The 52329-nt window shown below is 54.7% G+C and carries 56 protein-coding genes; 34 read left to right on the top strand and 22 right to left on the bottom strand.

Annotated features, from left to right (window positions below):
- Positions 1–38: 38 nt before the first annotated feature.
- The 4 genes from rho to hemE form a co-directional block, all read right to left on the bottom strand.
- Positions 39–1295: a transcription termination factor Rho gene (rho, locus tag BEN30_RS15785; RefSeq protein ID WP_069959279.1), complete on the bottom strand. Its 1257-nt coding sequence runs from the start codon at positions 1293–1295 to the stop codon at positions 39–41.
- A gap of 239 nt (positions 1296–1534) precedes the next feature.
- Positions 1535–1987 (bottom strand): protoporphyrinogen oxidase HemJ, encoded by a 453-nt coding sequence (gene hemJ / locus BEN30_RS15775; protein ID WP_245649072.1) that lies wholly within the window; start codon positions 1985–1987, stop codon positions 1535–1537.
- 80 nt (positions 1988–2067) lie between these two features.
- Entirely contained in the window at positions 2068–3141 is a 1074-nt protein-coding gene (gene hemH, locus BEN30_RS15770; RefSeq protein ID WP_069959277.1) for a ferrochelatase, read from the bottom strand.
- An 18-nt stretch (positions 3142–3159) separates the two neighbouring features.
- The gene (gene hemE / locus BEN30_RS15765; RefSeq protein WP_069959276.1) at positions 3160–4197 is read right to left on the bottom strand and encodes a uroporphyrinogen decarboxylase; all 1038 of its coding nucleotides are present in this window, start codon (positions 4195–4197) and stop codon (positions 3160–3162) included.
- A 446-nt stretch (positions 4198–4643) separates the two neighbouring features.
- Here hemE and BEN30_RS15760 point away from each other — a divergent pair, with 446 nt between their 5' ends.
- Genes BEN30_RS15760 through dnaQ form a run of 4 tightly spaced genes read left to right on the top strand, consistent with a single transcriptional unit; the run spans position 4644 to position 7694 of the window.
- The gene (locus BEN30_RS15760) at positions 4644–5462 is read left to right on the top strand and encodes a pyruvate, water dikinase regulatory protein (RefSeq protein ID WP_069959275.1); all 819 of its coding nucleotides are present in this window, start codon (positions 4644–4646) and stop codon (positions 5460–5462) included.
- Positions 5463–5486: 24 nt separating this feature from the next.
- On the top strand, positions 5487–6371 hold the full coding sequence (locus BEN30_RS15755; RefSeq protein ID WP_069959274.1) for a shikimate dehydrogenase: 885 nt from the start codon (positions 5487–5489) through the stop codon (positions 6369–6371).
- A gap of 2 nt (positions 6372–6373) precedes the next feature.
- Positions 6374–7003, top strand: coding sequence for a dephospho-CoA kinase (gene coaE, locus BEN30_RS15750; RefSeq protein ID WP_069959273.1), 630 nt, complete (start codon positions 6374–6376; stop codon positions 7001–7003).
- Positions 7004–7016: 13 nt separating this feature from the next.
- Entirely contained in the window at positions 7017–7694 is a 678-nt protein-coding gene (gene dnaQ, locus BEN30_RS15745; RefSeq protein WP_069959272.1) for a DNA polymerase III subunit epsilon, read from the top strand.
- A 70-nt stretch (positions 7695–7764) separates the two neighbouring features.
- Here the strand turns inward: dnaQ and secB are convergent, their stop codons facing one another.
- Together secB and BEN30_RS15735 are read right to left on the bottom strand one after the other, a co-directional pair.
- Positions 7765–8322, bottom strand: coding sequence for a protein-export chaperone SecB (gene secB / locus BEN30_RS15740; RefSeq protein ID WP_069959271.1), 558 nt, complete (start codon positions 8320–8322; stop codon positions 7765–7767).
- Positions 8323–8461: 139 nt separating this feature from the next.
- On the bottom strand, positions 8462–8962 hold the full coding sequence (locus tag BEN30_RS15735) for an FxsA family protein (RefSeq protein ID WP_069959270.1): 501 nt from the start codon (positions 8960–8962) through the stop codon (positions 8462–8464).
- A gap of 206 nt (positions 8963–9168) precedes the next feature.
- Here BEN30_RS15735 and BEN30_RS15730 point away from each other — a divergent pair, with 206 nt between their 5' ends.
- The 8 genes from BEN30_RS15730 (at position 9169) to BEN30_RS15695 (ending at position 16205) form a co-directional block, all read left to right on the top strand.
- Positions 9169–9882: a Tim44/TimA family putative adaptor protein gene (locus tag BEN30_RS15730; protein WP_069959269.1), complete on the top strand. Its 714-nt coding sequence runs from the start codon at positions 9169–9171 to the stop codon at positions 9880–9882.
- Between the two features lie 10 nt (positions 9883–9892).
- Positions 9893–11125, top strand: a complete 1233-nt coding sequence (mltA, locus tag BEN30_RS15725) for a murein transglycosylase A (protein ID WP_245649071.1) — start codon at positions 9893–9895, stop codon at positions 11123–11125.
- A gap of 58 nt (positions 11126–11183) precedes the next feature.
- Positions 11184–11966, top strand: a complete 783-nt coding sequence (locus tag BEN30_RS15720; protein WP_069959267.1) for a (Fe-S)-binding protein — start codon at positions 11184–11186, stop codon at positions 11964–11966.
- Positions 11963–13405, top strand: coding sequence for a LutB/LldF family L-lactate oxidation iron-sulfur protein (locus tag BEN30_RS15715; RefSeq protein WP_069959266.1), 1443 nt, complete (start codon positions 11963–11965; stop codon positions 13403–13405). Before BEN30_RS15720 ends, BEN30_RS15715 begins: the two co-directional genes overlap by 4 nt.
- Entirely contained in the window at positions 13402–14082 is a 681-nt protein-coding gene (locus BEN30_RS15710) for a LutC/YkgG family protein (protein WP_069959265.1), read from the top strand. Before BEN30_RS15715 ends, BEN30_RS15710 begins: the two co-directional genes overlap by 4 nt.
- Positions 14066–14656 (top strand): Smr/MutS family protein, encoded by a 591-nt coding sequence (locus BEN30_RS15705; RefSeq protein WP_069959264.1) that lies wholly within the window; start codon positions 14066–14068, stop codon positions 14654–14656. The genes BEN30_RS15710 and BEN30_RS15705 overlap by 17 nt, the downstream gene beginning before the upstream one ends.
- 56 nt (positions 14657–14712) lie before the next feature.
- Complete coding sequence (locus BEN30_RS15700; RefSeq protein ID WP_069959263.1) at positions 14713–15108, top strand: helix-turn-helix domain-containing protein; 396 nt, start codon at positions 14713–14715, stop codon at positions 15106–15108.
- Positions 15109–15263: 155 nt separating this feature from the next.
- Complete coding sequence (locus BEN30_RS15695; protein ID WP_069959262.1) at positions 15264–16205, top strand: class I SAM-dependent methyltransferase; 942 nt, start codon at positions 15264–15266, stop codon at positions 16203–16205.
- Between the two features lie 4 nt (positions 16206–16209).
- Here the strand turns inward: BEN30_RS15695 and hslU are convergent, their stop codons facing one another.
- Entirely contained in the window at positions 16210–17520 is a 1311-nt protein-coding gene (gene hslU / locus BEN30_RS15690) for an ATP-dependent protease ATPase subunit HslU (RefSeq protein ID WP_069959261.1), read from the bottom strand.
- A 16-nt stretch (positions 17521–17536) separates the two neighbouring features.
- Complete coding sequence (hslV, locus tag BEN30_RS15685; RefSeq protein WP_069959260.1) at positions 17537–18097, bottom strand: ATP-dependent protease subunit HslV; 561 nt, start codon at positions 18095–18097, stop codon at positions 17537–17539.
- Between the two features lie 191 nt (positions 18098–18288).
- Between hslV and hisB the strand changes: the two genes are divergently transcribed.
- The 7 genes from hisB to BEN30_RS15650 all read left to right on the top strand — a co-directional run bounded on the left by hisB (position 18289) and on the right by BEN30_RS15650 (position 22336).
- Positions 18289–18888: an imidazoleglycerol-phosphate dehydratase HisB gene (gene hisB, locus BEN30_RS15680; RefSeq protein WP_069959259.1), complete on the top strand. Its 600-nt coding sequence runs from the start codon at positions 18289–18291 to the stop codon at positions 18886–18888.
- A 134-nt stretch (positions 18889–19022) separates the two neighbouring features.
- Positions 19023–19412, top strand: a complete 390-nt coding sequence (locus tag BEN30_RS15675; RefSeq protein WP_069959258.1) for a DUF2628 domain-containing protein — start codon at positions 19023–19025, stop codon at positions 19410–19412.
- A gap of 5 nt (positions 19413–19417) precedes the next feature.
- Positions 19418–20059, top strand: coding sequence for an imidazole glycerol phosphate synthase subunit HisH (hisH, locus tag BEN30_RS15670; protein WP_069959257.1), 642 nt, complete (start codon positions 19418–19420; stop codon positions 20057–20059).
- A 25-nt stretch (positions 20060–20084) separates the two neighbouring features.
- Positions 20085–20819 (top strand): 1-(5-phosphoribosyl)-5-[(5-phosphoribosylamino)methylideneamino]imidazole-4-carboxamide isomerase, encoded by a 735-nt coding sequence (hisA, locus tag BEN30_RS15665; protein ID WP_069959256.1) that lies wholly within the window; start codon positions 20085–20087, stop codon positions 20817–20819.
- 1 nt (position 20820) lies between these two features.
- Complete coding sequence (gene hisF / locus BEN30_RS15660; RefSeq protein ID WP_069959255.1) at positions 20821–21606, top strand: imidazole glycerol phosphate synthase subunit HisF; 786 nt, start codon at positions 20821–20823, stop codon at positions 21604–21606.
- Positions 21603–21953 carry a phosphoribosyl-ATP diphosphatase gene (locus BEN30_RS15655; RefSeq protein ID WP_069959254.1) on the top strand — a complete coding sequence of 117 codons (351 nt, stop codon included), beginning with the start codon at positions 21603–21605 and terminating at the stop codon, positions 21951–21953. The genes hisF and BEN30_RS15655 overlap by 4 nt, the downstream gene beginning before the upstream one ends.
- Before the next feature lie 23 nt (positions 21954–21976).
- On the top strand, positions 21977–22336 hold the full coding sequence (locus BEN30_RS15650) for a histidine triad nucleotide-binding protein (RefSeq protein ID WP_211563442.1): 360 nt from the start codon (positions 21977–21979) through the stop codon (positions 22334–22336).
- A gap of 109 nt (positions 22337–22445) precedes the next feature.
- Here the strand turns inward: BEN30_RS15650 and BEN30_RS15645 are convergent, their stop codons facing one another.
- The 3 genes from BEN30_RS15645 to BEN30_RS15635 all read right to left on the bottom strand — a co-directional run bounded on the left by BEN30_RS15645 (position 22446) and on the right by BEN30_RS15635 (position 26382).
- Positions 22446–23249 (bottom strand): substrate-binding periplasmic protein, encoded by an 804-nt coding sequence (locus BEN30_RS15645; protein ID WP_069959252.1) that lies wholly within the window; start codon positions 23247–23249, stop codon positions 22446–22448.
- Positions 23250–23254: 5 nt separating this feature from the next.
- Positions 23255–24616, bottom strand: a complete 1362-nt coding sequence (locus BEN30_RS15640; protein WP_170827094.1) for a diguanylate cyclase — start codon at positions 24614–24616, stop codon at positions 23255–23257.
- A 227-nt stretch (positions 24617–24843) separates the two neighbouring features.
- Complete coding sequence (locus BEN30_RS15635) at positions 24844–26382, bottom strand: YifB family Mg chelatase-like AAA ATPase (protein WP_069959250.1); 1539 nt, start codon at positions 26380–26382, stop codon at positions 24844–24846.
- Between the two features lie 200 nt (positions 26383–26582).
- Here BEN30_RS15635 and BEN30_RS15630 point away from each other — a divergent pair, with 200 nt between their 5' ends.
- Positions 26583–27056, top strand: a complete 474-nt coding sequence (locus BEN30_RS15630) for a DUF2059 domain-containing protein (protein WP_069959249.1) — start codon at positions 26583–26585, stop codon at positions 27054–27056.
- A 51-nt stretch (positions 27057–27107) separates the two neighbouring features.
- Here the strand turns inward: BEN30_RS15630 and nth are convergent, their stop codons facing one another.
- The gene (nth, locus tag BEN30_RS15625) at positions 27108–27740 is read right to left on the bottom strand and encodes an endonuclease III (protein WP_069959248.1); all 633 of its coding nucleotides are present in this window, start codon (positions 27738–27740) and stop codon (positions 27108–27110) included.
- A gap of 62 nt (positions 27741–27802) precedes the next feature.
- Between nth and BEN30_RS15620 the strand changes: the two genes are divergently transcribed.
- Together BEN30_RS15620 and BEN30_RS15615 are read left to right on the top strand one after the other, a co-directional pair.
- Positions 27803–28621 (top strand): methylated-DNA--[protein]-cysteine S-methyltransferase, encoded by an 819-nt coding sequence (locus BEN30_RS15620; protein WP_069959285.1) that lies wholly within the window; start codon positions 27803–27805, stop codon positions 28619–28621.
- A 126-nt stretch (positions 28622–28747) separates the two neighbouring features.
- The gene (locus BEN30_RS15615; protein ID WP_170827093.1) at positions 28748–30079 is read left to right on the top strand and encodes an adenylate/guanylate cyclase domain-containing protein; all 1332 of its coding nucleotides are present in this window, start codon (positions 28748–28750) and stop codon (positions 30077–30079) included.
- An 11-nt stretch (positions 30080–30090) separates the two neighbouring features.
- Here the strand turns inward: BEN30_RS15615 and dapB are convergent, their stop codons facing one another.
- The 5 genes from dapB to hrcA form a co-directional block, all read right to left on the bottom strand.
- Entirely contained in the window at positions 30091–30888 is a 798-nt protein-coding gene (dapB, locus tag BEN30_RS15610) for a 4-hydroxy-tetrahydrodipicolinate reductase (RefSeq protein WP_069959247.1), read from the bottom strand.
- A gap of 65 nt (positions 30889–30953) precedes the next feature.
- Positions 30954–32114: a molecular chaperone DnaJ gene (gene dnaJ, locus BEN30_RS15605; protein ID WP_069959283.1), complete on the bottom strand. Its 1161-nt coding sequence runs from the start codon at positions 32112–32114 to the stop codon at positions 30954–30956.
- Positions 32115–32235: 121 nt separating this feature from the next.
- Positions 32236–34164 carry a molecular chaperone DnaK gene (gene dnaK, locus BEN30_RS15600; RefSeq protein WP_069959246.1) on the bottom strand — a complete coding sequence of 643 codons (1929 nt, stop codon included), beginning with the start codon at positions 34162–34164 and terminating at the stop codon, positions 32236–32238.
- Positions 34165–34408: 244 nt separating this feature from the next.
- Positions 34409–35140, bottom strand: coding sequence for a nucleotide exchange factor GrpE (locus BEN30_RS15595; RefSeq protein WP_069959245.1), 732 nt, complete (start codon positions 35138–35140; stop codon positions 34409–34411).
- Positions 35141–35227: 87 nt separating this feature from the next.
- Entirely contained in the window at positions 35228–36262 is a 1035-nt protein-coding gene (gene hrcA / locus BEN30_RS15590) for a heat-inducible transcriptional repressor HrcA (protein WP_069959244.1), read from the bottom strand.
- A gap of 147 nt (positions 36263–36409) precedes the next feature.
- Between hrcA and rph the strand changes: the two genes are divergently transcribed.
- Together rph and rdgB are read left to right on the top strand one after the other, a co-directional pair.
- Complete coding sequence (rph, locus tag BEN30_RS15585; RefSeq protein ID WP_069959243.1) at positions 36410–37129, top strand: ribonuclease PH; 720 nt, start codon at positions 36410–36412, stop codon at positions 37127–37129.
- Positions 37130–37135: 6 nt separating this feature from the next.
- Positions 37136–37756: an RdgB/HAM1 family non-canonical purine NTP pyrophosphatase gene (gene rdgB, locus BEN30_RS15580; RefSeq protein WP_069959242.1), complete on the top strand. Its 621-nt coding sequence runs from the start codon at positions 37136–37138 to the stop codon at positions 37754–37756.
- A 9-nt stretch (positions 37757–37765) separates the two neighbouring features.
- On the opposite strand, the gene BEN30_RS15575 is transcribed toward rdgB, so the two are convergent.
- Complete coding sequence (locus tag BEN30_RS15575) at positions 37766–38275, bottom strand: M48 family metalloprotease (protein WP_139135081.1); 510 nt, start codon at positions 38273–38275, stop codon at positions 37766–37768.
- 117 nt (positions 38276–38392) lie between these two features.
- Between BEN30_RS15575 and hemW the strand changes: the two genes are divergently transcribed.
- Positions 38393–39604 carry a radical SAM family heme chaperone HemW gene (gene hemW / locus BEN30_RS15570; protein ID WP_069959282.1) on the top strand — a complete coding sequence of 404 codons (1212 nt, stop codon included), beginning with the start codon at positions 38393–38395 and terminating at the stop codon, positions 39602–39604.
- A gap of 19 nt (positions 39605–39623) precedes the next feature.
- On the opposite strand, the gene BEN30_RS15565 is transcribed toward hemW, so the two are convergent.
- Positions 39624–41096, bottom strand: a complete 1473-nt coding sequence (locus tag BEN30_RS15565) for a penicillin-binding protein activator (RefSeq protein ID WP_069959240.1) — start codon at positions 41094–41096, stop codon at positions 39624–39626.
- A gap of 103 nt (positions 41097–41199) precedes the next feature.
- On the opposite strand from BEN30_RS15565, the gene BEN30_RS15560 reads away from it, so the two are divergent.
- The 5 genes from BEN30_RS15560 to BEN30_RS15540 all read left to right on the top strand — a co-directional run bounded on the left by BEN30_RS15560 (position 41200) and on the right by BEN30_RS15540 (position 44876).
- The gene (locus BEN30_RS15560) at positions 41200–41583 is read left to right on the top strand and encodes a YraN family protein (protein ID WP_069959239.1); all 384 of its coding nucleotides are present in this window, start codon (positions 41200–41202) and stop codon (positions 41581–41583) included.
- 160 nt (positions 41584–41743) lie between these two features.
- Positions 41744–42364, top strand: a complete 621-nt coding sequence (locus tag BEN30_RS15555; protein ID WP_069959238.1) for a BON domain-containing protein — start codon at positions 41744–41746, stop codon at positions 42362–42364.
- A 17-nt stretch (positions 42365–42381) separates the two neighbouring features.
- A complete protein-coding gene (locus tag BEN30_RS15550) occupies positions 42382–43218 on the top strand; it encodes a SirB1 family protein (RefSeq protein ID WP_069959237.1) in 837 nt (278 codons plus the stop codon).
- Positions 43219–43244: 26 nt separating this feature from the next.
- A complete protein-coding gene (gshB, locus tag BEN30_RS15545) occupies positions 43245–44189 on the top strand; it encodes a glutathione synthase (RefSeq protein ID WP_069959236.1) in 945 nt (314 codons plus the stop codon).
- A gap of 63 nt (positions 44190–44252) precedes the next feature.
- A complete protein-coding gene (locus tag BEN30_RS15540) occupies positions 44253–44876 on the top strand; it encodes a LysE family translocator (RefSeq protein ID WP_069959235.1) in 624 nt (207 codons plus the stop codon).
- A 171-nt stretch (positions 44877–45047) separates the two neighbouring features.
- Here the strand turns inward: BEN30_RS15540 and BEN30_RS15535 are convergent, their stop codons facing one another.
- Together BEN30_RS15535 and BEN30_RS15530 are read right to left on the bottom strand one after the other, a co-directional pair.
- The gene (locus tag BEN30_RS15535) at positions 45048–45425 is read right to left on the bottom strand and encodes a hypothetical protein (protein WP_069959234.1); all 378 of its coding nucleotides are present in this window, start codon (positions 45423–45425) and stop codon (positions 45048–45050) included.
- Positions 45426–45466: 41 nt separating this feature from the next.
- Positions 45467–46243 (bottom strand): EI24 domain-containing protein, encoded by a 777-nt coding sequence (locus tag BEN30_RS15530; RefSeq protein WP_069959233.1) that lies wholly within the window; start codon positions 46241–46243, stop codon positions 45467–45469.
- Positions 46244–46421: 178 nt separating this feature from the next.
- On the opposite strand from BEN30_RS15530, the gene BEN30_RS15525 reads away from it, so the two are divergent.
- The 3 genes from BEN30_RS15525 to typA all read left to right on the top strand — a co-directional run bounded on the left by BEN30_RS15525 (position 46422) and on the right by typA (position 50206).
- Entirely contained in the window at positions 46422–47105 is a 684-nt protein-coding gene (locus tag BEN30_RS15525; RefSeq protein ID WP_139135080.1) for a hypothetical protein, read from the top strand.
- Positions 47106–47257: 152 nt separating this feature from the next.
- Complete coding sequence (locus tag BEN30_RS15520) at positions 47258–48292, top strand: adenosine kinase (protein ID WP_245649070.1); 1035 nt, start codon at positions 47258–47260, stop codon at positions 48290–48292.
- 96 nt (positions 48293–48388) lie between these two features.
- Positions 48389–50206: a translational GTPase TypA gene (typA, locus tag BEN30_RS15515; protein WP_069959280.1), complete on the top strand. Its 1818-nt coding sequence runs from the start codon at positions 48389–48391 to the stop codon at positions 50204–50206.
- Positions 50207–50925: 719 nt separating this feature from the next.
- Here the strand turns inward: typA and BEN30_RS15505 are convergent.
- Complete coding sequence (locus tag BEN30_RS15505; protein ID WP_139135079.1) at positions 50926–51441, bottom strand: hypothetical protein; 516 nt, start codon at positions 51439–51441, stop codon at positions 50926–50928.
- Between the two features lie 114 nt (positions 51442–51555).
- Here BEN30_RS15505 and BEN30_RS18075 point away from each other — a divergent pair.
- A protein-coding gene (locus BEN30_RS18075) for an IS5 family transposase (RefSeq protein ID WP_211563440.1) occupies positions 51556–52313 on the top strand; the annotation gives its coding sequence in 2 pieces (ribosomal slippage) (positions 51556–51889 and positions 51889–52313; 759 coding nt in all).
- Positions 52314–52329 lie beyond the last annotated feature (16 nt).

Here is a 52329-nt window from a genome sequence, read left to right as displayed (position 1 = left end):
AGGTGCCGGGGTTTTTGATTTTTGAGCGTACGTTTCGATCACGTGTTCATGGTATCGAAGAAATCGCTGTTGTTTTTGGTCTCGCGCATTTTGCCCATCAAGAATTCCATGGCGTCCGTAACGCCCATGGGCATCAAAATGCGACGCAACACCCACATTTTTGACAATGTGCCTTTGTCCACCAAAAGCTCTTCCTTGCGGGTGCCGGATTTGGTGATGTCTATGGCGGGGAAGATGCGCTTGTCAGACACTTTGCGATCCAGGATGATTTCCGAGTTGCCGGTGCCCTTGAATTCTTCGAAAATAACTTCGTCCATGCGCGATCCGGTATCGATCAGGGCGGTGGCAATGATGGTCATCGAGCCGCCCTCTTCAATGTTGCGCGCGGCACCGAAGAACCGCTTGGGACGTTGCAAGGCGTTGGCATCCACACCACCGGTGAGCACCTTGCCGGAGCTGGGCACCACGGTGTTGTAGGCGCGCGCCAGTCGGGTGATGGAGTCCAGCAAAATGATCACATCGCGCTTGTGTTCGACCAAACGCTTGGCCTTTTGAATGACCATTTCCGCCACTTGAACGTGACGCGAAGCCGGTTCGTCAAAGGTGGAGCTGATGACTTCGCCTTTGACCGAACGCGCCATGTCGGTGACTTCTTCGGGGCGTTCATCGATGAGCAAGACAATCAAATAGCTTTCCGGGTGGTTGGCCGCCAGAGCATGGGCGATGTTTTGCAGCATAACGGTCTTGCCGGTGCGCGGCGGCGCCACAATCAAGGCACGCTGGCCTTTGCCGATGGGCGTAATCAAATCCATGATGCGCCCGGTGTATTCTTTGCTTTCGGGATTATCGACTTCCATGATCAAACGCTCATCGGGATAGAGCGGCGTCAGGTTATCGAAGTTGATGCGATGGCGCACGGCGCCGGGGTCTTCGTAGTTGATGGTGTTGAGCTTCAACAACGCAAAATACCGCTCGCCATCTTTGGGGCTGCGAATTTCGCCTTCAACCGTGTCGCCCGTGCGCAAACCGAAGCGCCGCACCTGATTAGGAGAAACATAAATATCGTCGGGACCCGGAAGATAGTTGGCTTCGGGGCTGCGCAGAAAGCCAAAACCGTCTTGCAGCACTTCCAAAACGCCTTCACCATAAATGGCGGTGCCTTGTTCGGCCAAACGTTTGAGAATAGCAAACATGATGTCTTGTTTGCGCAAAGAACTGGCGTTTTCAATTTCCAGTTGTTCTGCAAAAACCACAAGATCGGCTGGTGATTTCTGCTTAAGTTCTTTGAGATTCATAGGTGAACCTGTGCGTTGATTTCAGAAAAAAGGATATGCCGGATCAATTAGGCGGAAGGCCACACGGCAAAAGAAGAGAATATTGGGCAACTATCATGATAAAAAACAATATTATCAGGGAGATAGAAGCATCAGAAGGGAATTTAAGCGGGGGCCGCTTGAAGTCAGAACTCAAGCATTACCCGAAGCCTACACTTAAGTCAAAGAAGATTTAAACACCAAGACCCCGACTATGAAGATCAAAACGGTTTGACGATGACGATGATCACAATGGCGATCATCAACACGGTCGGAATTTCATTGGCAAACCGAAAAAAAGATTCCGGATGCTTGTTTTGATCGCGTTCGAAGTCTTTGCGCCATCTCGACATGAACATATGAGAAATGGTCAGCAAAACAACCAAGGTCAATTTCACGTGTGCCCAGCCTTCCGTCCAAGCACCGAGGCTGTAATACATCCACCCGCCAAAGATCCATGTGAACATCATGGCAGGCGTCATAATGGCCCGCAGCAAACGCCGTTCCATGATTTTGAAGGTTTCCGACTGGTTGGACCCAACCTGAGATTGGCAGTGATAAACAAACAAACGCGGCAGATAAAGCAGGCCCGCCATCCACGCAATGACCGAAATGATATGCAGGGCTTTCACCCAATTGTACGCATCGCCTTCGAGCATCAGGTGTTCAAACATAACAAAGCCTTTTCAAGATCGTTTCAACAAGGGATTTGGTTGGCGAGTTTACGCGTTTTGAAAACAAGAGCAAGCAACGGTTAGGTTGTTGTGGGGACCACCGGACAACCGGCCACATCCGTCGCACACAGACGCTCTTTTCCACCACCGGGACAGGTCTTTTGCGGTTGCTCCAAAGCCAGCAAAACCATGTCCGCCAAACCCTCGATAAACGCTGGGTGCGTTCCAACGGCGGGGACGCGCACATAGGTATCAACACCGGCCTCGGTGGCGACGTGCTTGTATTCGATATCCAACTCAACCAACGTTTCGGAATGTTCCGTCACAAAGGCGATGGGCAAAATCACCAACGCATTGCCCTCAAGTCCGGCGCGTTTGATTTCATCTTCGGTAGACGGCCCAATCCATTCCAAACGCCCTACCCGGCTTTGATAACTGACCAACCAGTCGGTGAGTTCGATGCCTTGACTTTTGAGGGTCTGGACAATTTGCGCAGCGCCCAACTCAATTTGACGGGGATACGGATCACCGCGTTTTTCAACCAGCTTTTTCGGCAAACCATGGGCCGAAAAAAGAACCCGAACGGGTTTGCCACCGGCTTCGCTGAGTGCTTGTTCATAAGCTGCTTTCAACAAATCCGATTGTGCCGTTAACCAACCAGAATCATTTGGAAAACAACAAATGCGATTGCTGGAAACCTTTAAACCGATGGTCTGGGCAACTTGATCCCAGTCCGAAAATGAACTTTCCGTCGTGGTGGTCGAATATTGCGGATAAAGCGGTAATTGAATGATGTGATCGGGATTAAAGGCTTTCACCGTTTGCACCGCTTGCGGGCTCAACGGGTGCCAATAGCGCATACAGATAAAGCATTGGACTTTAACGCCTTTAAGGTGTCTGCCGAGCGCCTTTTCCAACGCCAGCGCTTGTTGGTTGGTCAATTCCAAAATCGGCGATTTACCACCGATGTGGTTGTAAATCTCTTGAGCCACCGGCGCCCGGCGTTTGGAAATGAATTTTGCCAACAGCCACCTGATCGGCAGCGGTGCGTCGATGATCGCTTTGTCCATAAAGAGATTGAACAGAAACGGTTCAACCGCCTCCAACCGATCTGGTCCACCCAGATTGTAGAGAACTATGGCCAAACGTTTCATGATCGTCCTCGATTAAATTTAAACTTCACCGCGCACCAAAGCACACAGACGCTCAACATGCTCCGGCGGGGTTTGGGGAACAATTCCGTGGCCCAGGTTGAATATAAAAGGTCCTTGGCCAAGAATTTCAAGGATACGTTTGATTTCCGTTTCCATTTGTTCGCCGCCGGCAACCAAAAGCAAATTGTCCAAAGTCCCTTGAAGTGTAGCGAGCGGCTGCAACACATCGCGCGCCCATTCCAACGGTACGGTATGATCCAAACCCACGCCATCAATTTTGGTTTCGCGAATATAGGCTTCATAAAGCGGCCCGGCACCACGGGGAAAACCAATGATCGGCACAGTGGGATGAACCGCTTTCACATTTTCGACAATGCGCACCATCGGCTCAATGGACCATTTGTAAAATTGCTGTTCCGACAACACCCCGGCCCAGCTGTCGAACAATTGCAAACATTCGGCGCCGCGGTTCACTTGTTCGATCAAATATTTGGAGGTACTTTCAACCAAGATATCGATCAAGCGCTGAAAAAACTTTGGATCGGAATAGGCAATGGAGCGAATTTCTTCATAATTTTTGCTGCCCTTGCCTTCAACCATATAAGTCGCAACCGTCCACGGTGCGCCGGCAAACCCGATCAACGCCGTGGTTTCGGGAATTTCTTTGGCCAATCGAGAAACCGTAGTGAACACCGGTTCAAGATGGCGCAACACATGGCTTTGATCCAAGGTTGATTCCAGCTGAGCCATATTTTTAATGGGTTCCAACTGAGGACCATGACCGGAAACAAATTCGACCTTTTGTCCCAAGGCATCCGGGATCACCAAAATGTCGGAAAAGAGAATTGCGGCATCCAAAGCGTAACGGCGCAACGGTTGCAAAGTCACTTCGACAGCCAAATCGGGTGAATAACAAAAGTGCAAAAAGTTTTTCGATTTTGCCCGCGTTTCCCGATATTCCGGCAAATATCGACCAGCTTGACGCATCAGCCAGAGTGGCGGAGGGGTCAGCGTTTCACCTTTGAGAGCCTGAAGAAAGCGTTTGGTCACGTTCATTCCATTCTGATTTCCGAAGAGTTATCCCGTTTTTTATCGCCCCTAACAAACAATATATTTTTATAAATAAAAAGGTGGTTGTTGTTGTTGTGCGGTGAATAGCGGGGATTTCTTTTTGTCCAAGCTTTGTTAGTGCGTTCATCCACAAGCCCAAGAAGGTTGTCCAAAAAACGAAGAGGACTTTGTATAAAAACAAATGAAGGCTTAAAAACGGCGGACTTGGTGCAAAAAAGAAAACCTGTGAAAAGTGGGGAACAGTGTTCACCAACGGGTTTAAGGATTGATGAATGTTTCGGACGTGGAGAAGGTTGTACACTGTGTGTCGAGAGGCTAAGAAGAGAGAGGTTATCCCGGTACTTTTGTGTGGATGAAATAACATGCGTATTTGTCCACATGTTATCCCGGCTGAAAAAGTTGCTCTTTAACGCGAAAAAATTGGGTTCAAAATGACCTCATTGGTTCTGCATAAAATTTCCGACAGTACGGGCGAAACACTCGATGTGGTGGCGCGGGCGTGTCTGGTGCAGTTTTCCGATGTAAAGGTTATTGAAAAACGCTGGTCCATGGTCCGCAATGGAGAACAGATCGATTGTATCTTGGCAGAAATTGAAAAAAATCCGGGCTTTATAATTTTCACCCTGGTTGATGACGGCCTGACGGAAAAATTGGTCTACGGCTGCAAAAAGCTCCAAGTGCCGTGTGTCGATTTGCTCAATCCGGTTTTGGGGCAGCTGGGCAACTACTTAGGTATCGCGCGCGGCCGTCGACCGGGCAGCCAGCATGTTTTGGACGCAGACTATTTTTCAAAAATTGCTGCGTTGCATTTTGTACTGGCCCACGACGATGGTCAGTCATTGCAAGATATTGACGATGCCGACGTGGTGTTGATGGGTGTTTCGCGCACCACCAAAACACCAACCTGCATTTATTTGGCGAACCGCAGCATCAAAGCGGCCAATGTGCCGATTGTGCCGGGCATGACGGTGTCCGATGAAATTTTAAAAGCCAAACGCCCGCTCATTGTGGGTCTGACCAAAGATCCGCGACGGCTGGTGCAAATTCGTCGCCAACGGTTGAAAATGCAAGGACACTTGGAACAATCCGATTACGTCGATCTGGACGCGGTGGCGCAAGAAATTCGCGAAGCCAAGCGTCTTTACGCGCAAAATGGCTGGCCGGTGATCGATGTGACGCGAAAATCGGTGGAAGAAACGGCGGCAACGATTTTGAATTTGTACAATGAGCGTCTTGAAGCGTCTTATTAAGCTGGAAAATCGTAGAGTTGGGTGATGAGCAACACGTTAAAATCTGTATCCGCCAAAGCGGCCCCTGCCCCCTTTTTGCGCGCAGGCGTGATGGGCTGGCCGGTGGATCATTCCCTGTCGCCGAAAGTGCATGGCTTTTGGCTGCAGCAGTATGACATTGAAGGCGAATACGTTCGTATTCCCGTTGCACCCCAGGACTTTGCCCAAAAAATAAAATCTCTAAAAGCAGACGGTTTTGTCGGGGTGAATGTGACCGTTCCCCACAAACAAGCGGCCTTGCGGGCGGTGGATGAAATTCATCCCCTGGCCCAGCGCATCGGCGCGGTGAACACGGTGGTTGTGCGCGAAGACGGCTCTCTTTTTGGCTTCAACACCGATGGCTTTGGTTTTTTGGAAAATTTAAAAGCGGGCTTTAACGCTTTTGATGCGGGCAATGGTCCCGCCGTTGTATTGGGCGCGGGCGGTGCGGCCAGGGCCGTTATCGCCGCTTTGTTGGACGCTGGAGCACCCGAAGTGCGGATTTTAAACCGCACCAAAGAACGGGCCGAAGATCTGGCCAAAGACTTACGCGGCCTTGGTTCGGGTTCAATTTTAGTGGGCGATTGGGAACGGCGCGGCGATTATTTGCAAGACGCCGTCTTGCTCACCAACACCACGACCTTGGGCATGCATGGACGGCGCTCTTTAGATCTGGATTTAACCGCCCTGCCCCAAAGCGCTCTGGTCAACGATATCGTTTATGTGCCTTTGCAAACGGATCTTTTGGCCCGCGCCCAGGACCGCGGCAATCCGACCGTTGACGGTTTGGGCATGCTTTTGCACCAGGCGCGGCCCGGTTTTGAAGCCTGGTTTGGGCGTTTGCCGGAGGTCACGGACGCCCTTCGGGCGCATGTTTTGAAGGGGGTGTAAACGTGTACATTCTCGGCCTCACAGGCTCCATCGGCATGGGCAAAACCTGGGGGACAAAGTGTTTCCGTCGTTTGGGCGTGGCGGTGCACGACGCGGATGCCTGCGTTCATCGCTTGATGGCTCCAAACGGCAAAGCCACAGCCCAGGTGGCAAAAGCGTTTCCCGGCGTGATGAATGATCAAGGCGCCATCGATCGCCAAAAGCTCGGCGCGTGGGTGCTAAACGACACACCTGCCCTTGATAAATTGCAAGCTATGCTTCATCCTTTGGTGCGCCAAAATCAGCGCAAGTTTTTGGCCCAGTGCCAACGGCGCGGCGCACCTTTGGTGGTGTTGGACATTCCCTTATTGTTCGAAACGCATGCGCGTTCGCGGGTCGATTCCGTGGTGGTGATGTCGGCGCCCGCCTCCGTCCAACGTCAACGGGTGTTGCGACGGCCGGGTATGTCGCCCGCTAAATTTGAAGCGATTTTGGCCCGCCAAGTGCCCGATGAGGTCAAGCGTCAATTGGCTGAACACTTGGTTTTCACCGGGGCAACGCGGGGTCAGTCCTTGCGTCAAATCGCGAAAATCGTCAAAGTGACAAAAACCAAAAAAGGCCATGCGTGGTCGCCCCATTGGTTGATGTCTTAAGGAATGAAACACCATGCGTGAGATTGCTCTGGATACGGAAACCACCGGCCTCAATCCCAAATCGGGTCATAAGGTGGTGGAAATCGGTTGTGTCGAGATGCTCAATCACATCGCCACCGGTGAAGTGTTTCACGTCTACATCAATCCTGAGCGTGATATGCCCGAAGAAGCTTTTCGCGTTCACGGTTTGTCGGAAGCGTTTTTAAAAGATCACCCTGTTTTTAAAAAGGTCGCCGATGATTTTTTGGCTTTTATTGGTGACGACCCGTTGGTTATTCACAACGCGGCGTTTGATATGGGATTTTTGAATTGGGAACTGGAACAGATCGGTAAGCCCGCGTTGGATATGGCGCGCACCATCGATACGGTACAGATGGCGCGCAAAAAATTCCCCGGTGCTCAGGCCAATTTGGACGCCTTGTGTCGTCGCTTTGGCATTGATAATTCAGACCGCGATTTGCACGGCGCATTGTTGGACGCCCGCTTGTTGGCCGATGTGTATTTGGAATTGATGGGTGGTCGCCAGACTGGTTTGGGTCTGGGTGTGGAACCAAAAGCTGAGACGCAGGACGAAATTAAAATCGAAAAACGCCAATTGCGCGAAGCCCGCACCTTTGCGCCGAGTGAAGATGAAATGACGGCTCATGCGCTGTTTATCGCGCAAATCGAAGGGGCTTTGTGGAAAGCCTAAACGTTTCGAAAGCAAACGAAAAACGCCCCCATTTTGGGGGCGTTTTAACCATAAAAACGCGGCTTTTGCTTTAGGCTTTTTTATTGTTTTCAGCGTCAACCATGGCGGCCACATCTTGATCAAGATTTTTCACTTGCTGCGCCATGTTGGCTTGATACATGGCGGCAAAATCGATGGGCTGCAACATCAACGGTACAAATCCGCCGTCGCGGGTGGCGTCAGCTAAAATGTTGCGGGCAAATGGGAACAAAATGCGAGGGCATTCCACCAACAGCATGCCGCCCAAATGTTCTTCCGGCACGTTGATAGCAAAAACGCCTGCGTATTTCAGCTCGACGATAAAGCCGACTTTCTCGCCCAACTTCAACTCGGCACGCATATCCAAGATCACTTCGTAATAGTTGGCCGCTTGAGGGCCTTCCAATTTTGCGGCTTGAACATCGACGTTGACGTTGATATCGGGCTGCTGATTTTGCAAATCCGCCAAAATACCGGGGGCATTGGGCGATTCAAAGGACAAATCTTTGACATACTGACCGTGGATGGCCAAAGCAGCTTGTTGCGTGCCCTGGGGGGCGCCCGCGGATGAAGGTGTATGGTCGGCGCCGTTGCCGGGAGTGTCGCTCATAAAAAGTGTCCTCTGATGTGAAGGCTTTATGTACAGAATTGTCCAAGGCGTTAAATTAGCCCGCAACCCTTAAGAAATAACGAAAGTCCTTCGTTATCATGCAATCGCAAGCAGAACAAGTCCACTGCCCGCTTAAGGTTTACGATGACTTATCGGATAAATGCGTAGGATCTTTTTGTTCGGTGACGTCTTCAAAATCAGCCTCGATAACGATTTCAGACGGAGCGTTTGTGCTTGTCCACGTGTCCTGTGATGAATTGCCCATCGTTTGCGCGTTCATCGTGCGCATGTGAACACGGCTGGCGATGAAGCGCCGTAAGATGGCACGAAAGGGAGGCGTAAACAGCAGAAAGCCAAGGGCATCGGTGAAAAAACCAGGCGTGAGCAACAAAAAACCAGCTGCCAAAACACAAAATCCATCGAACAGCGGGCCAATGGGTTGTTCGCCACGTTCCAAGCTGCTTTGCAACCGTGCCATAGTCTGAAGACCTTGCTGGCGTAACAGTGCGGTTCCGGCGATGGCGGTCAAAATCACCACCAACAAAGTTGGCCACAATCCGATGAAACCACCCACTTGGATAAACAAACCGATTTCGATCAAGGGAACGCAGATAAACGCAATCAGTATCAGAAAAACCATTTTTACCCTTATGTCTTGCCCTTGGTACACCATCAGCTTATCTAACGGTTAGCGTTCGCACGAAACTTGCGTATAGTCTTGAACGTAAAGTCATCGTGTGATGGATCGTTTTGGGTGCACGGTGGAGGTGGGGTCCGTTTTGAGATCTCGCAAGTCATCGGCGTGGATTTGGTATATCTTAAGACATAAAAGCGACGGATACAGGCATGCAATTTTTTGATATCGTACTTTTTGCTTTGATCGCAATTTTTTTGGTCCTGCGTCTGCGTGGCGTATTGGGCAGCCGCGACGGTCATGAAGGCGGTTACAACGATCGTTTTAAATCCGATCCCGCAAAAGGCGAAAAAGCACAAAACCAATCAGACAACGTGATTGATTTGCCCGGTGCCCGCACCGCCGATGTTGATATGCTTTCGGACTCTGCCTTTGAACAAAAGGTCAAACCGGAAGAACCTTTGCCGGAAGGCCCTGTGGGCGACGGCATTCGCGCTATTCGTGAATTTGATCCGCAGTTCAACCCCAAGGAATTTGTTGGCGGCGCGTCCATGGCGTTTGAAATGATTTTGAACGCCTATGCCGATGGCGACACCAAAATTTTGAAAAATCTGCTCAGCCCCGAAGTGTTTGCGGGCTTTGAGCAAGCGATCGCGAAGCGCAATGCAGAAGGCCAAACCTTGCAAGAAACCTTGGTCGGCATTTCCAAATGCGAAATCGTCGAGGCCTATATGGATGGTCGTGATGCCAACGTCACGGTCAAGATCGTCTCGGAACAAATCAGCGCCTTGATGGATAGCGATGGTTCGGTGATTGAAGGCGATCCGGCCAAAGTGGTTGATACGACGGATTTTTGGACCTTTGCGCGTTCCACCAAATCACGCAATCCCAATTGGACGCTGGTCGGTACCGGCACTTTGGATTAAGGCGTTTGGCGTGAAAACGCAGATGAGCGGCTTATCCAGAACGGTTCTTTTTGGTGTTGTGATGAGCGCTCTGCTCAGCGCGTGCGCACCCGTTTCAAAAGCACCCGTTACATCAGAACCGCCCGTTTCTCAAAAATCGTCCAAGGTTGAATTGTTAAGCACGACGTTTAGTGCCTTGCCCGGCTGGTCGTTCGATCAGCATGCCCAGGCCATAACGGCGTTTCAAAAATCGTGCGCCAAAATTCTCACCTTGCCGCTCACCCGTCGCATGGCTGCCAATGAGGCTGCGCCCGGCGGCACGGTGGCACAATGGCAAGGCCCCTGCACGGCGGTGAAAACACTTGAACCCGGCGATAATGCTGCGGCCAAACGTTTTTTTGAAACCTGGTTCATGCCCTATGAAGTGCGCGAAAACGCCCAGCCGTCAGGACTGTTTACGGGTTATTACGAGCCGCAACTGAACGGGTCGTGGACCAAGACTGGCCCCTATCAAACGCCGCTTTACGCGCGTCCCGCCGATTTGGTTAGCGCCAACCTTGGCGCGTTTGACGATGATTTGGGCGGCTCGACCATTTGGGGCCGGGTGGAAGACGGCAAGCTGCAACCCTATGCGGTTCGTCGCGATATTGAAACGGGACGGGTTAAGGGCCTGAAACCGTTGCTGTGGGTGGACTCTGCGGTGGATGCCTTTTTTCTCCATGTGCAAGGCTCCGGGCAAATTAAAATGCCCGATGGCTCAATGGCACGGGTCGGCTTTGCTGGTAAAAACGGTCGTCCTTATCAGTCCGTTGGCCGCATTTTGATCGACAGTGGCGAAATATCCGCCGACCGTTTGACCATGGCCTCAATTCGCGATTGGGTTGAAGCACGGCCCCAGGCGGGGCCTGAGTTGCTGCAAAAAAATCCCAGTTTCGTGTTTTTCCGCCTTCTTGAAGGCGACGGACCCATTGGTGCTCAAGGTGTGGCGCTAACGGCCGGACGCTCCTTGGCGGTGGATCGTCGCTATTTGCCCTTGGGCGCGCCGTTGTGGTTGAGCACTCATGAACCGCTTGATGCCAACAAACCTTTGCAGCGCCTTATGATCGCGCAAGACACCGGCGGGGCCATTAAAGGCGTTGTGCGCGGGGACATCTTTTTTGGTTCCGGCCCAGACGCCGCCAAGCACGCCGGCAATATGAAACGACCGGGACGGTATTACATATTGCTGCCACTTTCGGTGTTGCCCATTCAAACCCCGCAGTGATTTAAACCATTTTGTGAAAGCGCTTGAAAAGGTACGTTGAACGCCTCACAGTTAGGTTATGACGGAAAAAACCTCCCCACTCCGCGTCGGCCTCTTTGTTACGTGTCTGGTCGATTTGATGCGCCCATCGGTGGGCTTTGGTGCGTTGCATTTGTTGGCGCGCATCGGTCCCAGTTTGGATGTCTTGGTGCCCGATCAACAAACGTGCTGCGGACAACCGGCGTATAATTCCGGCGATCTGGTTTCGGCCCGCACTTTGGCGCAAAATGTCATTGAGACGTTTGAAGGCTTTGACCGGGTTGTGGTTCCGTCCGGTTCATGCGCGGGCATGATCGTCAAACACTATCCGAATTTATTTGCCATCGAGGATCCATGGCGGGCGCGTGCCGACAGTTTGGCTCAGCGCACCTGGGAGCTGACCTCGTTTTTGGCGGAGCATTTGGACCTAAATGACACTGGCGCGGCCTTTGCGGGCACCGCCACCTATCACGACAGTTGCGCAGGTCTGCGCGAATTGGGTGTCAAGCATCAGCCGCGCCGGTTGTTGGCAACGGTGGAGGGTTTGACCCTGAACGAATTGGCGGACAGTGAAAGCTGCTGTGGGTTTGGCGGTTTGTTTTCGTTGAAATACCCGGATGTTTCCGGCGCCATTGTTGATCAAAAAGCCCAAGCGGTGGAAAACACCAACAGTGATTTGCTGGTGGGCGGCGATTTGGGTTGCTTGATGAATGTGGCAGGCAAGTTGAAACGGCGCGGCTCCAAAATGCGGGTGTTTCACATCGCCGAAGTGCTGGCCAACTTGACCGATGCGTGCGGAATTGGTGAGGATCAGGACGCATGAGCAACCCCATTCCCCCTGGTCATGAGCCCCAGTGTCACGACTTTCAAGCGGGTGCCAAAAAGGCGCTGGACAACAAAGTTCTGCAAGCCCTGTTGGAACGCACCTTAAAATCGGGTTTTCAACAAAGACGACTGAATGCTAAAGCACGATTGCCCGAATACGACCAATTGCGCGATCAGGCGCGCGATCTGAAAAACCATGTGCTCGATAATCTAGATGTTTATTTGGAACGCTTTGAGGCACAACTCACCAAAGCGGGTGGGCACGTTCATTGGGCAAAAGATGCGGCCCATGCGCGTGAAATCATTTTGAAAATTTGCCAAGACGCCGGGGCTAAAACCGTGAGCAAGGGCAAGTCCATGATTGGCGAAGAAATTGCGCTGAACGATTTTTTGGACGCCAATGGCGTGGTGCCCATCGAAACCGACTTGGGCGAATACATCATTCAGCTGCGCCACGAACTGCCCAGTCACATCATTGCGCCCGCGTTTCATTTGTCCAAAGAGCAAGTCGGTGAAACCTTTAAAGAACACCACACCCATTTAGATCAGGATCGTGATTTGTCCGAACCCAGCGTGTTGCTGGGCGAAGCGCGTGCGGAATTGCGTGATAAGTTTTTGCGCGCCGATGTGGGCATCACCGGGGCGAATATTTTGATTGCCGAAACTGGTACCGCGATGATCGTCACCAACGAAGGCAATGGCGATTTAACACAAAGCTTGCCGCCCGTGCACATCGCGCTGACGTCCATTGAAAAGGTCGTGCCGACGCTGGAAGACGCGACCTTGATTTTGCGCTTGTTGGCACGCACCGCCACGGGACAAGAACAAACCGTCTACAACACCTTTTTCACCGGACCAAAGCGTCAAGGCGATCTGGATGGACCCGAAGCGTTCCATGTGGTGCTGTTGGACAACGGCCGAACGGACTTGTTGGGCTCTGAGTTTCGCGACGTATTGCGCTGTATTCGCTGCGGCGCGTGCATCAACCACTGTCCCGTGTATGCGGTGACCAGCGGTCATGCGTACGGCTGGGTGTATCCCGGACCCATCGGCGCGGTGTTGTCGCCACACTTTGTCGGTCTGGACGAAGCCCATCTGTTGCCCAGTGCGTCAACCTTGTGTGGGCGCTGCGAAGAGGTCTGCCCGGTGCACATTCCCCTGCCCGATTTGTTGCGCCATTGGCGCACCCGTGGGTTCGCGGCCAAAAAGGGCGGTAAAATGCAGCGTTTGGGCCTTGCCCTGTGGGCCCAGTTGGCTCGGCGTCCGGGGCTTTATCACGCCGTCATGGCACTGGGCGTCAATGGGTTGAAACTTATGGGTGGCAAACGCGGCGCATTTAAATCCCTTTTGGGCGCAGGTGGCTGGACCAAAACCCGTGACTTGCCGACCCCCCAAGGCGGAACGTTTCAGGCGCGCTATCGAAAGGGTGAACGATGAGCAAGGCCCGCACAGAAATTTTTGCGCGTCTGAAATCGGTTTTGGATCTTAAACAAGATCGGATCGTCCGCACGCAAAATGCGGAACAGCGCATTCGTGCGGCGACCCCGAATTTGATCCCGGCACGCGGTCGCGCTGAGGGTTTGACACGAGCTATTATATTTGAAGAAGAAGCCAAATTTGCCCAGGCCGAGGTACGTAAACTGGTGAACCTGAAAGCCGTACCAGACATCGTGCGCGACATTTGCCAAGAGGCTCAAACAACCGCTCTTAAAATTGCCCCGCATCCTGAATTGCAAGTTCTGGAGTGGCAGGGTCTGAACGTTGAATTTGGTCCGGGCGCGGGTTCGGACCTGGTCGGGCTGTCCAGGGCCTATGCGGGTGTGGCGGAAACCGGAACGCTGGTGATGGTGTCGGGTCCGGCGTCGCCCAGCACGTTGAACTTTTTGCCCGATGTCCATATTGTGGTGATCCACACCGAAGACATAGTCGCAAATTATGAACAGGTGTGGTCCAGACTGCGTCAAGATGCTGGAGGAGATACACCCGTTATGCCGCGCACGGTCAATTGGATTACGGGACCCTCGCGCACGGCGGACATTGAACAAACATTGTTGTTGGGCGCCCATGGCCCGCGTAAACTCATCATATTGCTGATCGATGCCAAAAACCCTTAAACCCCGTGCCGTCCAGCACAAATCGGCGAAAAAGAAAAAGGCCGAAACGCCGGAGGACGATTTAAAACTCTGGCAGGTGGTGGCCGAAACCGTCGAGCCGTTGAAGGGTCGCGATTTGCCGCCTGCCGATTATGATGCCGTTCCGCCGCCGCCGATGGTTGCGCCACGCTTGCCCGTAAAGCGTACCGAGCCGCCTCAATCCCCGTTGCCGGTTTTCGCCTTGCCGGAACTCACCCATGACCATCAACCGGGTTTGGACAAAGCCACCGCCAAGCGCATGCGCCGCGGGCAGGTTAAAATTTCCGGCCGCATCGATCTGCACGGCATGACCCAGGCTGACGCCCATCAGGCTTTGGACCGTTTTTTGGACGATGCGTGGATGGCGGGAAAACGCGAAGTTTTGGTGATTACGGGCAAAGGCACCCGCGCTGATGGGTCCATCGGGGTGTTGCGTCAACAGGTGCCGCGCTGGCTGGGGTCCTTTCCCAACCGCACCAAGGTGGTGGCGTTCACCTATGCATCTGCCAAAGACGGTGGCGAAGGGGCGTTGTATGTGCGCCTCAAAAAACGTTGAAAACGTTAAGTTAACCTCTTCGATTTATGCTCACGCCGACAGAGGGATAAGAGGCCATGACACCTTTCGGGCAAAAAATGCGCAGTTTGCGAGACGCCAAAGGGGTTACGCAAAAACAGATGGCCGACGCCCTGGGCGTTTCGGGGGCATATTTGTCGGCGCTGGAACACGGCAATCGGGGCCGCCCCGGTTCCGGCATGATCATGCAAATTTGTGATTATTTCGGTTTGATTTGGGATGACAGTGAAGAGCTGAAACGCTTGGCCCGCCTGTCTCATCCCCGCGTCACCGTCGATACGGCAGGCATGAGTCCCAGGGCCACGGAGCTGGCCAACGAATTGGCCGACTGTATAGGCAGCCTTGATGAGCAGACCTTGCAGTGGATTTTGGATGAAATTCGCGCCCATAAGGGCAGCGCCTTAACGGTTCGACATGTCCCGCATGCCCAATAATCGAGCAAAAAAGAGCAGACTTCATCGAAATGAAGGGATTTGTTCATTTTGTCTGGGTAATTTGGTAAGATGACAATACAGGTTCGGGAAGAGGCGGTGTTCGGGGGGACATCTGAGGATGTGGGAAACGTATTGATGATATCGGTGATTTTTTAATGGCAGCCCCCGCCAAATCCAAACCAAGCGGCCTGATCGGCAAAATAGCCGGATCTCTTTTTCGTTCTAAAGCCAAACCCACGGCGCAAAATCAGTCCTCGGCACCGGTTGCAAAAAAACCTCAAAAACCGGCCGCACCAAAAGAAAACTGGACCGCCAATCGTTTGAATGTGGTCGAAAGGCTGTGCAGTTCAGGTTACACCACGCCGGGTGGCGCGGCGCATGTCAAACGTTTGCTGCCGCTGCTGGGCCTGGATGAAAAGAAAAGTCTGTTGCTGCTGGGTGCGGGCATGGGCGGCATCTCGGAAACCATTGTTGAAGACACCGGGGTTTGGGTGACGGGCTATGAGCCGGACAAAGAACTCGCCAAAATCGGTATGGAGAGCATGAAGCGCTCAGGCCTGCAACGCAAAGCACCGATCAAATTTGATTCTATGGAAAACCTTCAACTCAAACCCAAATCGTATAATGCCATGATGGCGTTTGATTCGGTTCACAGTGTATCTGATAAAAAAGCTTTGTTTTCGGCCGTAGAGCAATCGTTGCGTTTGGACGGTGAAATGCTGTTTCTCAGCTACGTTTTACCGGACACCAATCCCCCCAGCGCAAAGGTGGAAATTTGGGCCAAAAACCAAGTCCTCACGCCCTACTTGTGGCCGGGCGAGGCTATGCTGGGCATGTTGAAGAGCTTAAATTTGGATGTTCGCCCGCCCGATGACGTGACGTTGGAATTTCGCCAATGTGTGCTTCAGGCCTGGCTGGGTTTGTTGTCCAAGCTGAAAAAGGCCGAATTGCTGGCCATCGCCATCGACTTGGTGGGCGAATGCGAACGCTGGGCAGACCTGATCACCGCCATCGATACCGGCGGTTTAAAGGTGATGAAGTACCACTGCATCAAACTGCCCGATCAACGCAAGTCGGTGAGCGAACTGATGGGCTAAAGGGCTAGAGAATAAACTTCCGCAAATCGGTGTTTTTCGCCAGCGCTGAGATGGTCTCGCGCACGAAGACCTCATCGATGGTGATGGTTTCGCCGTCGCGTTCGGACGCTGTAAAGCTGATGTCTTCCAACAGTTTTTCCATCACCGTGTGCAAACGTCGAGCACCGATGTTTTCGACCGACCCGTTGATTTCGGCGGCCAAGGTGGCCAGCTCTTCGATGGCGGCATCGGTAATTTGCAAAGTGACGTTTTCGACCGCCATAAGCGCCGTGTATTGGCGGATCAAGCTGGATTCCGGTTCTTTGAGGATGCGCACCAAGTCGTCACGGGTGAGCGCTTTCAGCTCGACGCGGATGGGCAAACGACCTTGCAGTTCGGGCAGCAAATCGCTGGGTTTGGCGACGTGAAAGGCGCCGCTGGCGATGAACAAAATATGGTCGGTTTTGACCGGACCGCGTTTGGTCGACACCGTGGTGCCCTCGATCAACGGCAGCAAATCGCGCTGCACCCCTTCACGTGACACGTCGCCGCCGGAGCGTTCCGACTTGGCGGCGATTTTATCCAACTCGTCTAAAAACACGATGCCGCCGGTTTCCACTTTTTCGATGGCTTCTTTGGTCAGCGCTTCTTCATCGACCAGTTTGTCGGCTTCTTCGGCGACCAAAATATCGTAGCTGGCCGCCACCGACATTTTTTTCGGTTTCAACGGTGCACCGAAGGCACCACCCAGCATATCGCCCAAATTGAGCATGCTGACTTGTGAACCGGGCATGCCGGGAATGTCGAATGCGGGCATGGAATTGGAGCCGGCGTCGCGCACCTGAATTTCGATTTCCTTGTCGTCAATCTGGCCTTCGCGAAGCATTTTGCGAAATTTTTGCCGCGTCGCATCGGATGCATTGTTGCCCACCAAGGCATCGAGCACGCGTTCTTCCGCGGCCTCTTCGGCCCTCACGCGGACTTTGGCTTTGTGGGTTTCGCGCACCATGTGCACGGCGCTTTCCACCAAGTCGCGGATGATCTGTTCAACGTCACGTCCGACGTAGCCCACTTCGGTGAATTTGGTGGCTTCGACCTTGATGAACGGGGCATCCGCCAACTTGGCCAGACGCCGGGCAATTTCCGTTTTGCCGACCCCGGTGGGTCCGATCATGAGGATGTTTTTGGGCACGATTTCTTCGCGCATGGCGTCGGTGATTTGCAGACGCCGCCAACGGTTGCGCAGCGCCACGGCCACGGCGCGCTTGGCGTCGTTTTGACCAACAATAAAACGATCCAGTTCAGAAACGATTTCGCGGGGCGTCAGGTTGCTCATGTGCTTTAAGTCTCTTTTATAAGGTCTCTATGGTGAAGTTGGTGTTGGTGAAGACACAAATATCGGCGGCGATTTCCATGGCCCGACGTGCGACTTGTTCGGCGCTGAGGTTGTCTTGTCCCGCCAGTCCACGGGCCGCCGCCAGCGCGTAATTGCCGCCCGAACCGATAGCGATGACGCCATCGTCGGGTTCCAAAACATCACCGGTTCCGGTCAAAACCAAAGACACGTCTTTGTCGGCGACCAGCATCATGGCTTCCAGCTTGCGCAGGTAGCGATCGGTGCGCCAATCTTTGGCCAGCTCCACACAGGCGCGGGTCAACTGGTTGGGATATTGCTCCAGTTTGGCTTCCAGACGCTCAAATAAAGTAAACGCATCCGCCGTGGCCCCGGCAAATCCGGCGATGACGCTACCGTCGCCGATGCGCCGCACTTTGCGCGCCGTGCCTTTGACGATGGTGTTGCCCAGGCTCACCTGACCGTCGCCGATCATCACCACGTCTCCGTCCTTGCGCACGTTCAAGATGGTTGTGCCGTGCCACGTGGGGGCACTGTTTTGGCGGTGGGTATCGCTCATGGTGGAATCCTGATCAAAATGGCAAAAGCAAGCCTCCCCGATGTAAGCCGCCTATCCGCTTCGGTCAAGGGCTGGGGCTGGGGCTGGGGCTGGGGTTGGGGCTGGGGCTGGTACATCAAAGCACCTTTGTTGCTGGTACTACCTCAACGATCCTGTTAAAAGAAAGCGTCTTTTTGAATGGAGGGCACGTTATGCGCACCGGCCGCGTTGAGCGCAACACCAACGAAACCCAAATCAGCGTCGAATTGAACCTCGACGGTGAAGGCGTTTATGACATTTCCACCGGCATCGGTTTTTTGGATCACATGCTGGAACAACTGTCGCGCCATGGGCTCATCGACCTGAAGGTGAAAGCCAAAGGCGATCTGCACATTGATTTTCACCACACCACCGAAGACGTTGGCATTGCCATCGGCGAAGCGTTTACCCAGGCCTTGGGGGACCGGCGCGGCATCACGCGTTATGGCTCGGCCCTGTCACCCATGGATGAAGCCCTCACGCGGGTGGCGCTGGATGCGTCTAACCGTCCCTACTTGGTGTGGAAGGTTGAATTTGTGCGCGACAAGCTGGGCGATATGGACACCGAATTGTTCAAAGAATGGTTTGGCGGTTTCGCTCAGGCCGCTGGTCTGACGCTGCACGTTGAAACCTTTTATGGTGAAAACAATCACCACATTATTGAAAGCTGTTTCAAGGGGCTGGCCCGAGCGTTGCGTCAAGCGGTTGAAATTGATCCGCGCAAAGCCGACCAAGTGCCGTCCACCAAGGGCGTTTTGGGCGGTTCGCTTTAACTTAAGGAGAGTGACAGGTGTATGGATCTGATAACCGCCCTAGTCCTCCCCAACATTTCCGATCAAAGATCGGATGTTGGGGGGATCGAAGCGGTCCTCTCAATCCCAACCAAGCCAGCTTGGGGGATTAAGGGATGACCGTCTATTCCATCCACGTTCGCGACACCGGACTGAAGCCTGACTTGGCCTTGGTCAAAGACGGGTTCTCCTGGCCTGCGGCAATATTTGGTTTTTTCTGGGCCTTGGTGCTGGGCGCGTGGGATGTGGCGCTGGTGCTGTTGGCGGTGCAGATTGTGGCGGGCTTGGCGTTGCCGATGTTGATTGGTGATGCCACGGCCCTATCCGTGGTGCAGTTGGGCGTCTCCGTACTGATCGGTTTGATCGCCAATGAATTGCGCCGCTGGTCGCTGGACAGGCGCGGTATGCATGAAGAAGCCATCGTTACCGCCCATGATAAAGAAGAGGCGGAACGGCGTTATCTGGACGCCAATCCGTACATGACCGCAAAACTGTTGAGAGACTAAGCCTGATGAAGGTCGCCATTATCGATTACGGTTCGGGAAACTTGCGCTCGGTGGCCAAGTCGTTTGAGCGCGCGGCGGACGAACAAGTTTTTGGTACAGAGGTTTTGGTCACCGGAAAACCGGAAGACCTTCTCAGCGCCGATCGTATTGTGCTGCCCGGCGTCGGCGCGTTTGCCGATTGCAAGGCCGGTCTGGAAGCGGTCGATGGTTTGCATGAGGCCTTGACCGAAGCGGTTGTGGACAAGGCCCGGCCGTTTATGGGCATTTGCGTCGGTATGCAGTTGATGAGCGACGTCGGCCACGAATTTGGCGACACGCCAGGACTGGGCTGGATTGCGGGCGACGTCACGGCGTTGCGCCCTTCTGACCCGGCGCTTAAAATTCCCCATATGGGGTGGAACGATTTTGACACGTTGGCATCGCACCCGGTGTTTGACGGTGTAAAAACCGGCGAGCACGCTTATTTTGTGCACAGTTATCATTTTACCCCCAAAAATCCGGCGCATGTTTTGGCGACCGTGCAATACGGCGGTGCGGTGACCGCGGCGGTGGGGCGCGACAATATGATCGGAACCCAATTTCATCCGGAAAAAAGTCAGGCTTTGGGCCTGCACATCATCGCAAATTTTTTGCGGTGGAAGCCTTAAATTTGAGAACCTAAAGAGACCTAAAATGATTTTTTTTCCTGCCATTGATTTGAAAGACGGCCAATGTGTGCGCTTGTTGCGCGGCGAAATGGACCAGGCCACCGTTTTTAACGACGATCCCGGCGCCCAGGCCTGCGCCTTTGTGAACCAAGGCTGTCAGTGGATCCATGTGGTGGATCTGAACGGCGCGTTCGAAGGCCGTCCCGTTAACGCCGATGCGGTTGACGCCATTTTGGATGACGTGCGCGTGCCTATTGAGTTGGGCGGCGGCATTCGTGACCTGGAAACCATTCGTTTTTGGTTGGACAAGGGCGTGCGCCGGGTGATTTTGGGCACCGTCGCGCTGCGCGATCCGGACTTGGTCATCGAAGCGTGCAAAAAATACCCCGGCCGCATTGCCGTGGGTGTGGACGCCAAAGACGGCATGGTCGCGGTCGAAGGCTGGGCCGAAGTGTCCGATATTTCCGCCATCGATCTGGCGAAAAAATTCGAAGATGTGGGCGTCGCCGCCATCATTTTCACCGACATTGCCAGAGACGGTTTGATGCAAGGCCCCAACACCGAAAGCACGTTGGAACTGGCCCGCGCCATTTCCACGCCGGTGATCGCGTCGGGTGGCGTTTCCTCCATGGAAGATTTAAAAGACTTAAAAGCCCGTGGCGGTGATATCTTGGAAGGCGTCATCAGTGGCCGGGCGGTTTACGACGGTCAGATCGATGTGCGCGAAGCGGTCGATCTTTTGAGAGCAAAAAGGCGCTAATATGCTGAAAGCCCGCATCATTCCGTGTTTGGACGTCGAAGGCGGACGTGTCGTCAAAGGCGTCAACTTCGTCGATTTGATCGATGCGGGCGACCCGGTTGAACAAGCCCGCGTGTATGATGCGGCGGGGGCCGATGAGCTGACCTTTTTGGACATTACCGCGTCCCATGAAAACCGCGATACGATCTTTGATGTGGTCAATCGCACGGCTGAGCAATGTTTCATGCCGCTGACCGTCGGTGGCGGCGTGCGCACCACCGAAGACATTCGCAAATTGCTGTTGGCGGGCGCGGACAAGGCCTCGATCAACACGGCGGCGGTGAACAATCCGGAATTCGTCAAGCAAGCGGCGGAAAAATTTGGCTCCCAGTGCATCGTTGTGGCGGTGGACGCCAAAACCGTTGCGCCGGGCAAGTTCGAAATTTTCACCCACGGCGGGCGCAACGCCACCGGCATCGATGCGGTCGAATGGGCCCAGCGCATGGCGGCCTATGGGGCCGGAGAAATTTTGCTGACCTCCATGGACCGGGACGGCACCAAACAAGGTTTTAACATTGCACTCACTCGGGCCATTGCCGACGCGGTGCACATTCCTGTCATCGCATCCGGCGGCGTGGGCACGCTGGAACATATGGTCGAAGGTGTGCGCGATGGACATGCGTCCGCCGTGTTGGCGGCTTCGATTTTTCACTTTGGTACCTTTACCATCGGCGAAACCAAACGCTACATGGCCGAACATGGCATAAACGTGCGCCTAGACGGCTTAAATGAGGAGACTGCCCTATGACCGATACGCCAGACAAAACAGACATCGACGCCCGTATACTCCATCGTTTGTTTGAAACCATTTCCAGCCGCAAAGGCGCCGACCCGGAAACGTCTTACACCGCCAAGCTGTTCAGCCGTGGCCGCACCGCCATTGCGCAAAAAGTGGGCGAAGAAGCGGTCGAAGTGAACATCGCCGCTTTGGCCGAAGGCCCAGACGCGTTGGCGGCGGAAAGTGCCGATCTGATTTATCACCTTTTGGTTTTGTGGGCGGACGGCGGCATCACACCTGAGCATGTGTGGGCGGAACTGGCCAAGCGCGAAGGCTTGTCCGGCATCGAAGAAAAACGCGCCCGCGGTGAACTGTAAACGCATTTAAGATGAGATCTGTGATGGCTTATGATCCTCAAAACATCTTCGCCAAAATTTTGCGCGGCGAAATTCCCTGCACCAAAGTTTTTGAAAACGAATGGGTGCTGGCGTTTCACGACATCGCCCCGCAAGCCCCGGTGCATGTGCTGGTGATCCCCAAGGGCGCGTATGTGTCCCAAGACGATTTTACCGCCAAGGCAACGGACGCGGAAATTGCCGGATTGTGGCGCGCGGTCGGGCAAATCGCTCGCGATCTGGAGGTGGCGGAGCCGGGTTATCGCACGGTGCAAAACACCGGAACCAACGGTGGTCAAGAAGTGCCCCATTTCCACGTACACATTTGCGGCGGACGACGCTTGGGCCGGATGATCCCGGAATAGGGTGATCCCCATAAAATTCACAAGACGAAGGGTGTGTCTTTAAACCCCATGGGACAAAAGCAATCGTTATGGCCGTTGCGCCCGGCTTGCTTTTCTTGACAAATTCAGATCATGAGCCAAGGTCTACGGTCAGGTTATACCTCTGCAGATAGCGCCGAATGTCTTCGTCATTTAATGAGCGACGCCCTTTGTCCCAAATTGAAATCAACGTGCGTCTCTTTTCTTCGGGCAATTTCAGCGAAAATATGGGCTTTTCAACAAGGTTTTTTTCCAATCCCGGGTAAACAATCTGCAGTGATTCATGCAGATCTGTTTTGTTTAAAACATAATTGAGAACCAAAACATTATCGGCGTACATGTCCACGCGTCCCGCCGCAATCATGGCCAAGATCCGCTCAATGACGTTTGCATCTCCTGCGATCATCTCGACAAAATCTTTATTCGCGGGCGCATCCAGATGGTTCTGGTAGGCCTTGCTCATGGAGCTGTAATCCCAACCTTCTCCTGTCGCAATGCGTCGGCCATAAACAGATTCAATGCCAGTATAGCGCCAGGTGTCATCTCGCCGGATAATGAAGGCCGTCGGATACGCAAACGTCGCCTGATCTGCATAAACATAATCCTCATCGACAAGGGGCGAAAATTCTTTTTCTGGAAGCATGTCGCATATGCCGTCGGCGACCATTTGCAGACCACGCGCGTAAGGGACTTGAAAAATCTCCAGCGTATAGCCTGCTTTTTCATAGATATCGCTCATCATATCAATGACAACGCCTCTACGATTTTGCGTTTCCGTCGTAAAAATCGTCATTGGTGGCCACGGATCTAAACAGACCTTCAGAGTTTCTGCAGAAACGGATTTTGGCAAAATCATCGCAGCCAAAAGCATGAGAAAAAGGGTCATCGTTTTCATAAGGATTATAACTCCACGCAATTGCGACCGTTTTCTTTTGCTTGATAAAGCTTGGCGTCCGCTTTTTGAAAAAGTTGTGATATTTGTTTATCTTCACGAGCCCGTACCACAAGTCCAATGCTGACCGTGTAATCAATCACAAGGCCATCACACTCAAAATGATTTTTGGCGACCGCCTGGCAAATTTTTGTCGCGAGCATGTGTCCGCCATCAAGCTCTGTATCGGGAAGACAAACCGCAAATTCTTCACCGCCAACACGGCCCAGGACATCTGTTTTTCTGAGCTGCGCTGCAACTGTTTTCGTGAATTGGCACAACACATGATCACCAACCACGTGTCCGTACTGGTCATTGATTAACTTGAAGTGATCTAAGTCCAGAATCAAAAAACACAGCGGTTGTTGTTGACGAACGGCAAGGTCAAGAAGTGTCTGGCTTTGCTGAAAAAAGCTTCTGCGATTGCGAATGCCCGTCAAGGAGTCCGTTTCGGAAAGTTCAGCCAATTTTTTATTCATGTCTAAGAGTTCTTCAGTACGAGACGCCACTTCCTTTTCGAGTAACTCCTGCCGCTCATGCTCAGCTTGGAGCATTGTTTTACGGTCACGCTCAAGCGTGTCCAGCATGACATTAAATCGATCTTGCAATTGATGAAGTTCGTTTTGATCGGCGACGCCCAGATCGATGCGCTTATCGCCGATATGTTCCAATTGAACCGTCGCTACTTGGGACATCAATTTTTCCAAAGGAGCCGCCAAAAAGCGACGAAACGCCATGAGAAACAAAGCCCACAGGATCGAAAGCTTCACAATCACCGTTACAGCAACCAGACTGAAACCAAACAAAACGCGATCAAAAATAACGTTTGAAGAGGAATACAGCCGGATTTTCCCCAAAGGAATGATCTGCCCGTTTAAAACCCGTTGGAGAGGTGTTTCGATATAAAAAAGAGAGAACGGCTTCACGTCGGAGACAAAACCGCGCAAAGACACGATGGTCTTTTCATGAGGGTCAATGACATCAATACCTTCCACAATCGGCATGCCGACCAATCCTTTGGACAAGGCATCGAGCTGCGGATAACTCAGTTGCCATAAATTGGTCTCAAAGGATTCATGCACCGTTTTTTCGAGTTCTTGCAACTCTGCCAAGATACTGGCCTGTGTACGGGCATAATCTGCAAAAAAATGCGCGGCTGTGACAACAAATGTGACCGACAAATAAATAACGAAGACAACTCTCATAAGTTTTAGAGAAAGCTTCTTTGGATGAAAAAATAATGCCAAATTTGTCACGTTAACCAATACAAAAGATGTTGAAAAAAACAAAAAATTATCCCAGCTCATACGGCTAAAGCGCAGGCTTTGCACGCTGGCTCCATTATGAATTTGGAGTGATTGCTCACGGTACAATAAGCTCTTAGTCATAATTTTGGAATTAATATAAGGAATACAATGAAATTTCCTGAGGTCAGCCCTTATTTTCAAGGCTACGTCTCAGTCGGGTGAATTGTGGAAATTCAAGCAGGAATTGATTTGTGGTGGTCACCTGAATATCACACGTCATGAATAGGATAATGCCCAAATAAAGGGAGTGCCTAAACTCCCGCCAATTGCCGTCCCGGCAACCGGCGGCGGTACGATAACGCTTCGGCCACGTGCAATTTGAGCACATCGGGGGCGCCGTCCAAATCGGCGATGGTGCGCGACACCCTTAAAATGCGGTGATAGCCCCTGGCGCTCAAGCGCATGCGCTCGGCGGCTTCAGCCAACAGGGCCTTAGCTGGCCCGTCCAACTGGGCGATTTGTTCCAAAACCTGACCGTCAGCCTCGGCGTTGGTGCGCGCCGTTGATTCCAGCGCGGCAAAGCGGGCGGTTTGGCGGTCGCGGGCTTCGATAACCCTGGCGCGGACATGGGCGGACGTCTCGGAGGGCGGCGGCAGGCTCAAGTCAGATGCGGGCACCATCGGCACGTCCACATGCAAATCGATGCGATCGAGCAGCGGACCCGATAAACGGTTTTGATAGTCTTCTGCGCACTTGGGCGCGCGCGAACACGCTTGACCCGGATCGTCCAGGTATCCGCACCGACACGGGTTCATGGCGGCGACCAATTGGAATCGTGCCGGATACGTAACGTGTGCGCTGGCGCGGGCGATCACGGCGCTGCCGGATTCGATGGGCTGGCGTAACGCTTCCAGCGCAGGGCGCTGAAACTCTGGCAATTCGTCCAAAAAAAGCACCCCCAAATGGGCCAACGACACTTCCCCGGGGCGCACCTGGATGCCCCCGCCCACCAACGCCGCTTGCGAGGCCGAGTGGTGCGGATCGCGAAAGGGACGGGTCCGCATCAGGCCGCCACCGGATAATGTTCCGGCCAGGGAATGGATCATCGAAACATCGAGCGCTTCGGCGGGCGTTAGGTCCGGCAACAGACCGGGAAGGCGTCTGGCGAGCAAAGATTTGCCCGATCCGGGCGGTCCGCTCATCAACACGTTGTGACCCCCGGCGGCGGCAATTTCCAAGGCGCGTTTGGCACTTTCTTGGCCCTTAACATCTACTAGGTCTAAAAATTGCGCGGTTTGAAAATCAGCCTCAGCCATTTGTGGCTGGGGCCGGGATAAAACTTGAATACCCTTGAAATGATTGACCAAATCAAGCAAGGAATGGGGGGCTAAGACCTCCAAATCACCGGCCCAAACGGCTTCCCCGCCCTGAGAAGCCGGACAAATGAGGCCGAGCCCCTGAGCGTTCGCCGAAATGGCCGCTGGCAGCACCCCCGACACCTTGGTCAGGGTTCCATCCAGCGCCAATTCGCCCAGCGCCAAAAAGGCGTCAATTCGATCCGCAGGCAAAACATCCATCGCGGTCAGCAGACCCAAAGCGATGGGCAGGTCAAAATGCGATCCTTCCTTCAAAGCATCGGCGGGTGACAGGTTTACGGTGATGCGTTTGGGGGGTAAAGCCAGACCCAAGGCCGATAAGGCGGCGCGAACCCGTTCACGCGCCTCGCTCACCGCCTTGTTGGGCAGGCCCACCACCGAAAAGGCCGGCAGGCCTGAGGCCATATGCACCTGAACATCGACGGGCAGAACCTCGATGCCCTGAAAGGCGATGGTGTTGATGCGTGCAACCATATACTGAAAACTCCAAGTCTTTACGACTATGTGAGTGTATGGGCAGTTTAGGGCAAGGCAAAGTCCTTAATGCGCGTAATATGCGTAAAATCAAAAAGAACTCGACGTATGCGGGGGCAATAGATAACCTTTCTCTGGGTGTGGTTTTATAAGGAGCAGAGAATCCGATGATATTCAGAGTCTGTCTTTATATGGTGTGTATGTGTTTTGCCCTCAGCACCTTCAATGTGGGCGACGTTCAGGCGGGAACGGTCGAAAAACAGGCCAAAATCAAAAAATTGCTCAGCGTGACAGATATGCGCTCCTTGCTTGACGATATGGTGCCCGTCATCGCCAATATGGTGGCCAAAAATCTGAAGAAAAAGGGCGTGCCCCTTTCGCCTGAAACCGTCAATGTGATTAAAAAATCAACCACTGTCGTGATGAAGACGAACGTAACGCCCTATATCGATCGGGTTGTGGGGATGTACAACGAGGCCTATTCGGAAGACGAAATTGATGAATTGCTGGCGTTTTATACCTCTCCGACGGGCCAGAAATCATTGCAATCCATGTCAAGAATTCAAAATGATGCAAAAAGCCTGGGTGTAAAGTGGGGCCGAACCTTAGCGCCGCAAATCGACACAGATGTGCTGGCGGCCTTGAAACCCGATCAAAATTTGCAGAACAATTGAATTGGGCGCTATCGATGTTGAGAAATAACCAAAACGGTTAAGAAAAAACGTTTAAAGGGTTTTGGCCTTATAGGCACACACATCCGCCACCGAACAGATGGCGCAGTCGGGCTTGCGCGCTTTGCACACATAACGGCCGTGCAAAATCAGCCAATGATGGGCGTGCACCATGAAGTCCTTGGGCACGACCTTCAAAAGCTTCATTTCCACCTCTAAAACATTTTTGCCCGGCGCCAGTCCGGTGCGGTTGGAAACGCGAAAGATGTGCGTGTCCACCGCCATGGTGGGTTCACCCCAACACACATTCAGCACCACGTTGGCGGTTTTGCGGCCAACGCCCGGCAAGCGTTCCAATTGAGCGCGATCGCGGGGCACTTCACCGTCGAACTCTTCGATCAACATGCGGCTCATGGCCATGACGTTTTTGGCTTTGTTGTTGAAAAGTCCAATGGTTTTGATGTGGTCTTTGAGACCGCCCAAGCCCAGTTTGAGCATTTTTTCGGGCGTATCGGCGATTTTGAACAGCTTTTCGGTGGCCTTGTTGACGCCCACGTCGGTGGCCTGGGCAGACAGGGACACCGCCACCACCAAGGTGTACGGATTGGTCCACTTCAACTCCGACTTCGGTTCGGGGTTGGCGTCACGCAAGCGGGTGAAGAAGGTTTGGATGTCAGCTTTTTTCATAATCGTGAACTTAGAGCAAGAACCGGGTGGGTTCCAAGCCTTTGCCGCGTTATGGTGAAATTATGAGCCTTCAAAACGACCCAGATTATACGCGCATCGCCGCGGCCATTCGCTTTATTGCCGAAAATCGGTTGGAACAGCCCGATTTGCAGGATGTTGCTAGAGCTATCGGGCTCAGCCCTTATCATGCCCAGCGCGTGTTCACCCGCTGGGCCGGGGTCAGTCCCAAACGGTTTTTAAGTTATCTCACCCTGGCCCACGCCCGCGAACTGTTGGCCCGGGGCGAAAGCGTGATGGGCACGGCGTTGGATGTGGGCCTGTCAGGACCGTCCCGGTTGCACGACTTGTTTGTGACCTTTGAGGCCATGACGCCGGGCGAAAGTCAAAAGGGCGGGCGAGGTTTAGACATTTCGTATTGTGAAGTCGCGACACCGTTCGGTCCGGCGGTGCTTCTAAAAACGCTAAGGGGCGTTTGCGGCTTTGAATTTTTGGGGGAAGGCGATACCCCCAAAGCCATTGCCGAGGCGCGCTGGCCGGGAGGCACATTACAGGCTGTCGCACCCGACGAGCGGATGGTCGCACAGCTTTTCAACCGTCAACCGGGGTCCATTGCCCTGCACGTTCAGGGCACCCAATTTCAAATTCGGGTGTGGGAAGCGCTGTTGAAAATTGCCCCCGGATCCGCCACCACTTACAAACGCATCGCCGCCCAAGTGGGCAGTCCCAAGGGCGCGCGCGCGGTGGGGGGCGCGGTCGGTGCCAACCCGGTGGGGATATTGATTCCGTGTCACCGGGTGATCAAGGAAACCGGAATTGTCGAAGGCTATCGCTGGGGATCAGACCGCAAACGCGCTTTGCTGGCCTGGGAAAGCTGCGCTTAGTTATATTCTTTAGATCAAAACAAAGTACGGTCCCAAAGTATGGGCCACAATATTCAGTTAATGTTCAGCGAAGGGGTGCTATGTCAAAATGGCCCGCAACATGCAGACCTAAAGAGCAAGTGCCCGATGACTGAACACCAAACCGTTTCCCCGAACACCATCGGTGAACCGTACCCGCTGCAACGTCATTATTATGTGCGCGTGATCCCGGCGATTTTGATTTTTATGGTGGTGTTGAGCGGGCTGTTATGGATTGCCTTTGATCAGGTCACGCGCCACATCTATTTGGAACAGGCCCAAGCGCGTGCCGATTTGATCGTCGATTCGATCAAAGATTCCGCGCCCGACACCTGGCACACTTTTTTGAGCGGACATGCTACCGATGCCGATATCCACGAGCTGGGGATTATTTTTAAAGAAGAGATCGAACGCCAAAAGCTGCTCAGCTTGAAAGCGTACGACCTGCGCGGAACGGTGATTTACGACACCAACCCGGCGCTCATCGGCACCATCGAAACGTCACAGTCCTTGCGCGAAGTGATCGTTAGCAACCAGCCCGTTTTGTTCCGCAAGACCGCCAGAGACGGTACTTTAGCGTATGAAATCTATGCGCCGCACTTGGATGAAAATGGCAATTTACGGATTATTTTCGAGCTTTATGAAGAGGTCGGCTATTTAGACACCTTGTTGTTGGAAACCGCCGTTCCGGCCATCGTTGTGCCGCTGGTTTTGCAACTGATCTTGATCGGCGTGTTGGGGGTGCTGGTGCGCCGCGCCCAGCGTGACATCGATCAGCGCACCGACGCCATCGGTCAGTTGAGCCAGCGTTTGCAAACGTTTGTGTCCGCCAGCGCCATGAGTGCGGCGCGCAACGCGGGCAATCTCGACAACATTCCGTCTCGCAAAATTGAGTGCACCTTGTTTCATTCCGATGTGCGCGACTTCACCAGTTATGCCGAAGACAATGCCCCGGAACGGGTGGTGTATTTCCTCAACGACATCATGACCATTCAGGTGAAGATCGTCACCCATTTCGGCGGCGATGTGGACAAGATGATCGGTGATGCTTTGTTGGTGCGGTTTGAAGGCGAAAATGCCCAAAAGCGGGCCATTGATGCCGCCAAAGCCATTTTGGACGCGGCCAAGCGGGCTTCGTTAGCGCGCGGTTTGGGCATCGGTATTTTCACCGGACAAGTCATTTCCGGGGCCATCGGTCCCAAATCCAGGCGCGACTTCACCGTCATCGGCGATAGCGTCAATATGTCGGCCAGGTTGTGTTCGCAAGCCCAAGTGGGTGAGGTTGTGGTGGATACCGATACCGTTAAAGCTGCGGCGTCAAAGGGGTTCAGCGGCGTCGAAAACATTCAAGTGAAAGGTCGCGCGCAAGCCATCGGCGTGCAACGCTGGCATGTCAGCGCTTTGGACAAGAGTGATTCATCCGTTGAAGGGGGCGGATGATTGATGAAGCCTTATAAGGCCAGAACGTCTTTCATGGAATAGAGTCCCGGCGGTTGCGTGCATCCCCACAAGGCACCATGCACCGCGCCATTGGCGAACACTTCACGCGAAGATGCCTTGTGGGCGATTTCGACGCGTTCTCCGGGACCCGCATAAATGACCGTATGATCGCCGACCACGTCGCCGCCGCGCAAGGTGGCAAAGCCGATTTCGCCTTGGGGGCGGGCGCCGATGATGCCGTCTCGGGATTTGCACGCCACATCGTCCAGCACTTGGTTTCGCCCAGCCGCTGCGGCATGGCCCAGCGCCAACGCGGTGCCGGAAGGGGCATCAACTTTGTGATGATGGTGCATGTCCAAAATTTCAATGTCATAATTGGCGGGCAAAATGGCCGCTGCCTTTTCCACCAAGCCCAGCAATACGTTGACACCCATGGAAAAATTCGCCGCCTGAACAATGGCGGTTTTTGCACTGGCCGACGCGATGGCGCTTTGTTGCTCCGGGTTCAAGCCAGTGGTGCCGACCACCAAAGCGGTGCCGGTTTCGCCCGCCAAAACGGCGTGGGCGGCGGTGGCTGTGGGGACGGTAAAATCAATAACGGCGTCAGATATGTCAAACAACGCGCGCGGATCGGACGACAACACGACGCCCGCAGACGCCAAGCCCACCAGGTCGCCCAAATCGCGACCCATATCGGGATGTGCGGCGGCTTCCGTGCCACCCGCCAATTCGGCCCCGTCCGCCGCCAACACGGCCGCAATCAACATCCGCCCCATGCGCCCCGCCGCGCCGACAATTCCGATTTTCATGGTCTTAACCCGTGTTGTTGGACTGGTGTGTTCGGGGCTTAGTATGCGTCAGCTCTGCGACGGGCTCAATCCTTCAAATCTTCCCACAGGTCTTTGACCTTGGAGAAAAAGCCGCCCGATTGGGGGCTGTGTTTGTTTTCATCGCCGCCTTCCGAGCGGAACGCTTCCATCAGTTCTTTTTGCTTTTTGGTGAGGTGCATCGGGGTTTCGACGCTGAGTTCAACAAACATGTCGCCGCGTGAGCTGGAGCGCAGCACGCTCATGCCTTTGTTGCGCAAGCGAAACTGTTGGCCCGATTGGGTGCCAGACGGGATGTTGATGCGTGCGCGCGAACCATCCACCGCGGGAACTTCGACCGAACCGCCTAAGGCAGCCGTAGTCATGGGCACCGGCACGCGGATATAGATGTTGGCGCCTTCGCGTTGGAAGACGCGATGCGGTTTCAGCGACAAGAAGATATATAAATCGCCTGCCGGTGCGCCGCGCATGCCCGCTTCGCCTTCGCCCGACAACCGGATGCGGGTGCCTTCTTCGACGCCGGCGGGAATGTTGACGCTGAGGGTTTTTTCCTTGTGCACGCGCCCGGTGCCGGAACAATTGCGGCACGGATCTTTGATGACTTGACCCTGACCGTGACAACTGGGGCAGGTGCGCTCGACGGTGAAAAAGCCCTGTTGCGCGCGAATCCGGCCATGCCCGCCGCAGGTCGCACACGTGACCGGCGCGGAACCTTTGGTCGCGCCCGTGCCATTACAGGTGTCGCAGGCCACTGAACCGGGCACGCGAATTTCCGTCGATTTGCCTTTGAAGGCTTCTTCTAAGGTGATGTCCATGTTGAAGCGCAAATCCGAACCGCGACCCGATTGTTCGGGACCGCGCCCGCGTCCGCGGCCGCCACCACCACCGAACATTTCTTCGAAAATGTCGGCAAATCCGCCGCCAAACCCGGCATCGCCGCCACCAAAGCCGCCACCGCCAAAGCCGCCACCGGGGCCGCCTTGTTCAAACGCGGCATGGCCGAAGCGGTCATAAGCGGCGCGCTTTTCGTCGTCTTTGAGGACTTCGTAGGCTTCGTTTAAGTCTTTAAATTTTTGTTCGGCGGTTTTGTCGTCCGGATTGCGATCCGGATGATATTTCATGGCGAGCTTGCGGTACGCCTTTTTGATCTCATCGGCGTCTGCGCCTTTGGAAACCCCAAGCAGCTCGTAAAAATCCTGCTTCGCCATTGTTTCTTCCATTCGTGCCCGATAGGTCCCGGCTCAGGCCCATAAGGCCTAGAGAGATGCCATGCCCGAACGGTATTCGGGCATGGCACGGGGTCCTCAAAACTCACGTTTAAAACGTGGGTTACTTCTTGTCTTGGTCGGGATTGACTTCTTCAAAGTCGGCATCGACCACGTTTTCTTCACCGCTGGCCTCGCCACCCGATGCGTCACCACCCGGTGCCCCACCTTGATCTTCGGCCTGCTTGTCTTTGTACATGGCTTCGCCCAACTTCATGGCGGCCTGCATCAACGCGTCGGTTTTGGACTTTAAGGTTTCCGCGTCAGCATTGGCGTCTTCCAAGGCCGCTTTGGTGTCGGCAATCGCCGTTTCGATGGCGGTCTTGTCGTCGGGGGAAACCTTATCGCCGTATTCGGCAACGTTCTTTTCGGTGTCGTGAACCAGGCTTTCGGCGTGGTTCTTGGCGTCTACCAGTTCGCGACGCTTTTTGTCTTCTTCGGCGTGCGCTTCGGCGTCCTTGACCATTTTTTCGATGTCCGCGTCATCCAAACCGCCCGACGCCTGGATCGAAACCTGCTGTTCTTTGCCGGTCGCTTTGTCCTTGGCCGAAACGTTGACGATGCCGTTGGCGTCGATGTCGAAGGTCACTTCAACCTGAGGCATACCGCGTGGTGCGGGGGGGATGCCCACCAAGTCGAACTGGCCGAGGATTTTGTTGTCGGCCGCCATTTGACGTTCGCCCTGGAACACCCGAATGGTGACCGCGCTTTGATTGTCCTCGGCGGTGGAAAACACCTGGGATTTGCGAGTCGGGATGGTGGTGTTGCGATCGATCAATCGGGTGAACACGCCGCCCAACGTTTCAATGCCGAGGCTCAACGGCGTCACGTCCAACAACAACACGTCTTTGACTTCGCCTTTGAGCACGCCGCCTTGGATGGCGGCACCGATGGCGACGACTTCGTCGGGGTTCACACCCTTGTGCGGTTCGCGACCGAAGATTTCTTTGACCACTTCTTGAACCTTGGGCATGCGGGTCATGCCGCCGACCAAGATCACTTCGTCGATTTCAGACGCCTTCACGCCGGCGTCTTTCAACGCCGCTTGGCACGGACCGACGGTGCGTTTGATCAAATCGCTGACCAAAGCTTCCAGCTTCGCGCGGGTCAATTTGACGTTCAAGTGCTTCGGCCCGGAGGCATCGGCGGTGATGAACGGCAAGTTGACGTCGGTCTGGGTGGCGCTGGACAGTTCGATTTTGGCTTTTTCCGCGGCTTCTTTCAGACGCTGCAGGGCCAAACGGTCCTGGCGCAAATCGATGCCGTTTTCTTTTTTGAATTCTTCGGCCAGATACTCAACGATGGAATGGTCAAAATCTTCACCGCCCAAGAAGGTATCGCCATTGGTGGATTTGACTTCAAACACGCCGTCGCCGATTTCCAGCACGGAAATATCGAAGGTGCCGCCGCCCAAGTCATAAACGGCCACAATGCCGCCGCTCTTTTTGTCCAGCCCGTAAGCCAGCGCCGCTGCGGTGGGTTCGTTGATGATGCGCAGCACTTCCAGGCCGGCGATTTTACCCGCGTCCTTGGTGGCTTGGCGTTGGCTGTCGTTGAAGTACGCCGGGACCGTAATCACCGCCTGGGTGACCGGGCCGCCCAAATAGCTTTCAGCGGTTTCTTTCATTTTTTGCAGCAAGAACGCAGAAATCTGCGAGGGGCTGTACTTTTTGCCCTGGGCTTCGACCCATGCGTCACCGTTATCGCCTTCGACGATTTTATAAGGCACCAGGCCCATATCTTTTTTGGTGAGCGGATCGTTAAAGCGACGGCCAATCAAACGTTTGATGGCGAACAGGGTGTCTTCCGGATTGGTGACCGCTTGACGCTTGGCGGGTTGACCCACCAGACGTTCGCCACTGTTGGTGAACGCAATAATCGACGGCGTGGTGCGCGCGCCTTCTGCGTTTTCAATGACCTTGGGGTCCGAACCATCCATCAAGGCGAGGCACGAGTTGGTGGTGCCTAAATCAATGCCGATAACCTTACTCATAATTTTCTCTCCGTCTTAGGCGGACATCTGCGGCCTTGATTATCAAGCTCCGCATCTGTTCCCTCGGGTTTAGGGGGCGCGTGCTGTGTGCCGATGCCCCGATTTGCTCTTGTTTACAGTTTTATCACATGCCGACGTTAACGTTTAAACGAGACGTTAAATTGGCTTTGGCTCGTATATAAGCGCGTGTTTTTCGCCGCGCAACGCTTGAAATGCACAAAACCCATACATTTAATGGGGACGACTAGGTTTCCTGATCAATGTTCTGGCCGGGTTCTGGACCTTCGGCTTCATAAGCGTGCTCATTGCCATCAGATTGATTTTGTCCGGGTGCTTCAGACGCCGTTTCGGGAGACGGGCCGCCGGTGGACACCACCACCTGAGCCGGGCGCAGCAGACGATCTTGGATGGTAAAGCCGCCGCGCAAGGCTTGCAGAACGGTGTTGTTCGGCACGTCTTTGTTTTCCAGCTGTTGAACCGCTTCGTGGATGTTGTGATCAAACGGCTGACCCACGGTGGGCACCGGTTTGATGCCGTGGCTTTCAAAGATGCTCAGCAATTCTTTCATGGTCATGTCGATGCCGATGTACAAATTGTCGAGGTTTTTGTCCTCTTTGCGCGCATCTTCGCTCACCATCATCATCGCCATGCCCAGATTGTCGGCAACCCGGACAATGTCGCGGGCAAAGTTGACCACGGCGTATTTGCTGGCGTCGGCTTTTTCGCGGGCGGCGATGCGCCGGGTATTTTCGGCTTCGGCCATGGCGCGCAACAGCTTGTCTTTGAGCTCTTGCACTTCGCGGGCCAAATCTGGGCCATCGGTCTCGGCTTCGGGCTCGATGTCACCCTCGGCTTCAAACGCTTCCACTTCGGCTTCGCGCTCAGAATCGTTTTGGGCGTCGGCCTGAGCGTTGCGCAGATCTTGATCTGACGGCTCAGAGGTTTCGTCCGCTGAAACTTCGTTCTCAGTGTTCATCGTTCACCTTGATTAGAAAAAGGGGCAGGGATTGGGACCCGTGTTGGGAAGGTATTTAGCCTATTTTGCGGATCAATCAACCCGTAATCAGCCAATTAATCGTCCCACCAGCTTGGCGGTATAATCCACCATGGGAATGATCCGGGCATAATTCATGCGTGTCGGCCCAATAACGCCGATGGTGCCGATGATGCGTTCTTTGGTGTCGCGGTACGGTCCGACGATCAAAGAACAGCCCGACATGCCGAACAGATTGTTTTCGGCGCCGATGAAAATTTGCACACCGTTGGCGGTGTCCGTCGTTTCAATCAGACGCGCCATGCTTTCTTTGGTTTCCAGCGCCTCGAACAGGGCACGGATGCGCTCCAAGTCCGCCGCCGCGTCGCGGTCTTCCAACAAATTGGCCTGGCCGCGCACGATCAACGAGCTTTGCGAAGCCCCGCCCGCCCACACCGCCAAGCCCTCTTCCACGACCTTGGATGTCAAGGCATCCAGTTGCGCTTGGTGAGAGGTCAGCTCGGCCTTGATCTCGTCCAGGGCGTCGATCAAGGTCCGCCCGACCAGGCGCTTGGACAAATAATTGGTCGCTTCGACCAAGGCGCTGGGCAACACGGTCATGGGGATTTCGATGATGCGATTTTCCACCACGCCGTTTTCCGTGACCAGCACCACCAACGCGCGGCCCGGGCTCAACGCGACAAACTCAATATGCTTCAACGGCGCGTGACTTTTGGGGGCCACCACCAGTCCGGTCAAATGCGACAGGCCCGATAGCGCCTGGGTGGCGTTTTGCAAAATGCCCTCGACCGATTGGCCGGTGGCTTTGCATTCGCCTTCGATGGATTGCCGTTCTTCGCGGGTCAAGTTGCCGACTTCCAAAATCCCGTCGACAAATAATTTCAGGCCGATTTCGGTGGGCAAGCGTCCCGCAGACGTGTGCGGCGAAAACAACAACCCGGCGTCTTCCAAATCGGCCATGACGTTGCGGATGGTGGCCGCAGAAATATCCAAACCGGGCTGACGGCTGAGCGTGCGCGAGCCCACCGGGTCGCCGGTTTGCAAATAGGAGTCCACGATGCGACGAAAAACTTCGCGAGACCTGTCGTTGAGATCCGTGATCATATGGCGTGGGCGCTCTCTTCTCCTGTGTGCCTCGAAAGTAGTCCTGCCGCACATGGGCGTCAATCGTTCGGGGCGTCAATTGCGCGCTTTACGCAACGCGTTCAGGCGGGTAGCTTGACGCAGATTTTAAAGATTGAGGATAAACATATGAGACCCAGTGGCCGTGCGCTTGACCAGATGCGCCCCGTGAGCCTTGAAATCGGTTTTGCCAAACATGCCGAAGGATCGTGCCTGATCAAATTTGGCGACACCCATGTTTTGTGCGCAGCAACCCTGGAAGAACGCGTGCCGCCGTGGATTCGCGGTCAAGGCAAAGGCTGGGTGACGGCGGAATACGGCATGTTGCCGCGCGCCACCAACACCCGCATGCAGCGTGAAGCCGCACGTGGCAAGCAATCGGGCCGCACCCAGGAAATTCAGCGCCTGATCGGACGGTCGTTACGTGCCGTTACCGATTTGGAAGCCATGGGCGAAATGCAGATCACCGTCGATTGCGACGTCATTCAAGCCGATGGCGGCACCCGCACGGCCAGCATCACCGGCGCGTATGTGGCGCTGCATCTGGCCTTGCGCAGCGCGGTCGAGCGCGGTTTGCTGCCCAGCGTGCCGTTGATCGATCAAGTCGCGGCGGTCAGCTGTGGTTTGTACAAACAAAATGCCGTTCTCGATCTCGATTACCTGGAAGACAGCTCGGCGGAGGCCGACACCAACTTCGTGTTGACCGGGGCCAAAGGCATCGTTGAAATTCAAGGCACCGCAGAAGACAGTCCGTTTTCCGAAGATCAGTTTATGGAATTGATGGACTTGGCCAAAAAAGGCGTCGCCGAATTGGTCGAACTGCAACGCCAAATTCTCGAACTGGAGTAACGCCCCATGGCGCGCAAGTTTGCAGGCGGTGTTTTGGTCATCGCCAGTCACAACCCCGGCAAAGTGCGCGAGATCGGTGATCTGTTGGCTCCCTTTGGGGCCAGCGTCATTTCGGCGCACGATTTTGGCTTGTCTGAACCCATTGAAGACGGCGACACATTTATCGAAAACGCCGAAATCAAAGCTCTGGCCGCCGCCAAAGCCAGCGGTCACGTCGCCTTGGCGGACGATTCGGGATTGTGCGTGCACGCTCTGGGTGGTGAGCCGGGGGTTTATTCGGCGCGCTGGGCCGGGCCGGGCAAAGATTTTACCGTTGCCATGGAAAAAGTCGAAGAGGCGCTCTGTGCCGCGCTCGCAAAAGATCCGAGCCTTGATCGCTCCGCCCACTTCGCCTGTGCCCTCACCTTGGCGTGGCCGGATGGTCACGTGGAAAACTTTGAAGGCCAGGTTCTGGGCACCATGACCTGGCCGGCGCGCGGTGAAAAAGGTTTCGGTTACGATCCTACCTTTATTCCGCAAGGGTTTGAGACCACCTTTGCGGAAATGGACCCGGCCCAAAAACACGTTATGAGCCACCGCGCCAACGCCTTCAAAAAACTGGTCGCGGCGTGTTTTGAGACGGATTAAGCGCAAAACTTAGTCGTTTTGGCCTTCGTTCACCTGAGACCGCACACAGTCTGTGATTTCTGCGGCGCGGGCGGGGCCGGGGAGGTGGGCGGATGAGCTGCTTTCCACCTTTGAGATGTCGTCTTCGATGGCTTGCAAATCGCTGCCGCCCATCTGGTTGTTTTTCACCAATTGTTTGGCGGCAAGGCAATCGGCTTGTTGTTCGCGATCAGGACCGTAGTGGCCCAAGGTGTGGCCCAATTGGTGGTGCGCGCATTCATGGGCCAGCCAAAACCACCGGGTGGCGGGTTTAAACGCCGCCATCACTTGTGGATTGGCGATGATGAAGGGCCGTCCCTGGGCATCGCGAATGGCGATGGCAATGTTGAGCAAGGCGTTGTCCAATACTATCGGCACGTCTGCGCCGTTGGCTAAGGTGCACACAAAAACACCATCCTCAGCAACGCCAGATGTTTGCGTCAGGCTGGTCAGCAGCACACAGACACAGGCCGCTTTGACGAACCGTCTTAAAAATTTCATTGCGTTTAACCTTATCCGATCACAATTGGGGATTGACCCCTCTGGGCCGATGCCTGAACCTATGACGCTCAAATCTGGCTTTTGTGCCGAAATGTGCTGAAATGGACCGCCACCACCATGTCCGCTGATAAGTCCGCTGAAAAATCCTTGCTCGTCCCGCATGAGTCCTTGGCGCTCTATGTGCATTGGCCGTGGTGTTTGTCCAAATGCCCCTATTGCGACTTCAATTCGCGCGCCCTTGCCCCCGCAGACAGCGATCAAAAGGCCTATCGTGAGGCCATTTTGCGCGAACTGAATCATTACGCAGAACAAACGAAAGGCCGTCCACTGGGCAGCCTTTTTTTTGGCGGAGGTACCCCCAGTCTCATGTCGCCCGATACCGTTCAGGCCATTATTGAGGCCGCTCACGACCATTGGGACTTTCAAAACGGATGCGAAATCACCATTGAGGCCAACCCGACATCCATTGAAGCGGCTAAATTCAGAGCCTTTCGCGAGGCCGGCGTAAACCGCGTATCGGTGGGTGTGCAGGCCCTGAATGATACGGATTTACAAGCCCTTGGGCGCGAGCATTCGGTGGATGAAGCGCTCCGCGCCCTGGACATCGCCAGCGCGATTTTTGAACGTTTCACATTCGATCTTATCTATGCTCGCCCCGGTCAAGGTCAGGGCGATTGGGCTGATGAGCTGGAACGCGCTTTGGCTTTGGCGGGGGATCACCTGTCGTTGTATCAACTGACCATCGAGCCCGGAACGGCGTTTTTCCGCCAAAACGTTGAAGAAGTTGACCAAGACTTGGGCGCGGATCTCTATGAAATCACCCAGGAGCTGTGTGAAGAAGCCGGTTTACCGGCCTATGAAGTGTCCAACCATGCCCGCGTGGGCCAAGAAAGCCGTCACAACATGACCTATTGGCAAGGTGGCGATTACATTGGCATCGGTCCCGGCGCGCATGGTCGTCTGAGCACCTCCGGAACCACCCGCGCCACCCACCAAATGGCCGATCCGGCCAAATGGTCGGCCGCCGTTGCTCGCGACGGTCATGCTACCGCCAAAGTCCGGGAATTGAGGCCTCGGGAACGTCTGGAAGAATTGGTGCTGTCGGGCATGCGGCTGACGGACGGCATCGATGCCCGGCGTTTTGCCCGGCAATGTGGTCAAGAGCTCATCCAAGTGCTCAACACCGACGCCCTGTTTGACCTGCAAACCGCCCAATTGATCGACTTTGATGGACAGCGTCTGGCCGCCACGGCGGCGGGGCGTTTGATGCTCAACACCTTGATCACGCAGTTGTTGGACGAACCCCAAGCGCCATCAAAGCCTGACTAAACAAGCCTTAAAATCCGTTTTACGGGAAAGCTTTCGGTGCCGGATCGATGACGCGGGCGGTTTTGCCTTGCACTTGCAACACGGCTAGACCGCGTTCGGCGATGCCCGATGGGGAAAAGCGAAAGATACCGTCGCGACCCGCAAAACCACCGGCTTGGGCCAACATGTCTGGGCTGTAGGGCTGGGGCGTATTTTGGGCACCCAGCACCACTGCCAATGCGGTGGCATCATATGCCAGCGTTGCCAAGCGGTGTGGACGAATGCCGTAAGCGGCCAAATACTTGTCGGAAAAGATTTTGCGCACGGTGGGGTCGGGGGCGGCGTACCACCCGCCCACCAACGCCGGTTCCGCGCCCAGTCCGGCCGCATCCCATTGACCGGTGCCGAGGATTTTGACCTTTTTCGGATCGATATCGTAATAAGGCAACATGGCGGCCACCGCAATCAGGCGCTTGCCGCCGTCGGCCAACAACAAGGCATCAAACGGAACTTCGCCCAAGGTTTGCAGATTTTCCAGACGCTTCAGCGCCAACAGGGACACTTCATCGCCATGCGCTTCCAAGCTTGCGCGCTGCTGCAACAGCGCGGCGCGCCGTTCGTCGTAATGGGCAATGCGTTTGACCGGTTCGGAAAAATCGCTGAGTTGGGGGTCGTAAAACTCACTTTGCACGACAAAACCGCCCGCCGCCCAAACCGAGGCGTTGAGCGCCTTGGAAACCGCTTCGCCATTGGCGCCGCGCGGGGCCAGCAAAGCAAAGCGTTCGGCCCCTTTGGAGCGGGCGTATTCGACCACGCGCTTGACTTCATCGCTGGGGAAAAAGCCCATGGTGTAGACACCCGGCTCAGCAACGGTGCGATCGGACGAAAACGCCACCACCGGAACGCCGGCGGCGATGGCTTGGTCGGACACCGCGCGTACGGATGTGGACAACAACGGCCCGATGATCATCCGTGCGCCGTCGGCAATCGCCAGACGGGCCGCTTCGCGAGCCCCTTCGGGGGTGCCTTGCGTGTCGTGCACCAACACTTCAAAACCGGACCCGGCGAATTCAAACAGCGCCATTTGTGCGGCGTTCAGCATGGCCGAGCCGACCCGCTGGTTGGTGCCGCTCAAGGGCAACAAGATGGCCACGCGCAGACCCCGCGCCATGGGAATGATCGGGGGCTCGCCCGCACCCGCTGTTCCATCGGACTGTGAGGTGGCCTGAGGAATGCGGCCAATCAAATCATCCAGCGACGGCAACGAAGGCGGCTGCGGCAAGGGGGTGCGATCATAACCGCCTTGGGGCCCCACCCCGGCAGAGGCAACGTGAGAGTTGTGCGCTTGCGTTTGGCCCGAGGTAGACGGAGTCGGCTGAGGATTGGACAGCTGAGGCTTGCCGCCCATGGTGATGGGCTCACAACCGGCCACAACGGTGCTGAGCAGCACGACGACAACGCCAAATCGCAGCACGGACCCAACTGGTGAATTTTTTATGTTTAGATGAAACATCAACGGCCTGGAGCCTCCTCAAAAACCTGATACTCTTTATAGCCGTGAATGCATACGCGGGAAAAGCGTCAATATTTTGGTGAAGGCGATTAGGTTACGTTTCATGCGCAAACCGTTTGGTCAAAAAGCCCCTGCGAAAATCCGCGCTCAACGTCGTGGACGGTGGGCGGAGCATCTCACCGCGCTGGTGCTGCGCCTGAGCGGACATCGCATTTTGGCGCACAATTTTAAAACCCCGGTGGGCGAGATCGATTTGATTGCCCGGCGCGCCAACACGGTCAGTTTTATCGAAGTCAAGGCGCGCGCCACCAAAGCCCAAGCCGCCGAAGCCGTGAGCATCACCCAACGCCGTCGGGTGCAACGTGCGGCGCAACAGTTTTTGATGCACAATACGGCTTTGCAACGGTGCGACGTGCGCTTCGACGTGGCCTTGGTGACGGGCCCGCTGAGCGTCACCTTTGTGCGCGATGCCTGGCAGAGTGCCTAACGACATAAAGGGCAGAGTGCCTAACGACATAAAGGGCAGAGTGCCTAACGACATAAAGGTCAGAGTGACCAACGGGCCAAAAGACGCGGGAAGGTACAAATTTGTTAACCATCAAAGTCTACACTGAGGTTCAAATCAATTTGGTGGGAAAGCACTGGATATGGCACTAAATTCTCTCGTTTTGCGTGGCGCAGCGGCCGCAACACTTTTGGCAGTCGGTTTGGGCACCGCGTCCTGTGGCCCGGTCGGCGTTGTGATCGGTGCGGGCGCGGGCGCGGGGATCGCGGCGTACCAAGAACGCGGCATAGATGGCGTCGCCCGTGATGTCGCCCTGTCGAGCCGCATTTTGGGAGAATTTGCCCGAACCGATCATCACATTTTCACCAACATCAGCGTTGAAGTTTATGAAAGCCGGGCGCTGTTGACCGGGCAGGTGAAAACCGAACAAGAGCGCGCCGACGCTGTGCGTCTGGCGTGGAGCGTTGCGGGGGTGGAGGACGTCATCAACGAAATTCATGTCACCCAAGACGGCGGTATCCTCGACACCGCCCGCGACACCTGGATCACCACACAGCTGGAAGCCAAGTTGACCTTTGACGAACGCATCCTTGCTATAAATTACGTGATCGAAACGGTTGGTGGAACGGTCTACCTGCTGGGCATTGCCCAAGACGATGCGGAATTGCAACGGGTCAAAGACCATGCGCGCTCAATCGATTATGTACAACGCATTGTCAGCCATGTGCGGGTTAAGGACCAGTTGCCAAAAGCAGGATCATAAGGCCAGGATCATAAGTGATGGACTCTGTGAGCGCCCAAACGGCTTTGCGCCAACTCGGGTTTCAAAATGCCGATGAAATCGATTTGGCTGATGCCGCCCTGTGGCTGGCCAAATGGGCTGAACCGGGTTTGAACATTGAAGCCTATCGCCGTCATTTGACCGCCCTTGTTCACGATGTGCAAGCCTATGTGGCCCAAGACCAGCATGACGACGTCCTCGTTTTGGAAGCGGTACAACAAATTTTGGCGCGGCGTTACGGGTATGGCGGAACGTCGGACCCCGCCCATCATTCAGACGGGGCCAACTTGGCGCGCACCATTGACCAGCGCCGGGGCGGGTCCTTGGTGTTGGCCATATTGTACGGCCATCTGCTCTCCGCTTTGGGACGCCGGGTGCAGATTCTCGACTTTTTGCCGCGCACCCTTGTGGCCGTGCAGTCCGCCGGTGGGCGGGTGCTGGTGGACCCATTTGACGGTGGCAGCACGTTGGATGCGCGCGACTTGCGTGACTTGCTGAAAGACCATCAGGGCGCACAAGGCGAATTGACACCCAACGATTTGCCCGAATTGGACAGTCGCCAAGTGTTGCTGCGCTTGCAACGCACGCTGATGTCGGAGCATTTGCGCTATGGCCGACCCGAAGCCGCCGTTCTGGCGGTTGAAGGGGCATTGTTGGTGGCCCCCAACGAAGCGCGGTTGTGGCGGGAATTGGGCCTTATACACGCCCGCATGGACCATTTTGTCGATGCCATTAACGCCCTGGAACGATTTTTAGACTTGCCGGGCAACGACGCCCACCGCTATAGCGCTTCGCAGATGGTGCAGAACCTGCGCCATCTTGTGAAAAACGATTGACCCAACGCCACCCAGGAAAACACTTCATGAGCCTTAAAGTCGCCTTACAGATGGACCACATCGCCGACGTCAACATCGACGCCGATTCAACGTTTGCGATTGGCCTGGAGGCCGAGCGGCGCGGGCATGAGCTGTTTTTTTACCACCCCAACGATTTGATGGTCGAAGACGGCCGGGTCATGGCCTGGGCGCAGCGGCTGCAATTGCGCCGGGAACTGGGCAATCACTGCACCTTGGGCACCGCCGAATTGATGAACGTGTCGACCTTTGACGTGGTGTGGCTGCGCCAAGACCCGCCATTTGATATGGCCTACATCACCACCACCTATTTGCTCGACATGTTGCCTTCGACGACCTTGGTGGTGAACAACCCCACCGAAGTGCGCAACAATTCCGAAAAGCTCTACATCACGCGTTTTCCCGATCTGGTGCCGCCAACGTTGGTGTCGCGTAACGTTTTGGCCATCAAAGCGTTTCGCGAAAAGCACACAGATATCATCGTCAAGCCGCTCTACGGCAACGGCGGTGCGGGCGTGTTTCACGTGAAGCCCGGTGACGAAAATTTAAGCTCGCTGTTGGAAATGTTTTTTGCTGCCAACCGTGAACCGGTCATCGTGCAGGCCTATTTAAAAGACGTGCGCCAAGGCGACAAGCGGATCATTTTGGTCGACGGCAAACCCGTGGGGGCGATCAACCGGGTGCCGCAAGACGGGGAAGCGCGTTCCAATATGCACGCGGGCGGCACGCCGGAACCCAGCAAACTGACCGAGCGCGATCTTTATATTTGTCGCACCATCGGCGCCGATTTGTCGGCGCGCGGGCTTTTGTTTGCGGGCATCGACGTGATTGGCGAGTATCTCACCGAAATCAACGTCACCTCGCCCACCGGATTGCAAGAAATCCGCCGTTTTGACGGCATTGCCATTGAAGAAAAAATTTGGGACGCAATCGAAACGAAATTGAACGGTTAGTTTTTATTTCTGTCCCTGTGGAGTAAAGTCCACCGAACCACACTCGTTTCAGGACGTTCGATCATGACGACAACCTTTTTGCTCACCTCTCTTATCGTTGTCATTATGCCTGGAACCGGCGTCCTTTACACCTTGAGCCAAGGCATCAGCGGCGGCAAACGGGCGGCTTTGGCGGCAACGCTGGGCTGCACACTGGGCATTCTTCCACACATGATGGCGAGTATTTTTGGTCTAGCCGCTCTTCTCCACACCAGCGCCTTGGCTTTTCAGACGGTTAAGTTCGCGGGTGTTGCTTATTTGTTTTATTTGGCCTGGACGACTTTGCGCTGTGCACATGAACCTCTTGACGTTCAAAGCGGTGCGCAGAACAAAAATCCAGGCGGCTTTGGAAAAATTGCTTTACGGGGTTTGCTGATCAACATTTTAAACCCTAAACTTTCTGTCTTTTTCCTCGCCTTTTTGCCCCAGTTTGTTCCCGCGTCGGACAGCCAGCCCGCACTGAGTCTGTTGACGCTCAGTGCTGTGTTTATGGCGATCACCGCCTTGGTTTTTGCCCTTTATGGACTCTTGGCCGCGTTTGTGCGCGACCAGATACGCAACAGGCCCGGTGTCATCACAGGCCTGCGCCGCATATTTGCGGGTGCGTTTGGCGCGCTGGGTCTCCGCTTGGCTTTTGCAGAACCTTAAGGGCACCTTTCAATTGTCTTGATTGTTTTCATCGCTTTTCAATGCTGCCATCACGTCGGCGTCAATTTGCGGTGTCAGAGAACATCCCTCATTTGGTCCCCAATGCTTTTGCGATATTTTAAATCACCGGACGGCATTGCCATCGAAACAAAGCTGAGCGCTGAGCTGGGATCAGTCTTGCAACGCGCTGAGGCAGGTGTCGCGGTCGGTGTTGGTCCCTTGGGCATCGCGGGCGTCAAAGTGCAGCACGCGGGGTTTGACCTCTTTCTGCGTGTCGTCGTCGGCATATAAAAACACATTCAACACACAGACATCGTTTTTGTACTGCCAGATGTTGGCAGTACGTTCCGTGCGCACAAACGCAGGCTCACCCAATTGCGCCATCACCCACGAACCGCCTTGGCCCAACAATTGGGCGGTGGTGATTTTGGGCTTGGTCGGCTGCTCTTGTACCGTATTCGGGGTTGTTGCGGGGGCCAGTCTTTCGGACGGTTGGGCGCAGGCGCTGAGCGCAAAAGCGGTGGCGGCAATGAGAAATAAAGAGCGCATGAAAAGTCCGTTATGTTTTGGGGACGGTTAAGTCTTGGTCATTATGTCTTGGTGGGGGATGTGTCGTCCCCGGATAAATCCGGTTGAACGATAACATCACTTTTGGCGGCGCGCAGAGTTTTATTGGAACGCAGGGGTTTTTCCGCCACGTTGTCCTTGGAGCGCCACGCTTCAAACAAATGCACGGTGGCCGCCGTGGCGATGATCGGGGCCAACAGGTTTAAAATCGGAACCGTCAGCATAAAGGCAAATCCGACCCCGGCCATAAACAGCGGCACCCGCCAGCGGATGCGCATGGCTTGGGCGTCGTATAACGTCAAACGGCGCAGCGTCACCATTTCAAAATATTCCCGGCTGAGCAGATAACCGTTGAGCGCGTAATAGACAAACGGGAACAGCGGCGTCAGCAACAGCGGCAGACACAGCACGTTCAAGCCCACCGTGACGCCCAAAAACTTCAACGCCGGGCCGATGCCCTCGGCAAACGTGACGCCCGGTGCCGGGCTGCGGTCCGGATAATGACGCGCTTCCACCGCATCGACCACTTTGTCCAACATCAGCGAACCCACCGAGGTCACCACGGCGGGGAACAAAAACCACGTCAGCACCATCACGCCGGCCTGGGCGATGAAATCAAAAAACATCTCCAACGGGCCGATGGTGATGAAGGTGGTGAGTTTTAAAGTGAGATAAAGCGCCACATACAGGGCCACAAAAATGCCCAGGGACAACGCAATGGACGTCCACACCACGGACCGCGTCTTCGCATCGGACAACTGACCAAAAGCGCGATAATACGCCGTTAAAATGCGCCCCATGCGAACATCCCCTTTTTAGACCGGAAACAAACTCAAACAGAGATAGCCGCGAAACGGCTCTTTCGCAAGGGCTGGGGGTGGATGGAGCGGGAGATGGGGCGGGGAAAGCGCGTCACAACGCCGTTGAATAAAACATTAAAATATTGTAATATTATGCTATCAAAAGAATTTCCCGTAAGTGAAACAAGAGACCACTCAGATGGGCATAAGCTTCATCGACCTCACGCGCGATCCCAAACACAATTATTTATTAACCGAAGCTTTGCAGTCGCGCTACATTCTGGCGGCGCGTTATTTGCGCGGTTGTCGCCATGTTTTCGAAATCGGCAGTTTTCAAACCCCGATCACGGATTTTCTGACCGCGCCGGTGGAAAGCTGCACGGTCGTTGACCCTCTGCTCGAACCGTATGAAGCCGATCAGCTCAACGGTCACCCGTGTCAGGTGCGCCACATTCAAGGGTGGATTCAAGATGTTGAGTATGAACGGGAACACGGCACTTATGGGGTGGTGATGATGGGCCTGGTGCTTGACTTTCCGGGGGGAAATGCAGAGCAAGCCAAACATACCTTCGCCCGTATCATCCGTTTGATCGATAATGCACAAGTGACAGTTTTAGAATTCTGTACACATTACGAGCCATCCATCAACCAAGTGCGCTATCTTGTGAACAACACCCAAACGAGCATCGATTTTCAAGTGGATCTGGATTTCGAAAACGACGAGCACGCCCGCCAATTCAATCCCAACATGAGCAAAGGCTACATGCACCGCCGCCTTTTGGTCCTCAAACCTAAGCTGGCTGAGGCCTCATCGCGTTCCGGCCTAGCCCCGCCAATGTGCAGCACAAACCCCACCCCGTAGCCCGTCATTGCGCGCCCCTTGGCGCGCGGCAATCCATACGGTAGAAAAGCTTCATTTTTCAGGCCTTGCCCCGCCGATTTGCATCGTTATACTGCGGCCAAATTTAAAGCTCCCGGTTTCGGGGGCTTATTTCTGTTTGAGGAGACTTTGTGATGTCTGGTCTGGGCGCGTCCAAAAGCATGGATTCACGCTATGACGTGGTCGGTATCGGCAACGCCATCGTGGACGTTTTGAGCCATGAAGACGATGCCTTTTTGGCCCGCCACGCCATGACCAAGGGCACCATGGCGTTGATCGATGCCGCCGCCGCCGACAAGCTTTATGACGACATGGGTCCGGGCATTGAGTGTTCGGGCGGCTCTGCGGCCAACACCATCGCCGGGTTGGCGAGCTTGGGCGGGCGCGGCGCGTTCATCGGCAAGGTGCGCGACGACCAGTTGGGCAAAGTTTTCCATCACGACATCGAAGCCATCGGCGTGCACTTCCCCACCAAAGCGGCCACGGACGGCGCGTCCACGGCGCGGTGCTTGATCCATGTGACCCCCGATGCCGAGCGCACCATGAACACATTTTTGGGCGCGTGCACGGATTTGGGCCCCGACGATGTGGACGCGGATGTGGTGCGGGCGTCCTTGGTGACGTATTTGGAAGGCTATTTGTGGGACAAGGAAAACGCCAAGGCCGCGTTTGTCAAAGCCGCCGAGTTGGCCCATGACGCGGGACGCGAAGTGTCGCTGAGCCTGTCCGATCCGTTCTGTGTCGGTCGTCACCGCGAAAGCTTTTTGGAACTGGTGGAAAACCACGTCGATATCTTGTTCGCCAACGAAGACGAAATCTTGGCGCTTTACGAAGTGGAAAACTTTGACGACGCCCTGCAACACGTACGCGGCCACTGCACCATTGCGGCGTTGACCCGCGGCGCCAAAGGCTCGGTCATTGTCGCAGGCGAAGAAATTCACGTCGTCGATTGTGATCCGGTGGACCACGTCGCAGACACCACCGGGGCCGGCGACGCCTTTGCCGCAGGCTTTTTGTATGGCTACACCTTTAGTTTGGCGCAGGGTCTGGAAACCGACCTGGCCCACTGTGCGCGTTTGGGCTCCATCGCGGCGGCTGAAATCATCAGCCACTTCGGTGCGCGCCCCGAAACACCCTTGAACGAAGTCGTGGCCCAAAAGCTCGGCTAACCATTTGCATTGAACCCTGCCCGAACCCTCCAACCCGAGGGCGGAGCAAAAAAAGAGGTCGCCGGACAAACAGCCCGGCGAAAAAAGGACAAAAACATGAACCTTCGCAATATTGCGATCATCGCTCACGTCGATCACGGCAAAACCACCCTCGTCGACGTGCTGTTGAAACAATCGGGTACCTTCCGCGACAACGAAAAAGTCTCGGAGCGCGCCATGGATTCCGGCGAGCTGGAACGCGAACGCGGCATCACCATCACCGCCAAGCCGACCTCGGTCGAATGGAAAGGCACCCGCATCAACATCGTCGATACCCCGGGTCACGCGGACTTCGGCGGCGAAGTGGAACGCATTTTGTCCATGGTCGACGGTGTGTTGCTGTTGGTTGACGCCGCAGAAGGCGCCATGCCGCAGACCAAGTTCGTCACCGGCAAAGCCTTGAAGCTGGGCCTGAAGCCCATCGTCGTCGTCAACAAAGTCGACAAGCCCGAACAGCGCGCCTTTGAAGTCCAGGACGAAATCTTCGACTTGTTCTCCGCCATGGACGCTACCGAAGAGCAGCTGGATTTCCCGACCATTTTCGCCTCGGCCAAAAACGGCTGGGCGTCACTGGAGCCGGACGGCGAACAGCTCAACATGGACGTTATCTTCGACGCCATCCTGGAACACGTTCCCGCCCCCAAAGTGAACGACGAAGCGCCGTTCTCCATGCTCGTCACCACATTGGAAGCCGATAACTTCTTGGGCCGCATTCTCACCGGTCGTATCGAAACCGGTATCGCGCGCCCCAACATGACCATCAAAGTGTTGAACCGTGAAGGCGAATTGGTCGAAACGGGCCGCATTTCCAAGTTGTTGGGCTTCCGTGGCCTGGACCGTATTCCGGTCACCGAAGCGGGTTCCGGCGAGCTGGTCGCCATTGCCGGCTTGGTGAAAGCCACCGTCGCCGACACCTTGTGCGATGCTCAAGTGAACGAGCCGATTGATTCGCAGCCGGTCGACCCGCCCACCTTGTCCATGATGTTCGCCGTCAACGACAGCCCGCTGGCGGGCACCGAAGGCACCAAGGTGACGTCGCGTATGATCCGCGATCGTTTGTTCTCCGAAGCCGAAGGCAACGTGGCGCTGCGCATCACCGAATCCGAAAACAGCGATGCTTTCGATGTGGCCGGACGCGGTGAATTGCAGTTGGGCGTGTTGATCGAACAGATGCGCCGCGAAGGGTTTGAGCTGACCGTTTCGCGCCCGCGCGTGGTGATGAAAGAAATCGACGGCAAACGTCACGAACCGTTGGAAGAAGTCTCCGTCGACGTGGACGAAGAATATTCCGGCATCGTGGTCGAAGCACTGTCGCTGCGCAAAGGCCAAATGAAGGAAATGCGCCCATCCGGCGCGGGCAAAACCCGCTTGGTGTTCCATGTTCCGGCGCGCGGCATGATCGGGTATTTGGGTGAATTCCTCACCGAAACCCGCGGTACCGGCATCATGGCGCGTATTTTCCATTCCTACGTTCCTTACGTCGGCCCCCTGCCGGGCCGTCGCAACGGGGTGTTGATCTCCAACTGTGCGGGCGCAACCGTGCCCTATGCGTTGTTCAACCTGGAAGGCCGCGGCCCGCTGTTCTTGGGCGCGCAAGTGAAGGTCTACGAAGGCATGATCATCGGCGAACATTCCCGCCCCGGCGATCTGGAAGTGAACCCGTTGAAGGGCAAGCAGCTGACCAACGTGCGCTCATCGGGCACCGACGAAGCCGTGCGCCTGACCACGCCGCGTCGTTTGAGCTTGGAACAGATGATTTCTTACATCCAAGACGACGAACAGGTGGAAGTCACTCCCAAGAACGTGCGCATGCGCAAACGTTACCTGGACCCCAACAAACGCAAACGCGAATCCCGCCAAGCCGAAGAAAGCTGAACCAACCGCGTCTCACAACAAAAACCCGGAGCCTCAGGTTCCGGGTTTTTTGTGACTGAATTTACGCCCCCTATCCATCTTGACCGGGCTTGACCCGGTCATCCACTACTTTGTGCAAAGCGAACGCCGTTCGCCAAGCAAAAGCCACGCGGCTTCACCGCGTTTGAAGTGATGCGGGGGCAAAGCCCCCACACCCTGTAAACAGATCAATCAGCTTAATGCCGCTTCTCTTGTGGACGTTTGCGACACCGTTTTTTTGGTGTCTTCTTGAGGATGGGAAACCGAGAATGGTCAGGGAATTCCCAATGGTGGTCGGGGGGGATAGGTGGGAACATGATTTTGTTACTCCTTAAGCTGCTTGGGGATACGTTTGCAAATGCGGAACACATTGATCCCGCAATCCTTTGCGTACAAAACGCGTCCAGTTCTAAGAGTGATCTTCTTTGTGAAAAAAACTTCCTCCACAAAGTCGTCAAAGAGTTCGCCCTGTGCGGACATAGCTCTAACCTAGGGAACTTGTGATTGCCCTCAGTCTCAGAAGCAGCTACAAAAAGAGTGTCTATGTCGTTTTGATGCGCATCGGAGATGGGCTGTGTGCTAAAGGCGTCCCGGACCTTTTCGCAAAAAAATGGTAATCGAACGGCTCATGCGGTTTTCCGTGTGAGCCGTTCGTGTTTGTAATTTGATTCTGGTGTTGCCTTCCATCTTCTGCTGGTTCATCAAAGTGGGTTCCTTTCGTCTATTATGTCTGCTCCGCACTCAAACAAAACGCCGGAGTTTTTAACTCGGTAGCGCCCCCTACTTACGCGCTGTAACTGCCCTTTTTTTGCCAGATAATTCAATACATTAAGAATTGTTTTTGTATTACCAGCAGCACCGAAGCGTTCAAATTCATCTAGAATTTGCGCCGAATTCCAAACTTGATCGGGTTTGCTGAAAACAAGTGATACGACGTTATTGAAAATTTCACCCCTTCGATTGTCCTCTGTATTTGGGGATGGTACTTGTGTTTCAAGCATATCGACGTACTTAGCTGCTTGCCTGCTGGGGAGAAGGGTGACAAGGTTTTTAATTGCCGCTTCAAGTTCTTTGGCTCGACGCTCAAGTTCCACGAGGTGTTCTCGAGCGTGTTTTTCTTCCTCACTGATATGATGAAGATCATCAAGTGCAGTTTTGATAGCGGCTTCGTAAGAGGAAGCTCGATCAGTGTCGTTAGGTTTTAATTGTGTCGCCATGAGATCACCATACATTCAAAAATGTGGAGTCTGGAGTCTAACTTATTAGGGTCAGAACTCATTAACCTTTCAGTGATTCAATAGCTTGAAGCTCAAAAAGGAGATTTTCAGGCTATGAAGTGCAATTTCTGGCTCTCTGACGAACAATTTTCACTGATTGAACCGCATTTACCTTACCGTGCCGCCGGCAAGCGTCGCAAGGATGATCGGCGCATTATCAGTGGTATCATTCATGTTCTGCAATCCGGTTGCCGTTGGCAGGATTGTCCGCCGGAATACGGACCATCGACGACGGTTTACAACCGTTATAACCGCTGGTCGCAGAAAGGGATCTGGCAGTACATGTTTGCGGAACTGACGGCAGCCCTGTCGGGAACACCAGAACAAATCTCCATCGACGCCTCTCATGTCAAAGCCCACCGTTGCGCTGGCGGCGGAAAAGGGGGGCTTCTGCTCAGGCCATCGGTCGCACAAAAGGAGGTCGCAACACCAAGGTTCATGCCATAAGCGACGAGCAATGCCGCCCTCTGGCCTTTTACCTGACACCTGGTCACGTCCACGATATCAAGGGCGCTGTCATGCTCGGCGCATCACTGCCAAACACCCGATACCTGCTCGCCGATAAAGCCTATGACGCCGATCATTGGAGGGACTACCTGAAATCCCAACGTATCCTGCCGGTGATCCCAAACAAGTCCAACAGAAAGCAGCCGCACCCGTTCAACAAGGCCCGATACAAAGGACGCAACGTCATTGAGAGAATGTTTGGCCGTCTTAAGGACTTCCGTCGCATTGCCACGCGATACGACAAGAATGCTGAAAACTTTCTCGCTGCACTATGCCTCGCAGCACTCATTTGCTACTGGATTTGAATGAGTCTGGACCCTA

Origin of the sequence: Magnetovibrio blakemorei, assembly GCF_001746755.1 — a bacterium.
In the GTDB taxonomy this organism is placed as follows: Bacteria; Pseudomonadota; Alphaproteobacteria; order Rhodospirillales; family Magnetovibrionaceae; genus Magnetovibrio; species Magnetovibrio blakemorei.
The sequence above is the reverse complement of the archived record's forward strand: the minus strand, read 5'-3'. Positions and strand labels throughout refer to the sequence as shown.

Excerpts from the sequence above, each read along its gene's own strand:
- rho (WP_069959279.1), bottom strand. The coding sequence starts at position 1,295 with ATGAATCTCAAAGAACTTAAGCAGAAATCACCAGCCGATCTTGTGGTT.
- hemJ (WP_245649072.1), bottom strand. The coding sequence starts at position 1,987 with ATGTTTGAACACCTGATGCTCGAAGGCGATGCGTACAATTGGGTGAAA.
- hemH (WP_069959277.1), bottom strand. The coding sequence starts at position 3,141 with ATGAAACGTTTGGCCATAGTTCTCTACAATCTGGGTGGACCAGATCGG.
- hemE (WP_069959276.1), bottom strand. The coding sequence starts at position 4,197 with ATGAACGTGACCAAACGCTTTCTTCAGGCTCTCAAAGGTGAAACGCTG.
- BEN30_RS15760 (WP_069959275.1), top strand. The coding sequence starts at position 4,644 with ATGACCTCATTGGTTCTGCATAAAATTTCCGACAGTACGGGCGAAACA.
- BEN30_RS15755 (WP_069959274.1), top strand. The coding sequence starts at position 5,487 with ATGAGCAACACGTTAAAATCTGTATCCGCCAAAGCGGCCCCTGCCCCC.
- dnaQ (WP_069959272.1), top strand. The coding sequence starts at position 7,017 with ATGCGTGAGATTGCTCTGGATACGGAAACCACCGGCCTCAATCCCAAA.
- secB (WP_069959271.1), bottom strand. The coding sequence starts at position 8,322 with ATGAGCGACACTCCCGGCAACGGCGCCGACCATACACCTTCATCCGCG.
- BEN30_RS15735 (WP_069959270.1), bottom strand. The coding sequence starts at position 8,962 with ATGGTTTTTCTGATACTGATTGCGTTTATCTGCGTTCCCTTGATCGAA.
- BEN30_RS15730 (WP_069959269.1), top strand. The coding sequence starts at position 9,169 with ATGCAATTTTTTGATATCGTACTTTTTGCTTTGATCGCAATTTTTTTG.
- BEN30_RS15720 (WP_069959267.1), top strand. The coding sequence starts at position 11,184 with ATGACGGAAAAAACCTCCCCACTCCGCGTCGGCCTCTTTGTTACGTGT.
- BEN30_RS15715 (WP_069959266.1), top strand. The coding sequence starts at position 11,963 with ATGAGCAACCCCATTCCCCCTGGTCATGAGCCCCAGTGTCACGACTTT.
- BEN30_RS15710 (WP_069959265.1), top strand. The coding sequence starts at position 13,402 with ATGAGCAAGGCCCGCACAGAAATTTTTGCGCGTCTGAAATCGGTTTTG.
- BEN30_RS15705 (WP_069959264.1), top strand. The coding sequence starts at position 14,066 with ATGCCAAAAACCCTTAAACCCCGTGCCGTCCAGCACAAATCGGCGAAA.
- BEN30_RS15700 (WP_069959263.1), top strand. The coding sequence starts at position 14,713 with ATGACACCTTTCGGGCAAAAAATGCGCAGTTTGCGAGACGCCAAAGGG.
- BEN30_RS15695 (WP_069959262.1), top strand. The coding sequence starts at position 15,264 with ATGGCAGCCCCCGCCAAATCCAAACCAAGCGGCCTGATCGGCAAAATA.
- hslU (WP_069959261.1), bottom strand. The coding sequence starts at position 17,520 with ATGAGCAACCTGACGCCCCGCGAAATCGTTTCTGAACTGGATCGTTTT.
- hslV (WP_069959260.1), bottom strand. The coding sequence starts at position 18,097 with ATGAGCGATACCCACCGCCAAAACAGTGCCCCCACGTGGCACGGCACA.
- hisB (WP_069959259.1), top strand. The coding sequence starts at position 18,289 with ATGCGCACCGGCCGCGTTGAGCGCAACACCAACGAAACCCAAATCAGC.
- BEN30_RS15675 (WP_069959258.1), top strand. The coding sequence starts at position 19,023 with ATGACCGTCTATTCCATCCACGTTCGCGACACCGGACTGAAGCCTGAC.
- hisH (WP_069959257.1), top strand. The coding sequence starts at position 19,418 with ATGAAGGTCGCCATTATCGATTACGGTTCGGGAAACTTGCGCTCGGTG.
- hisA (WP_069959256.1), top strand. The coding sequence starts at position 20,085 with ATGATTTTTTTTCCTGCCATTGATTTGAAAGACGGCCAATGTGTGCGC.
- hisF (WP_069959255.1), top strand. The coding sequence starts at position 20,821 with ATGCTGAAAGCCCGCATCATTCCGTGTTTGGACGTCGAAGGCGGACGT.
- BEN30_RS15655 (WP_069959254.1), top strand. The coding sequence starts at position 21,603 with ATGACCGATACGCCAGACAAAACAGACATCGACGCCCGTATACTCCAT.
- BEN30_RS15650 (WP_211563442.1), top strand. The coding sequence starts at position 21,977 with ATGGCTTATGATCCTCAAAACATCTTCGCCAAAATTTTGCGCGGCGAA.
- BEN30_RS15645 (WP_069959252.1), bottom strand. The coding sequence starts at position 23,249 with ATGAAAACGATGACCCTTTTTCTCATGCTTTTGGCTGCGATGATTTTG.
- BEN30_RS15635 (WP_069959250.1), bottom strand. The coding sequence starts at position 26,382 with ATGGTTGCACGCATCAACACCATCGCCTTTCAGGGCATCGAGGTTCTG.
- BEN30_RS15630 (WP_069959249.1), top strand. The coding sequence starts at position 26,583 with ATGTGTTTTGCCCTCAGCACCTTCAATGTGGGCGACGTTCAGGCGGGA.
- nth (WP_069959248.1), bottom strand. The coding sequence starts at position 27,740 with ATGAAAAAAGCTGACATCCAAACCTTCTTCACCCGCTTGCGTGACGCC.
- BEN30_RS15620 (WP_069959285.1), top strand. The coding sequence starts at position 27,803 with ATGAGCCTTCAAAACGACCCAGATTATACGCGCATCGCCGCGGCCATT.
- BEN30_RS15615 (WP_170827093.1), top strand. The coding sequence starts at position 28,748 with ATGACTGAACACCAAACCGTTTCCCCGAACACCATCGGTGAACCGTAC.
- dapB (WP_069959247.1), bottom strand. The coding sequence starts at position 30,888 with ATGAAAATCGGAATTGTCGGCGCGGCGGGGCGCATGGGGCGGATGTTG.
- dnaJ (WP_069959283.1), bottom strand. The coding sequence starts at position 32,114 with ATGGCGAAGCAGGATTTTTACGAGCTGCTTGGGGTTTCCAAAGGCGCA.
- dnaK (WP_069959246.1), bottom strand. The coding sequence starts at position 34,164 with ATGAGTAAGGTTATCGGCATTGATTTAGGCACCACCAACTCGTGCCTC.
- BEN30_RS15595 (WP_069959245.1), bottom strand. The coding sequence starts at position 35,140 with ATGAACACTGAGAACGAAGTTTCAGCGGACGAAACCTCTGAGCCGTCA.
- hrcA (WP_069959244.1), bottom strand. The coding sequence starts at position 36,262 with ATGATCACGGATCTCAACGACAGGTCTCGCGAAGTTTTTCGTCGCATC.
- rph (WP_069959243.1), top strand. The coding sequence starts at position 36,410 with ATGAGACCCAGTGGCCGTGCGCTTGACCAGATGCGCCCCGTGAGCCTT.
- rdgB (WP_069959242.1), top strand. The coding sequence starts at position 37,136 with ATGGCGCGCAAGTTTGCAGGCGGTGTTTTGGTCATCGCCAGTCACAAC.
- BEN30_RS15575 (WP_139135081.1), bottom strand. The coding sequence starts at position 38,275 with ATGAAATTTTTAAGACGGTTCGTCAAAGCGGCCTGTGTCTGTGTGCTG.
- hemW (WP_069959282.1), top strand. The coding sequence starts at position 38,393 with ATGTCCGCTGATAAGTCCGCTGAAAAATCCTTGCTCGTCCCGCATGAG.
- BEN30_RS15565 (WP_069959240.1), bottom strand. The coding sequence starts at position 41,096 with ATGTTTCATCTAAACATAAAAAATTCACCAGTTGGGTCCGTGCTGCGA.
- BEN30_RS15560 (WP_069959239.1), top strand. The coding sequence starts at position 41,200 with ATGCGCAAACCGTTTGGTCAAAAAGCCCCTGCGAAAATCCGCGCTCAA.
- BEN30_RS15555 (WP_069959238.1), top strand. The coding sequence starts at position 41,744 with ATGGCACTAAATTCTCTCGTTTTGCGTGGCGCAGCGGCCGCAACACTT.
- BEN30_RS15550 (WP_069959237.1), top strand. The coding sequence starts at position 42,382 with ATGGACTCTGTGAGCGCCCAAACGGCTTTGCGCCAACTCGGGTTTCAA.
- gshB (WP_069959236.1), top strand. The coding sequence starts at position 43,245 with ATGAGCCTTAAAGTCGCCTTACAGATGGACCACATCGCCGACGTCAAC.
- BEN30_RS15540 (WP_069959235.1), top strand. The coding sequence starts at position 44,253 with ATGACGACAACCTTTTTGCTCACCTCTCTTATCGTTGTCATTATGCCT.
- BEN30_RS15535 (WP_069959234.1), bottom strand. The coding sequence starts at position 45,425 with ATGCGCTCTTTATTTCTCATTGCCGCCACCGCTTTTGCGCTCAGCGCC.
- BEN30_RS15530 (WP_069959233.1), bottom strand. The coding sequence starts at position 46,243 with ATGGGGCGCATTTTAACGGCGTATTATCGCGCTTTTGGTCAGTTGTCC.
- BEN30_RS15520 (WP_245649070.1), top strand. The coding sequence starts at position 47,258 with ATGTCTGGTCTGGGCGCGTCCAAAAGCATGGATTCACGCTATGACGTG.
- typA (WP_069959280.1), top strand. The coding sequence starts at position 48,389 with ATGAACCTTCGCAATATTGCGATCATCGCTCACGTCGATCACGGCAAA.
- BEN30_RS15505 (WP_139135079.1), bottom strand. The coding sequence starts at position 51,441 with ATGGCGACACAATTAAAACCTAACGACACTGATCGAGCTTCCTCTTAC.